The 57,671-nt window shown below is 40.2% G+C and carries 45 protein-coding genes and 2 pseudogenes (1 of these 47 running past the window's edge); 37 read left to right on the forward strand and 10 right to left on the reverse strand.

Annotation, left to right across the window (positions count from 1 at the left end; all coding sequences use genetic code 11):
- From AB4263_RS09855 to AB4263_RS09865, 3 genes are all read left to right on the forward strand, one after another.
- Nucleotides 1–648 (forward strand): TRAP transporter large permease subunit (locus tag AB4263_RS09855; RefSeq protein WP_372098162.1); only part of this gene is annotated, 648 nt, incomplete at its 5' end.
- A gap of 120 nt (nucleotides 649–768) precedes the next feature.
- Nucleotides 769–1,413, forward strand: coding sequence for a GntR family transcriptional regulator (locus AB4263_RS09860; RefSeq protein WP_050613019.1), 645 nt, complete (start codon nucleotides 769–771; stop codon nucleotides 1,411–1,413).
- A 1,103-nt stretch (nucleotides 1,414–2,516) separates the two neighbouring features.
- On the forward strand, nucleotides 2,517–2,705 hold the full coding sequence (locus tag AB4263_RS09865) for a hypothetical protein (protein ID WP_372098163.1): 189 nt from the start codon (nucleotides 2,517–2,519) through the stop codon (nucleotides 2,703–2,705).
- Nucleotides 2,706–2,958: 253 nt separating this feature from the next.
- Here the strand turns inward: AB4263_RS09865 and AB4263_RS09870 are convergent, their stop codons facing one another.
- The 3 genes from AB4263_RS09870 to AB4263_RS09880 form a co-directional block, all read right to left on the reverse strand.
- On the reverse strand, nucleotides 2,959–5,946 hold the full coding sequence (locus tag AB4263_RS09870) for a tyrosine-type recombinase/integrase (RefSeq protein WP_372043075.1): 2,988 nt from the start codon (nucleotides 5,944–5,946) through the stop codon (nucleotides 2,959–2,961).
- Complete coding sequence (locus AB4263_RS09875; protein ID WP_102370505.1) at nucleotides 5,928–8,162, reverse strand: integrase; 2,235 nt, start codon at nucleotides 8,160–8,162, stop codon at nucleotides 5,928–5,930. Before AB4263_RS09875 ends, AB4263_RS09870 begins: the two co-directional genes overlap by 19 nt.
- 119 nt (nucleotides 8,163–8,281) lie before the next feature.
- A complete protein-coding gene (locus tag AB4263_RS09880) occupies nucleotides 8,282–8,875 on the reverse strand; it encodes a hypothetical protein (RefSeq protein WP_372043076.1) in 594 nt (197 codons plus the stop codon).
- Nucleotides 8,876–9,267: 392 nt separating this feature from the next.
- Here AB4263_RS09880 and AB4263_RS09885 point away from each other — a divergent pair.
- The 5 genes and pseudogenes from AB4263_RS09885 to AB4263_RS09905 all read left to right on the forward strand — a co-directional run bounded on the left by AB4263_RS09885 (nucleotide 9,268) and on the right by AB4263_RS09905 (nucleotide 14,449).
- Nucleotides 9,268–10,425 (forward strand): annotated as a pseudogene (locus AB4263_RS09885) (IS3 family transposase).
- Nucleotides 10,426–11,013: 588 nt separating this feature from the next.
- On the forward strand, nucleotides 11,014–11,757 hold the full coding sequence (locus tag AB4263_RS09890) for a type 1 glutamine amidotransferase domain-containing protein (protein ID WP_372043077.1): 744 nt from the start codon (nucleotides 11,014–11,016) through the stop codon (nucleotides 11,755–11,757).
- Nucleotides 11,758–11,915: 158 nt separating this feature from the next.
- On the forward strand, nucleotides 11,916–12,857 hold the full coding sequence (locus AB4263_RS09895; protein WP_372043078.1) for an alcohol dehydrogenase catalytic domain-containing protein: 942 nt from the start codon (nucleotides 11,916–11,918) through the stop codon (nucleotides 12,855–12,857).
- A 442-nt stretch (nucleotides 12,858–13,299) separates the two neighbouring features.
- On the forward strand, nucleotides 13,300–13,638 hold the full coding sequence (locus AB4263_RS09900; RefSeq protein ID WP_372043084.1) for a PTS fructose transporter subunit IIB: 339 nt from the start codon (nucleotides 13,300–13,302) through the stop codon (nucleotides 13,636–13,638).
- A gap of 271 nt (nucleotides 13,639–13,909) precedes the next feature.
- The gene (locus AB4263_RS09905; protein ID WP_372043079.1) at nucleotides 13,910–14,449 is read left to right on the forward strand and encodes a redoxin domain-containing protein; all 540 of its coding nucleotides are present in this window, start codon (nucleotides 13,910–13,912) and stop codon (nucleotides 14,447–14,449) included.
- 259 nt (nucleotides 14,450–14,708) lie between these two features.
- On the opposite strand, the gene AB4263_RS09910 is transcribed toward AB4263_RS09905, so the two are convergent.
- Nucleotides 14,709–15,836, reverse strand: a complete 1,128-nt coding sequence (locus AB4263_RS09910; protein WP_372043085.1) for a glycoside hydrolase family 26 protein — start codon at nucleotides 15,834–15,836, stop codon at nucleotides 14,709–14,711.
- A 559-nt stretch (nucleotides 15,837–16,395) separates the two neighbouring features.
- Here AB4263_RS09910 and AB4263_RS09915 point away from each other — a divergent pair.
- From AB4263_RS09915 to AB4263_RS09930, 4 genes are all read left to right on the forward strand, one after another.
- A complete protein-coding gene (locus AB4263_RS09915) occupies nucleotides 16,396–17,595 on the forward strand; it encodes a ParA family protein (RefSeq protein WP_102370500.1) in 1,200 nt (399 codons plus the stop codon).
- Nucleotides 17,595–18,674: a ParB family protein gene (locus tag AB4263_RS09920; protein WP_372036931.1), complete on the forward strand. Its 1,080-nt coding sequence runs from the start codon at nucleotides 17,595–17,597 to the stop codon at nucleotides 18,672–18,674. The genes AB4263_RS09915 and AB4263_RS09920 overlap by 1 nt, the downstream gene beginning before the upstream one ends.
- Nucleotides 18,675–19,843: 1,169 nt before the next feature.
- A complete protein-coding gene (locus AB4263_RS09925) occupies nucleotides 19,844–20,218 on the forward strand; it encodes a regulator (protein WP_372043080.1) in 375 nt (124 codons plus the stop codon).
- A gap of 268 nt (nucleotides 20,219–20,486) precedes the next feature.
- A complete protein-coding gene (locus AB4263_RS09930) occupies nucleotides 20,487–22,010 on the forward strand; it encodes a P-loop NTPase fold protein (protein WP_372098164.1) in 1,524 nt (507 codons plus the stop codon).
- Nucleotides 22,011–22,453: 443 nt separating this feature from the next.
- Here the strand turns inward: AB4263_RS09930 and AB4263_RS09935 are convergent, their stop codons facing one another.
- The gene (locus tag AB4263_RS09935) at nucleotides 22,454–23,344 is read right to left on the reverse strand and encodes a LysR family transcriptional regulator (RefSeq protein ID WP_102370494.1); all 891 of its coding nucleotides are present in this window, start codon (nucleotides 23,342–23,344) and stop codon (nucleotides 22,454–22,456) included.
- Between the two features lie 101 nt (nucleotides 23,345–23,445).
- Between AB4263_RS09935 and aguB the strand changes: the two genes are divergently transcribed.
- The 5 genes from aguB to AB4263_RS09960 all read left to right on the forward strand — a co-directional run bounded on the left by aguB (nucleotide 23,446) and on the right by AB4263_RS09960 (nucleotide 29,511).
- Nucleotides 23,446–24,330: an N-carbamoylputrescine amidase gene (aguB, locus tag AB4263_RS09940; RefSeq protein ID WP_081324642.1), complete on the forward strand. Its 885-nt coding sequence runs from the start codon at nucleotides 23,446–23,448 to the stop codon at nucleotides 24,328–24,330.
- A 3-nt stretch (nucleotides 24,331–24,333) separates the two neighbouring features.
- Nucleotides 24,334–25,725 carry an APC family permease gene (locus AB4263_RS09945; RefSeq protein WP_372043082.1) on the forward strand — a complete coding sequence of 464 codons (1,392 nt, stop codon included), beginning with the start codon at nucleotides 24,334–24,336 and terminating at the stop codon, nucleotides 25,723–25,725.
- A complete protein-coding gene (aguA, locus tag AB4263_RS09950) occupies nucleotides 25,722–26,813 on the forward strand; it encodes an agmatine deiminase (protein WP_372043083.1) in 1,092 nt (363 codons plus the stop codon). Before AB4263_RS09945 ends, aguA begins: the two co-directional genes overlap by 4 nt.
- A 761-nt stretch (nucleotides 26,814–27,574) precedes the next feature.
- On the forward strand, nucleotides 27,575–28,600 hold the full coding sequence (locus AB4263_RS09955) for a hypothetical protein (RefSeq protein ID WP_046209586.1): 1,026 nt from the start codon (nucleotides 27,575–27,577) through the stop codon (nucleotides 28,598–28,600).
- Nucleotides 28,597–29,511: an AAA family ATPase gene (locus tag AB4263_RS09960; RefSeq protein ID WP_102370491.1), complete on the forward strand. Its 915-nt coding sequence runs from the start codon at nucleotides 28,597–28,599 to the stop codon at nucleotides 29,509–29,511. Before AB4263_RS09955 ends, AB4263_RS09960 begins: the two co-directional genes overlap by 4 nt.
- Before the next feature lie 53 nt (nucleotides 29,512–29,564).
- Here the strand turns inward: AB4263_RS09960 and AB4263_RS09965 are convergent, their stop codons facing one another.
- On the reverse strand, nucleotides 29,565–29,858 hold the full coding sequence (locus AB4263_RS09965) for a type II toxin-antitoxin system RelE/ParE family toxin (RefSeq protein WP_372036937.1): 294 nt from the start codon (nucleotides 29,856–29,858) through the stop codon (nucleotides 29,565–29,567).
- The gene (locus AB4263_RS09970; protein WP_050612999.1) at nucleotides 29,855–30,118 is read right to left on the reverse strand and encodes a type II toxin-antitoxin system Phd/YefM family antitoxin; all 264 of its coding nucleotides are present in this window, start codon (nucleotides 30,116–30,118) and stop codon (nucleotides 29,855–29,857) included. Before AB4263_RS09970 ends, AB4263_RS09965 begins: the two co-directional genes overlap by 4 nt.
- 421 nt (nucleotides 30,119–30,539) lie before the next feature.
- Between AB4263_RS09970 and AB4263_RS09975 the strand changes: the two genes are divergently transcribed.
- From AB4263_RS09975 to AB4263_RS10035, 13 genes are all read left to right on the forward strand, one after another.
- Entirely contained in the window at nucleotides 30,540–31,412 is an 873-nt protein-coding gene (locus tag AB4263_RS09975; RefSeq protein WP_050612998.1) for a carbohydrate ABC transporter permease, read from the forward strand.
- Nucleotide 31,413: 1 nt separating this feature from the next.
- On the forward strand, nucleotides 31,414–32,352 hold the full coding sequence (locus tag AB4263_RS09980; protein WP_102370489.1) for a carbohydrate ABC transporter permease: 939 nt from the start codon (nucleotides 31,414–31,416) through the stop codon (nucleotides 32,350–32,352).
- A gap of 7 nt (nucleotides 32,353–32,359) precedes the next feature.
- Nucleotides 32,360–32,968, forward strand: coding sequence for a DUF624 domain-containing protein (locus AB4263_RS09985; RefSeq protein WP_102370488.1), 609 nt, complete (start codon nucleotides 32,360–32,362; stop codon nucleotides 32,966–32,968).
- Between the two features lie 23 nt (nucleotides 32,969–32,991).
- A complete protein-coding gene (locus AB4263_RS09990; RefSeq protein ID WP_372036939.1) occupies nucleotides 32,992–34,242 on the forward strand; it encodes an AGE family epimerase/isomerase in 1,251 nt (416 codons plus the stop codon).
- Between the two features lie 14 nt (nucleotides 34,243–34,256).
- Nucleotides 34,257–35,339 carry an ABC transporter ATP-binding protein gene (locus AB4263_RS09995; RefSeq protein WP_102370486.1) on the forward strand — a complete coding sequence of 361 codons (1,083 nt, stop codon included), beginning with the start codon at nucleotides 34,257–34,259 and terminating at the stop codon, nucleotides 35,337–35,339.
- Between the two features lie 141 nt (nucleotides 35,340–35,480).
- Nucleotides 35,481–36,488 (forward strand): LacI family DNA-binding transcriptional regulator, encoded by a 1,008-nt coding sequence (locus AB4263_RS10000; RefSeq protein WP_102370485.1) that lies wholly within the window; start codon nucleotides 35,481–35,483, stop codon nucleotides 36,486–36,488.
- Between the two features lie 183 nt (nucleotides 36,489–36,671).
- A complete protein-coding gene (locus AB4263_RS10005) occupies nucleotides 36,672–38,036 on the forward strand; it encodes a phosphomannomutase (RefSeq protein WP_372043109.1) in 1,365 nt (454 codons plus the stop codon).
- 99 nt (nucleotides 38,037–38,135) lie between these two features.
- Nucleotides 38,136–39,128: a glycoside hydrolase family 130 protein gene (locus AB4263_RS10010; RefSeq protein WP_102370483.1), complete on the forward strand. Its 993-nt coding sequence runs from the start codon at nucleotides 38,136–38,138 to the stop codon at nucleotides 39,126–39,128.
- 88 nt (nucleotides 39,129–39,216) lie between these two features.
- The gene (locus AB4263_RS10015; protein ID WP_050612990.1) at nucleotides 39,217–40,389 is read left to right on the forward strand and encodes a glycosidase; all 1,173 of its coding nucleotides are present in this window, start codon (nucleotides 39,217–39,219) and stop codon (nucleotides 40,387–40,389) included.
- Between the two features lie 353 nt (nucleotides 40,390–40,742).
- A complete protein-coding gene (locus AB4263_RS10020; RefSeq protein WP_050612989.1) occupies nucleotides 40,743–42,044 on the forward strand; it encodes a carbohydrate porin in 1,302 nt (433 codons plus the stop codon).
- Between the two features lie 123 nt (nucleotides 42,045–42,167).
- Nucleotides 42,168–44,192, forward strand: coding sequence for a methyl-accepting chemotaxis protein (locus AB4263_RS10025; RefSeq protein WP_372036941.1), 2,025 nt, complete (start codon nucleotides 42,168–42,170; stop codon nucleotides 44,190–44,192).
- The gene (locus AB4263_RS10030; RefSeq protein ID WP_372042956.1) at nucleotides 44,179–45,360 is read left to right on the forward strand and encodes a hypothetical protein; all 1,182 of its coding nucleotides are present in this window, start codon (nucleotides 44,179–44,181) and stop codon (nucleotides 45,358–45,360) included. The genes AB4263_RS10025 and AB4263_RS10030 overlap by 14 nt, the downstream gene beginning before the upstream one ends.
- 211 nt (nucleotides 45,361–45,571) lie before the next feature.
- Nucleotides 45,572–45,745 (forward strand): type II secretion system protein, encoded by a 174-nt coding sequence (locus tag AB4263_RS10035; protein WP_372042957.1) that lies wholly within the window; start codon nucleotides 45,572–45,574, stop codon nucleotides 45,743–45,745.
- A 1,559-nt stretch (nucleotides 45,746–47,304) separates the two neighbouring features.
- Here the strand turns inward: AB4263_RS10035 and AB4263_RS10040 are convergent.
- From AB4263_RS10040 to AB4263_RS10050, 3 genes and pseudogenes are all read right to left on the reverse strand, one after another.
- The gene (locus tag AB4263_RS10040) at nucleotides 47,305–47,556 is read right to left on the reverse strand and encodes a hypothetical protein (RefSeq protein WP_372042958.1); all 252 of its coding nucleotides are present in this window, start codon (nucleotides 47,554–47,556) and stop codon (nucleotides 47,305–47,307) included.
- A 209-nt stretch (nucleotides 47,557–47,765) separates the two neighbouring features.
- Nucleotides 47,766–48,365: pseudogene (locus AB4263_RS10045) on the reverse strand (tyrosine-type recombinase/integrase).
- Between the two features lie 152 nt (nucleotides 48,366–48,517).
- Nucleotides 48,518–49,816, reverse strand: coding sequence for an MFS transporter (locus tag AB4263_RS10050; RefSeq protein ID WP_372042959.1), 1,299 nt, complete (start codon nucleotides 49,814–49,816; stop codon nucleotides 48,518–48,520).
- 781 nt (nucleotides 49,817–50,597) lie between these two features.
- Between AB4263_RS10050 and hxsD the strand changes: the two genes are divergently transcribed.
- From hxsD to AB4263_RS10085, 7 genes are all read left to right on the forward strand, one after another.
- Complete coding sequence (gene hxsD / locus AB4263_RS10055; protein WP_016800223.1) at nucleotides 50,598–50,873, forward strand: His-Xaa-Ser system protein HxsD; 276 nt, start codon at nucleotides 50,598–50,600, stop codon at nucleotides 50,871–50,873.
- On the forward strand, nucleotides 50,870–52,267 hold the full coding sequence (hxsB, locus tag AB4263_RS10060; protein ID WP_372042960.1) for a His-Xaa-Ser system radical SAM maturase HxsB: 1,398 nt from the start codon (nucleotides 50,870–50,872) through the stop codon (nucleotides 52,265–52,267). Before hxsD ends, hxsB begins: the two co-directional genes overlap by 4 nt.
- The gene (gene hxsC, locus AB4263_RS10065) at nucleotides 52,260–53,378 is read left to right on the forward strand and encodes a His-Xaa-Ser system radical SAM maturase HxsC (protein ID WP_171387693.1); all 1,119 of its coding nucleotides are present in this window, start codon (nucleotides 52,260–52,262) and stop codon (nucleotides 53,376–53,378) included. The genes hxsB and hxsC overlap by 8 nt, the downstream gene beginning before the upstream one ends.
- Nucleotides 53,375–53,908, forward strand: a complete 534-nt coding sequence (hxsA, locus tag AB4263_RS10070; protein WP_372042961.1) for a His-Xaa-Ser repeat protein HxsA — start codon at nucleotides 53,375–53,377, stop codon at nucleotides 53,906–53,908. Before hxsC ends, hxsA begins: the two co-directional genes overlap by 4 nt.
- On the forward strand, nucleotides 53,905–54,261 hold the full coding sequence (locus AB4263_RS10075; protein WP_016799684.1) for a TIGR03982 family His-Xaa-Ser system protein: 357 nt from the start codon (nucleotides 53,905–53,907) through the stop codon (nucleotides 54,259–54,261). Before hxsA ends, AB4263_RS10075 begins: the two co-directional genes overlap by 4 nt.
- Nucleotides 54,262–55,497 (forward strand): His-Xaa-Ser system-associated MauG-like protein, encoded by a 1,236-nt coding sequence (locus AB4263_RS10080; RefSeq protein ID WP_171387692.1) that lies wholly within the window; start codon nucleotides 54,262–54,264, stop codon nucleotides 55,495–55,497.
- Nucleotides 55,498–56,376: 879 nt separating this feature from the next.
- Nucleotides 56,377–57,671: the 5' portion of a molybdopterin-dependent oxidoreductase gene (locus AB4263_RS10085; RefSeq protein WP_102370553.1), read on the forward strand. 1,015 nt of this gene lie beyond the right edge of the window; the window shows 1,295 of its 2,310 coding nt (coding positions 1–1,295); it begins with the start codon at nucleotides 56,377–56,379; the stop codon falls past the right edge of the window.

The following is a 57,671-nucleotide window of genomic DNA, read 5'->3' on the forward strand; positions in this document are numbered from 1 at the left end:
AACTTTATTGTCTTCCGACAGTGGGCATTGATTGTTCCAGTTATTATCTTGGGTGGTATTTACGGTGGTATCTTCACACCAACTGAAGCAGCTGGTGTAGCTGTAGTCTATGCTTTGATTATAAGTCTATATATTTATCGTGATTTGAAACTTAGTGATTTGAGCAGCGTTTTCCTGAAATCAGGGCTAACTTCGGCAACTGTACTCGTGATGGTGGTGATGGCTGCTTCGTTCGGTCGACTACTGACCCTTGAACGTGTACCTGTTGAAGTAGCCAACATGATTACCTCGGTGTCCGAAAACCCATTAATCATACTATTGCTAATAAATATTATGCTTCTTATTGTTGGTATGTTCATGGAAACTATTGCTTCCATTATCATTCTGACACCTATCTTACTTCCTATAGTCCAGGGGATGGGAATTGACCCGGTCCATTTTGGTGTCATTATGACGGTTAACTTAGCGATTGGTTTTTGTACACCACCTTTGGGTGCCAACTTGTTTGTCGCCACAGGCGTAGCGGATGTATCTCTTGAAGAGCTTGTAAAATCAATAACACCGTTCTTATGTGCCATGTTAGTAATGTTAATGCTGGTGACCTTCATTCCACAATTGTCATTATTTCTACCTTCTATCTTGTTATAATGTAGTGATAGAGAGAGAGGTGGCCGGACTTTACACTTCCCGCCCTCCTCTCTTGACATTTCAGATTCAAATAGTAAATTATATAATAATACAAATATAATCTTCCTGAGTATCTAACAAATGAAGCAAGACCTACTTAAAGATGTCATATACCGTCGTATCCGCGAGATGATAATTGTTGGTACATTGCCTATGGGGATGAAAATCTCAGAAACAGTTTTAGCCAACAAATTAAATGCAACAAAAGCACCCATACGCGATGCTCTAAAAAGGTTACAGAGTGAAGGTCTTGTGCAGATAAAGCCCAAAAGTGGCACCTTTGTTTTTCATGTTACTGCAGAGGAATTTACTGACCTTCTGGAGTTCAGGTACTTTATTGAGTCCGAAGGGCTAAAACTAGCGTGGAAAAATAATCCTAAGCAGCTAATTCAAGAACTCTGCTTTATTTTGGACAAAATGCAAGTATGCCTAAGTAATGCTAGTACTCTTGAGTATCTGACGTTAGACAACCAGTTCCACCAAACTTTTATCTCACTGTGTGACAATCGCTATTTTGTTGAATCTTACGCTTTAATTTCAGCAAGAATGGCGACAGCTAGAAATCATTTAGGTGGCAACGAAAAGCATCTATATCGTTCCTATGAGCAGCATCACTCTATCGTCCGTGCACTCCAAGATGACAACATCAACGATGCGACTTATCAGCTGATTTGCCACATTTTACCTAAGCACGGTGCTTACTGGGGTAACATACATCTATCATGAGGCATCAGTAAATTATCTTCGGTGTATTAACCAGCTTTTTGGAGAGCATCATGCCAAGAATTAAACTATACGCTTATCAATGTAACAAACAAAAAGCACTATTTTATTAGTTTAAATCTTAATTACTGATTATAAAGCAAACAACTAGTTTCATTTGTCTGAAAATAACTATGTAATTATGATGTTCTGCAAAATAGCTGAGGTAAAGCGGCCAGACATTTCACGCTTAATCTTGCAATAAAAGATTTGGGCTTTTGTCATTGTCTAAACCTCTTAAGTATCTCAGGACCATACTGTCACTTTTCCAATCCCCCTGTATTAATCGGGTTAAGCTTAATCCGGCGGCATAACCATATTGTAGTGCACCAACACGATTAGAGTGACCATTCCAAACATCTCTATGATGACACTCCTTGTGACAACGTCACCTGGCTGTTCTAAAAACTGATGAGCATGTTGGTAAATTTTATTAATGGTCATGCCTGACATCGGTGTTTCTCTGTGCGCGGCGGGTCTCAAGCCTATGGGTGTGGACCAACTGAAGATAAATTCATTACCTTAAAGATGTTCGCAATATTCTTTTAAGTAAGTACGAAGAATGAATGCAAATCGGTCCGTTAATCGTTTTAGCTCAGGGTTAATACTGGTTCTCTATAATACACGTTCAATATTGATACCCCAATCATCCAAAATAGTGATTTGTTTTTTGCGTATGGCACCAATTTCTGACTCTCGGAGTAAGATAGCGTAAATGATAGTGAGAACAGTTAAATCTCTAAACCTCAGAGGATTTTGGATGTTGCCCACGCGTCCATGTGCTTATTTAAATGGATTTGGCTTGTAAAACAATTAGTTGCTCCCCAGTCATTTTTATTTCATCGCTTGAGAAGCAAGGTGGAGATGGTTTTCACTGATAGGTTCTTGGTGGGGTCGTTAATTTCCATTATTTTATGAAACAAACTAAATTGAGATCGATACTGTCGAGAGAGTTGATTTTCTTAGTAACATGATGCTTTTTATCCATGTGAATACTCCCCCTAACACATAATGTGATATCACCAAACGTACACATGATTGAGACACTTCAACCTGAAAATGGGTGCATGCGCACTGTAGTACCTCATGGCGTACATCGGCAAAAGGTGAAATCCGCAAAACAACTACAACTGATTGAAGAGAACCTGCTAGATACCGTGATTGGTTTACCTGAAAATCTATGCCACTGTATGGGTGCAACAAATACTGAAAGTCGAAATATGGCTACCACAAACGTTCGCTGTCAGAGACAGTAATACATCGATAAAAAAATGTTGGGTAACACTTTGAGCTTAAGAAGTTACAACGCCCGAACAGGAAAAACATACGTAATGGTTAAGCGTGAACAAGACAACCGAGCTTGATAGACCTGAAACAATTTTAAGAAAATAACGCTATCACTCTTAGAAAGCTGGGTAATTGTTCAGAAGACTCAGGAGACAAAGCCTCACAAACCATGAGGCATTTATCTTCATTGTGCTGCGAGGCATATCGTCTTGTGGTTTCCGGTTAAAGCATCATTATCCCCATCATGTGGAATAAATACATCAATGTTGACGACGAACGTTTGACTTTGATCTTCTTACCTTGTTGTGTGTGAGGGTGAATTAACTCTAGCCTGATTGCCCCTCGACTTTTTTTACTGCGCCCTGAAGGTTTCCGCTCCGAGTAGCTTGATATTCCTTTTGTAGCTAAACGCCACTCTTCACGCTGAATACTTTTCTCAACAAACTGAGTGGCGGCTCTCCAGTGCGCTTTTGGTATAAACGAGTGACATGCCTCAACAAACAGCTCTAACCGGTCGGGTGAGTTAAAGTAGACCCCAGATCGTGAAGAGCTGGTATGTTGAAGCGCATATTTTATAGCATCCAGAATTGCATGGCGTTTGGAGTCGTCTTTCAAGGCCTCGTTTAACTTAGAAGCATATTGATTTAAGCGCACTTGCTCTGCTTCTGTTTTGAGTTGAGCCGGTAACAGCTTGTCGATACGAGCACTTGTAAAGTGTCGTCGGTACTCTGTGCCTTTCGATTCAGTAGCATAGCTTTTAATTTCCACAGCATTCTTAATCCACTTATCAACAGTCCTCTGTTTCAGTCTGTATTTAGCGCATATATCGCCCACTTGGAACCCTTTGTTATAAGTAGTCAATGCTTGATAGCAAATTGGGATCGAGATGACTTCATTGTCGGGCATCATTAGTGAGAGTGCCGGAACTTTCCCTTTCTCTATTTGGGTTTCTAGATATTTAACGCGAAGTTTGCGAATTAGGTAGGCGCTAGATTCTTTCAAGATCTGATTATTATTTGTATCGCTTGCTGTATTTTTGGGTAGTAAACCTAAATAATGCGCTTCTTTTTTGGTTATTGGTGAATAGTCAGCCAGGCTCAATTTGTGTGCCACGATCCAGTCTGAGAAGTGAAAATAGTGCATAAAGGTCATAGCTGGAGATTCATGTCCTGCAAATGCAGCAATAGCATCGTAGCCAGTCATCAGCGAACGGCCAAATACCGTAGCCTTAATTTTCTGCCTCTGTTGTTCATCATATGGAATGAGTTGATTTGGTATAGGGTGATTGTCAGGTAGCTCCAAAAGGAGTTGAAGTTTGCTGAGACACGCGTGTCTGAGGTGATGGAACACTAAATGATTATTTAACGATAACGCTTTTAGAAGGCAACCGATGAGATGTGATACATCGAATGTACTAAATGGTAAATTGGCATGACCTAAAGAGAAAAAGGGCTTTGTTTTCGACGTTTGTTGTTCAAATTTCAGATGGAAGTATTTGTTAATTATGTCTTCTTCGTGATCTAACAGCAAAGGGTGCAATGGCACCTTCCTTAAACTGCTGGCAGTTTTATTTTCACCTAAATAACTTGAACGAATGGATAACCAACCGATATTGGAATGCTCAATATCTTTCATCCGAAGCTTTCTTATTTCAGAAATACGTAAGCCGCAGCGATAGGCAATGATACAAATTGATTGTAAGCATAACTTATCCGCGTCATCGAAATCATTGCTGGCTTCTATTGTATTAAGTAAAGCAAGGAATAGGGCTTCATCAATAAAACCCGCTCGAGTATGAGTCTGTGTGGGGTCGCAATGGAGATACTGCTCAGAGATCTGTGCAAAGTTATAGTGCTCTACTGCAAAACCATGCAGGTCCTTGAGCCTCGCTGTAAAATACTTCTGCGACTTAATCGTTGGTTGAGTCTCTATTGCGTATTGATAAATGGATTCAAGCTCATCAGATTCAAGTTTATCTAGCTGATTTTGGTTGCAGAGGTATATCCACTTCCGAGTCAAATTAGCGTGATATCTTTTAATCGTTGGAATGCCACAAGTCGTACTCAATTTATGGCAGTACCAGTCAACAATAAGCCGCTCATTCACTTGCTTAGGGGATAATTTTATCCGTTCAACCAGAGCATTTAAGTCCACCAATAGTTTTTTTTTACTAAGCTCTTTCGCTCCATTTTTAGGGTACAGACTGACTTTTAGTTCCTGATAAGTATCTATACTTGTGTCGAAGTTTCGTTCAATTTTATGTGATGTCGACTTATTGGAAGCGTGTTTCGTGGATTGTGGTGCAAAATCTTTAGCGATGGCAACCTCAGGATGGAGGATACGAGCAAGATCGCAAGTCGGTAAACTATAAGATTTGGTTGAACCAACTTGATACTCAACCAACGCCTGATTAATAGAAACGCCTTGATGCTGCTCACATACATATACCCCAGAGCAGCAAAGCTGGTTGAAGGTCAATGATAGATTGTTGCCAGTGAGCATTTTCATCAAATAGGATTCATCATTAGGAGCACACCAGTTTTCATCTTTCCAACGATGCCATGTTCTGAGTAAACCGAGCGTAACAGGATGTAAGTAGCACTGAAACTGGGTGAGTGGCTGCTCGTCAACTTTTATGTTGGTATTGAATGACCCCCCTTTTGTTAGCAATGAAACAAAGGGGGTTTCATCCCATTGTTTGAGAGCAAGTGATTTACCACTAATATATTCAATGAACGCCTTCACCACGCAAGGTGTACAATGGCCGCTATGAAAGATAAACGAAAGTACAACATTGTTAAACGACTGCGCCTGGTCATCGACAGGTTTTGATAAAAGCTGTTGGTACCAAAGTTGATAGAAGTTATGGACGCGCCATGCGTGCTGCATCCATTCTAGCGTTCTAAGCTGCTTTGGCGGTTTATTAGTGACAATATATGAGGGTGGAGTGACTTTCCAACTATATTGCTCTTGATATGATAACACCAGCTTAACTGCCCAGTTAAACGCACGTCGATAGTCTTTATGAGCTCCAAATGTCTCAGTAATGTCACTCAGATAAAGCATCCATTTGTCATGAAAGTTATCTTGAGTTGGTATGTGAGACGGGTTCGGAAACTGCTTTTCAAACAACTGCCTAGCTTTGTTTTTAACACGCTCTATCTGCTTCAATCGATTTTTCGAGCGAGCTTCTAAGCCAATTTGGTCCATTGTATAGTCTCGACTCCTATTTGTAATAAATGCTCTTCAATAGTATCTGTTACTTTTTCTAATTGTGTCCTCGATAAGGTGCTATAGGAGTGGTAACAGCGCTTTCCATTTGTAGCATGACCCATCCATGCATTGATTAAGGTTGAATCGACCCCAGTTTGACTCAGTGTTGATCGTATATGATGTCGTGCCCAGTTAGGTTGTAGAGGCCAAATATCATCTATCATCGTGGTATAATTCGACGGCGTACAAGGCAACAACTCTCCCTCTTTTTGATAAAAAAACAGATACTCATCACCATCGACAATCTGCTTGTAGCAACGGCTAAGACTTACATTGCTATTCCCATGCTCTACAATCATTTGTTCACAATATTCGAGGTAATAGCGCACAACTTGAATTGCCGCTGGGCTCAAGATCACTACTCGACTGTTGTCACCAATGCCGGACTCTTTATCTGAAATCCAGTAATCTCCCGTAGCGAGATGCATGTGACTGAGTTTGCCAAACCAGCCTGTCACTGGTCGATAGCCTGAGGATAAAGCAAGGACTAACTGAGTATAGAGTGTGACGTCATTGTGGCACTGCTCAGTGCTTAGATTGTTCCGTTGATCCTTTATTTTGGTAATGAGCTTCTCAAATAGCCATTGAAGGAGCCGATGTTCAATATGTAAAGGCGAACCTAACTTAATATTTTCAGGCTCAGAGGCAAAAATAATTAACGCATCATCACAGTGAAATTTAGAAAGAAACGTAAGATATCGTCGATACGTCTCATAGAGTTTATGACTATATAAGCCTAGATAATAAGTCGAAGGAACAGTTCGAGCGACTGCGCCGGTCAGTAAAGCGATAATTGTTGGGTCAATATTCTCGTGAGTCAGTTTCTGGTTTAAATAGGCTGAAACTCTAGTTAGCGTAATGTGAGTACCATAATTTTTATTTAGGCTCTTGAGTAAGTCGTTAAGATCGTCATCGGTTACATCAGTAAAGGTTAAACTCTGTAGTCTCTGTGTGACGATCTTGGGCAGAGGAGACCAGTACTTCTTATCCGTAACATTTAGCAAGGTACGGAGCTCTGGACGTTGATTTTGGGAAGGTAGGGTATGTGTGCGCTGAAAACCAATTAAACCTGAGAGCTTTAGTCTCTTTGTCTTCAGTTTTTTTACTTGTGCTGAAGTATTGCCCGTAATTAGCATAATGAGCAGCAACTGTGCAGATTTGGTACTTGTATTTTCTTCTTCTATTTGGGTAAGGCAAAAATTTACTACCGCTCCAATTTCATAATTAGTGCTAACAGAGGTATCGCAAGCCATAGCCATCTCTTTCTTTGCTATTTTATTTTTGACGGCTTGTGCGAGCATTGCCTCGGCAGCGTAAGATTTTGGGTTCGATGATTTGGAGGTGACGATGTTGAGAGTGCGCGTTGCATCGCCAGATTCATCTTCTCTTTGCCATTGATGATGAAACTTTATTGATGGTTGGATCTGCTGAATTTCCAACAATGAACTCGCTTCATCGTCATCCAAAGTTTTCACGTCACTGGTTTGTAGTTGACCGCTCTTTTTGAACTCTGTGGATGTGGTTTTCCGAGTGAAACCTTCACTGTGATCCAAGCTGGCTTCATAGGGACGGCGATAGTGGTTTAGCTGATTAACCACGGTTGATGGTGGAGAGTTGGTATTTTCTTCATCGACAAGTAACTGAAATTCAGCAACAAGCGATGGAAAGTCGAGGTCATGAATATCCGGTAAATAAGCCGCCATATTTTCTCTTTTACCTTGAGAAAACAGACGTACATCATCACAAATTGCTTTGATCTTAGATTGATGCGAACCAATGAAAGCTAGACGAGTAACGCACAACAGTGTTAATGCTTTATATTGCTCAAACCTAGTGGGGTCATAGGAGGTCAAAAGAAGGTTCGAGGCAAGAAATATTGGAAGATGGTGTACTCCAACGGCCTGGTTTCGATTAATGCTTTTGAAGACGTCGTGGAGGGTCCTATTCAACTTTTGATTTGCCAGCGTATTGGTACGCTGAACCAAGAGTTCAACCTCTTCAAACTCTTGTTTATATTTTGGAGCAACGAGGTTGCATAACCGTTGGACTTCTTTAGCTATTGCAATATTGTCAGCATTGCCAAAAGGGAGTAATTGTTTAAAAAATCGCTCGATATTCTTCTCTTTATACCGTTCGAAAAAGTCATCAATCATTTACACCGCCGTTTTGGTTATGAATCGGTAACAGAGTGATCGCTTTAAAAGTACTAAAGCGGGCATCAAAGTCATGCACCTGCTGGTTAGATATCATAGGGGAGACCAATCAGCAATGTTCAGTTTTTAATGCCAGAGAGATCACTTTTAGCCTTCTGTTGTAGTAGTGAGAAAATTGTAGGAACTTCTTCTTGAACTAATAGCTTATCACCTTCGGCTTTTGAGTACTGTTGGGCAAGTGTGCTGCGTGACAGATGCATAATTTCTGCAAAACAAGATTGAGATAGCTTGTTTTTACCAAAAAAAGAATTGAGGACTGATTTTGGAGCAGACTCATTCAGTGCTCTGCGAGTAAGTTCTAACTGGTGTGGATCTAGTGACGTTAGTAGTGAGCGAATGACGGCGGACCATGCTTTTTGAGCAATGTCTTTATCTGCCAAGTTACTATGAATAATTACTTCACATACAGATAGATTGAGTTCTGCAAGAGAAAAACTAATGAACTCGAACCCAGAAACGATTTGAAGATGATTAGGCTCAAATACCCCCTGCAGTGGTAACCCCACGTTTAAATCAATTAGAGCCTGACGTTCCATTTTCGCCTTATTGACCAAAAGCGTACTCTGATTAAAAAATTCAAATGCTGGAAGTGCATACGGATGGATAGAAAATTCTAAGTACTTTTTCTGCTTAGATCCCAGTATTTTTGCCATTTTGTTCACCTCATTCGAACTATTAATGTACAAATACTGTACATTAATAGAAACCTAAAATGAAAAAAACATGATATTAAATGGTAGTAAATGTGAGAATATCTACAAAATAACACCAATTAAATAATTGATATTGAATAATTTTATGTAAAAACCAATATAAAAAAGTGTGAGGGTATAATCCTTATAATCTGATGATTTGTACTAAGCGATTGGATATCCAGCTTCTTATTGCGTTGCTCGCTGAAATCTTGATGTGCTGTAATGGCCTCATTGCAATACAAGCCAAGTGGCATTTCGGCTTCCAAGCCAACAGCATTTGTAGTGATACGGTGAATTTGGTCACTTAATTAGAGGTGATATCATCACCTCATAAGGTAACAGGTGACATTATGACAAAACGTACAAGACGACTGTTTAGCGCAGAGTTTAAGTTAGAAGCGGCGCAGTTAGTCCTAGACCAAAACTATTCCGTGACTGAAGCAGCCCAAGCCATGAGTGTAGGTAAATCCACGATGGATAAATGAGTTCGCCAATTAAAAGAAGAGCGCCAGGGAAAGCACCGAAAGCTTCACCTATGACCCCTGAGCAAATAGAAATTCGGGAATTAAAAAAAAAGCTGGCTCGTCTTGAAGAGCATAATGAAATACTAAAAAAAGCAACGGCTCTGTTGATGTCGGACTCACTGAACAATTCTTGATAATCAAGAAACTCAAGCAGATCTACAACATAAAAACATTATGCGAAGTCTTCAATGTTTATGCCAATAGTTATAACTATTGGCATAAACGCCTAACAGTAATCAATGCTGAAGCTGTAAAACTTCGCAACTTGATGAGCTAGGCTTACGCCGCAAGCAATGGCTAAGCGGGAGCGAGAACCATTGCAGATATAGTCACAAATCAAGGCGAAAAGCTGAGCCGATACCGAGTAACAAAGCTGATGAGAACACTTGGTTTAGTGAGTTGCCAAGAACCAAAGCATCGTTACAGAAAGGCTTCACAAGAACACATTGAAATTCCAAATCACTTAAGTCGCCAGTTTTCGGTTACCGTCCCAAATGAATTTTTGGCTGGTGATGTTACGTATATTTGGACAGGTAATCGGTAGATGTATTTAGCGGTTGTTATCGATCTTTTTGTCCATAAAGTGATTGGTTGGTCGATGTCGTTATCACCTGACTCTCGACTAACAGGCAAAGTGCTTTCGATGACTTATGAGTCTCGTGGAAAGCCTAAAGGTGTCATGTTCCACAGCGATCAAGGTAGTCACTATACCTGTCGTAAATACCATCAATTATTGTGGCGCTTTCAAATAAAGCAGAGTTTATCTCGTCGAGGAAACTGTTGGGATAATGCGCTGATGGAGCGATTCTTTTGAAGTCTGAAAACGGATGGGTGCCAACGGTGGGTTATCGTAGCTTTGCTGAGGCTCAACAAGAAATCACTCGCTACATCATTGGGTATTACTGCCAACTCAGACCACATCAGTATAACGGCGGTCTAACTCCCATTAAACACCGCCGAGTTCTATCCATACCTTGTCTATGAAGAGATGTACGAAATCATCGGCGATATAAAATTGACTAATCCCAATATCAATGGGAAATGATGAGGGGCCCCTTCAACGCCGAGCCTTATTGTAAACCGCCCAGTTAGATCTCTTCTTTTACGCTTTACCCATGTTATCACCGGTCTATACATCACAAAGGACCTGTTCAAAGAGTTTGGAAAAACTTCAATTCATTTAAACAACAATGCCTGAACCGTTGGTTATTTTTCTTCCACCTCTTTGTTTTATAGGGAGTTATAGACATAAACCAAGAAAGAAAGTGAATATGATGGATCAGAACATCGGCTTTGGATGTAGTTCCACTAAATTACTCAGTAAAACCAATCTGGATTACAAAAATATCGTTGGTTAAAGGTAAGTTAGGCCGAAAATTTGCCACGTATATTTTGTAATCCCCCCTATCAACTCGATACTCGTATGAAAAGTTATTGCACCTAATATCTAAAACATCATTGATAGACTACGCCTATATTACATATATTTATCAAATTCATAATTAATGATAATTTCTAGTCAAGAAAACTAAAGGTAATAATGATTTTTAAATTATTAAGGACATGTAAAAAATGATTAAAAATATACTTATCTCATTACTGTTGTTCAGCTCAACAGCTATTGCTCAACCAAAGGTATTAATGATTGGAACAAGTCATAATTCTTTAGGAGAAACCGAGCACCAAACTGGCGTTTGGCTTTCTGAGCTTAGTCATGCTTACGATGAATTTATTAAGAGTAATATAAAAGTCAGTTTTGCTAGTATCGATGGCAATGGTTACCCTCTCGATCCTGGCAGTCTAGACCAAATGGATGCTAGCGCGAAGAACTTTTTGTTGTCTTCTCAAACACGAGCTCTATTGGGTAACGAGAATGTGATGTCTTTGAGTCAAGCAGCACAAAACGACTATGACGCCGTGTACCTGATTGGCGGACATGGAGTGATGTGGGATTTCAAGGGAAATCCTGAGCTGGATGCAATCATTTATAATATTTATGATAATAATGGTGTGTTAGGGGCAGTATGTCACGGCTCAGCTGGCCTACTAACGGCTACTGATGAGGTTGGTAATTTGCTCATTGAAGGAAAAAATATAACCGGTTTTTCAGATGAAGAAGAAGAAAATATTAAGCTAACTAAGATAGTGCCATTTTCATTAGAACAAAGTCTAGTACAAGCTAATGTCAAATATCAGAAAACAGATAATAATTTCGAATCTTTTTCCATTATTGATGGACGTATCGTTACCGGTCAAAATCCAGCCTCTGCAACTGCAGTTGCAATAAACATGATTGCTCTCTTAACGGCTAAATAGAACACAATATGTCGGATTCATTCGAATCCGGCAATTTGCCGAAAAACAGTTTTCATCAGCTTAAAAAGAGCATTAACCTGACCTATTGGACGCAACAATGCATATCAACAACCAGAATTTAACACCTTACCTTTTTTCATCCAGCGAGCAAAAATAAGATGAAACAATATAAAGCTTGGAAATATCAAGCAGATACACAAAGTCTTGTTTTAGACAAGACAGAAACGCAAGATTTAAATGCAGATGAAATCTTAGTACAAAATAAAGCGATTGGAATAAACCCTGTCGACTGGAAGTTTATCAAAACTAACCCTTTGAACTGGCCTAGCGGACATGTTCCGGGTGTAGATGGTGCTGGTGTCATTGTACATGTAGGTTCTAAGGTAGATACGAACTTAATTGGCCGTAAAGTAGCGTACCATTGTTCATTACAACGACATGGTAGTTTTAGCGAATATACGGCCCTGAATATTGAACGAGTGATGATGGTGCCTGATAACCTCTCATTTGAACTTTTGGCAACACTGCCCTGCCCTATGCTTACTGCATGGCAAGCATTTGAAAAAATCCCCCTAACACGCCAACGGGAAGTACTCGTTGTTGGTCTTGGCGCGGTAAACAAATTTTTATCTCAGATTCTAATAAATGCTGGTTATACCGTAGATGTCATTTCTGGAAGCCTAAGTGAAGAACAAGCATTAAGTCTTGGTATAAGCCAACTTTATCGACAGTCCACGCAAATCGATAAAAAATACTTCGCTATTTTCGATGCCGTGAGTAGAGAAAGTGCAGCTAATTTAGTGCCAAAACTAAGAGCTAATGGACATATTGTATGTATTCAAGATCGCATACCAACACCAATTGATCCAGCATTTACTCGTACTATTTCATACCATGAAATAGCGCTTGGTGCATTACATGACTTTGGAGACCAAGACGATTGGCGCGTGTTGATGGAAAGCGGCGAAGAATTACTTGCGGCAATAGAAAAAGGTTGCATCGAAACTAGTACACCAACTACTTTTAAATTTCATCAAGCACTTGACGCATTAGCTTACAGTGAATCCAAAAAATCAAAAACTGTAGTTACAATGAGTTAAACCATACTCCAAATAACTCTCCAGCACCTTGGGGTACAGAGCTTTAACACTAGGCACTATTTAGCTTAGGTGTGCCTCTAAACTATTTTTAAAGACTATTAGCTCTTCGATATGATGAACGCATTATTATAGAACGAAGCGAGCATAAAAAATTCATCATACAGCTCACCGCGTGAGCACAAAAACCGTTGCTAGTTGGGTAACCCCAAGTTCAACGGTAGATTTAACTACAGCGGTACTTTTAGCACCTACAATAACAATACAACCGTCAAACACTACCGGCTTTGTAATTCTAAGCAGATAATGACCATATATTGCTCTGTCTCGCCTTAGTTAAGACGTATAGTAATTGGTGTTTGTTAATCTATAACAACTTCTTCCTCTAAATGTGCGTAATTCCCACATTAAGAAAATAAAGTAGTGAGGTTAAAACAAGAGAATGATGAAAATTGTAGCGGTAACCGCATGTCCTACAGGTATTGCACACACATATATGGCAGCTGATGCTTTAAATAAAACAGCTCATAAATTCAATATTTCAATCAAGGTTGAAACGCAAGGTGCTATGGGTATTGAAAACTTACTCTCTGCGCAAGACATTATCCTGGCGGACAAAATAATGATTGTCTCAGATATTGACATAGAACAGCCGAACCGATTCGATCCAGCAAAAACGGTATTGATTCCTATGGAGGATGTTTTACTAAATGTCGAGAGAGTATTTATTAAGCACGGTCGTGTTGTAAAACACACCCGTGATGCACAACGTAGTCGTAGCTAATTTTCTGAATGAACAAATACCTTTCTTTGTTGGCGGCTATCGGTTGCAAACTCAAACGTAATTCCCCTATTCAATTAACAAACAAATTCAAAATCACTAACCGTATTATCGACTTCTGAGAAGCCAAACTTCCTCAAGCCGAAATTTTTTACGCCACTTCTTTTTGCTGAAAACCACTTGATGAGGTAACTAAATCTATACTAGTTGCAACTTGCCTCACCGTATTTTACCTTTTATTTACTTAGTTGCGAATTCAATCCAAGGACCCGAAATGACATACTCACAGAAACTCAAAGCAGGTGACACCTTCCCTACATTAGAAGCAACAAAATTGGATGGGACCAAAGTCAAACTAGGCCAACCTAGAGGGGAAGCAACGTGGCAAGCGGTATTTGTCTATCGTGGTCAGCATTGTCCGCTCTGCACCAAATACCTTAACGAGATTGAAAGTTACAAGCAGGCTTTTAGAGATGCTGGCGTCGATATTTTAGCTGTCTCTGGTGATTCAAAACAACAATTGGAACAACATCTAGATAAACTCGACATCAGCTTCCCGATTGCCCATAGTTTAAGCGAACAACAAATGCAAACGCTTGGCCTTTATATTTCTCTACCACGCTCTAAAGAAGAAACCGACCATAACTTTTCAGAGCCCGGGCTATTTGTCGTCAACGAATATGGGGATTTGCATGTAGTCGATATATCAAACAACCCATTTTTAAGACCTGAGTTAGGTGCATTGACTCGTGGTTTAAAATGGATTCGTAATCCAGATAACCATTATCCTATCCGAGGAACACTTGATTACTAGAAGCACAATGTAAAAAGGCAACTTAATTATAAGTTGCCTGATTCATACGTGGAGCAGCTGATCCCCGTGATAAGCAAAATTAGTCAGTGGTACCGGTGCATTTAAGTATTATGAACCGGACGATAAAGGCACTTGCAGCGCCTGTTTACACGGCGGTGCACAACTAAAACGCACCGCAGTAGCGTACAGACAACAGGTTCGCTAGGTATGTAAACCACCAATAACTAGATCTTAGCAGAGCCGATACTTTAACAATTGGTCATTTATACAAATGTGGCAATGAATCTGACATTATAATATCAGCGTTCACAGACATTTTTATAAAATCATCATCATTGCCTTGTCCAGGGTAAGAGGCAAAGAAATGCCCTTGTTTACCATTGCCAGAAAAGTTATTACGCCATACTAAGGCATATGATAATCGACGAGTCTTTTCACTATGTAGTAAACCGGCAACAAAGCGTTCACTCCAAAAGTTTGGTTCTTTTACTCCCTCTTGCCCACCTTCTGTAAGTGCTGATACTTTTCTTTTCTTAGAAGCAAGATCCGTCAACTTTTCTAAACTCTCAATAAATTGCGCTTGTTGGAGCACCGATGACAATTTATTTGAGCCGTGTCCCAGATCCCAATAATTATCCATACCAAGTAGATCAACGTACTGATCACCCGCATATCCATATAGATAAGAAGTTTTAAAATCAGCTAAGTCTAAACGGCTACGATCTGGTGAGAAGGCGAAAATGAGGTTATTCTGTTTCTTATCTATTAAGTACTCAACAGTAAACTTCCAAAGTGCTTTATATTCCTGTTCAGTTGTATGCCCTTTCCCCCACCAAAACCAGTCACCATTGTGTTCGTGCCATGGTCTAAAAACAATAGGGATCCAAATCTGTTTATTATCTTTGTCTACCTTTAAGGTTTCATTGAACGCTATAAAACTATCTAAATATCCCTTTAGCTTCTGATGATCTTTTCCACCAGGGATTACCGAACTAACATATGAATTTTTAGACCAAGAATTATGCCCATCGACTGGACTATACATATGCCATGAGATGGTATTTACTCCTCCCATCTGAAAAGTTGATTGAATATAATGACGGTAATCATTAAAACTTACGCCATCTAGATTTTTATCATTTCCTAAACCAATACCACCAATATCAGCACCAAACACGGCAGGATAGCTTCCCGTTAACCCTTTTATATCTGAGTATAGCGGAGCTTGTTTTGTCCCCCACCAATCATTTCCATAGGCGAGTGAGTCTTCATGGCCAAATAGTACTTTACCCTCCAACCCTTGCAGGTTCTGGTATAGTTGTTTTGTTTGAATTGTTGCGTTAGGATTTATTAATTCAGCATGTGCGCTACAAAAAAAATTCGCAATAGAAAAGCTAAAATAACATTAACTAGTTTTACACTCATAACTTAACTCCATTAAAAATCGTAACGTTACGATTGATCGGCAGTATGATTTTTTCAAGTTCAGTTAGAAAAAGCTAGAAGTAGATCATCAAATAGTTTTGATGCGTACAAGCCAACTAGATATAAATCACTAATTAATGTTAATGAAATAATATTAATTTATCGTTTTCATTTACCTTCATGTGTCTAAAATCAGTTATTTTCGTGTTCGCTAACTTATTCAAGACCTTAAGTTCCCATGATGCTAAAAACACTACAATGTAGTGCTTTATACAACCTCTGATCGCACGAACAAAAGCTTCTAAACGATTTCTTAAGTCAACAATGCATATGAACCTAACTAAACTCCATCAATCTTAATAGACTCTTACGCACACTGTGTAAGTTTAAATGAAGACTCCCTAGCAATAAGTTAGAAAAACACCAGTCTCAAATTCTCTAAACACAAAATCCATCATTTTTAACTACCAACATCAAAAGTTGAGGTATATACTATTTATTATTCCTATATGGAGACAGAAATGGATAACCAACATACTACTACTACTTTTCAAGCGCTTAAAGTAGGTGCTGATGCCTATATTCAGCGCCGAAACCAGCGTTTACTCGCCAATCACCGTAAAGAACTACGAAACTTTACCCGGGCTGAAGCATCAACTTATCTAGGAATTGATGCGAAAACACTAGACCGCTACGTCACTGCTGCAGAAATAGACCCACGTCGCCATGAAGACTCACAATGGTCCATCGATATTGCAGAAATGTATAAGGTCCGTGATTTACTGCCTGAAAGCCTGCGTAAAGACCCTAAATTCCTGCGTAATGAAAATCAAAAGACGCAAGTTATGGTAATCCAGAACCAAAAAGGTGGTGTTGGAAAAACTGTTTCTGCCGCAACTATCGCATCAGGTTTAGCGACCGAATTTCACCAAGAGTACCGTGTAGGCTTAATTGATATGGACGGTCAAGCGACATTATCAATGTACTACGCTCCTGAAGCCGAACAAGAAGGCTACTTGTCTGTCGGTGATCTAATGATGAAAACATTTGATCTCGATGAAGGTGAAACTGTTAAACAAGTTATTTCTGAAGCCTTTCTTGAGACTACTATCCCTAATTTACGAATTTTACCTGCTGCACAAAGTGACCGAGCAATGGAAGGATGGTTCCATGAACAAGTGTTTAGTCAAACTTTAGCTTCTCCTTATTCATTACTTGACGACATCATTGATAGCGTAAAAGGCGAGTTCGATATAATCATCATCGACACCCCCCCCTCTTTAGGCTATGCGACTTTCAACGCATATTTTGCGGCAACAAATGTCGTGTTCCCGTTATCGATTACCGAAAACGACATTGATGCTACATGCTCTTACTTTAGCTATATCCCACAAGTGTGGGCATTGTTAGAAAACGCTAACCATGAGGGCTATGACTTCATGAAAATATTACTAACTAATCATCGTGACAGCTCAACGACTACCGAGTTGATGAACAGCTTATACGATCACTTCTCTCCTTATTTATACTCAAAAGAATTTAAGCACAGTGAAGCTGTTCGTCAGTCTTCTTCCCTACTCTCGACGGTATTTGACATGTCAAAAAGTGAATACCCGAAAAGCAAAGCAACCTTCCAAAGTGCGCAACAAAATAGCTATGAAGTCACGAGCCAGATCTTGCGCGATATTTTAAACGTTTGGCGTGAACAGGAGAACAAATAATGGCAAAGAAACGTGGTGGTAGTCCTCTAGGCAATGCACCTGGTTCAGCGCAAGCACAGCAATCCGCAGCCAAAGCAAACTTAGAGACTTTAACAGCGCAACTCAACACAGAATTAGAAAAAAGCGGCCAAAATACTGCCGAGTACCTGCAACAGAAATTCGGTTTAAAATCAGTAGGTCAAAAGATGGTATGGCAACTTGCTTCTGGTACTACTGCGACTTTTAATGAAGTGACACTGTCATACGAGCAGGTAAAACAAAACACTCTAGTTACTTTTGATGTAAATGGACGTGATCAGTCTTTATTGAACAAAGAATCATTGGAAGATTTGAATTCGTTGGAATTTCAGCAGTTCTATCCCGCCGTTGGCCGTGAAGTAGATGGTCATATTGATGTACTTGATGGATCTCGCCGTCGTGCTTGGTTTCTACTTCAAGAAGGTCGAGTAAAAACATTTCGAATTCTCGTCACCCAAGATGAACTGTCGACTGCAGATGCCAAAGCTCTAGCTAAGCAGTTGCAAACCGCCAAAGAGCACAATCAACGTGAAATTGGATTGCAGTGTCAAACCTTAATGAATAACGGTGACCTCACTCAAGAAGATGTAGCAAAAATTTTAAACATTAGCCGTCAAGCTGTGGGTCGAGCTCTGAAAGCCGCCAGTATTGATAGCAACCTCATTACCCTGTTTCCTATCGTTAACGATTTGTCCCATACAGATTATTCTCTCTTAGCTAAAGTAATGAAAACCTTTAGCTACGACAAGAAAGCTTTGAGCAGTTTCATCAAAAAAATAGCGAATATCTCTGTCAATGCTCAGCCTGAGCAAAGCCAAGAAGATATTAAAGAAAATTTGATTTCTAACATCAAAAATCAGTTAAAAATCGTAGAAACAAAGCAAGAATCAGACAAAGCGCTGGTAACTCCTTTAGCTGAATTTGATAGTAAAGGCATGTTTGCTCGCAAAAAAGTGAAAGGTCGTAATTTTTCGTATGAGTTTGGGCGATTGTCAAAAGAAGTTCAGTCCCAATTGGATTCCGCTATTCAAGATGTATTGAAAAACAATAGCAAGAACTAGCGCCCCACTCTTCAGAAACTAGTGACGAAACTTATTAACTTATACTGTAGGTGTCAGACAGATTACAGAGGTCTAGCTTTCCGCTAGACCTCTTATCGAATAAGAGTATCGAAATATAGATACTTCAAAAACCTTCTCCCCATCAATACGAATTGAAAATGCTCCCATAGAACAGAGTGTTCAGAAAGTTGATAGCGTTATAAACTTTGAGTTCAACAGATACGAAGCAGATTACGTCTTCTACAAAAATAACGTGCCCCGTGCCCCCTACTCCCCCCCTCTGATTCGTTATGTTTTTGGTGTAAAAATCGAGAGCTAACTAGCGGATGAAGTTCTAGTTAATATCGCATACCGCTGGTTCATTAGAATGTATCTAGCTTAGAAAATTTCCCATACCTCAATACTCAGTCAAGACCGCATTCGCCACATCAAAAGTGTTGATATTTTCGAATACATTTTAACTATCATCGATATCCAAGTAATAGAGAAACCCTTATCTAAATATGCTGATATAAATATTGGTGTAGAGCGAGATGAAAGAGGAAAACAGCCACTAAAGTGAAGAACCTCAAAGTCAATATGACAGCTCCAGAGAGCGACTTCATGACACAAGGATTCATCGTTCTCTACAATAATGCCGTTATGGTCAGTATGCTCTCACCACACACATATGTAACAGAAGGTGTTTTCAACGTCTCCCTCCTTTATACCGAACGCGTGATACATATAATCAACTATCAATTTTAGTCCACAAACATTTATTTAGAGAAACCCGAAAACAAAATTAAATGCCAAAAATTAGTTCTCATTTATTTGACATAACTCCCCTACAATTAGTCAATGCTCAGGCTGAGCATTGACAAAAAATAAAAATCGCGAGTTATCTTTATTTCAATGTTCAGCTGAAATAAACACTGTCGCGGGTATAACGATAGTACCTCTGTTGTTAACTCACAGGCCGTGAATAGCAAAAGTAGCAACTTAAAATTAAGACGATGATGATAACTCAGCCAAACATTTACGGTACCATCTAAAAAGTCATAAAGCTCATAAGTCCTTATGTGACTGGTGACATTTATTATCTAGATAGTGCGCACTTTGTCTGATTATGTTTAATGGTGCATATATCATCAATTCAGTGCAACCTCTTGTATTTAGAGGTTTTATCATTGAAGTATCGCGAAATGAGTAAGAATTACATTTTTCGAGAGTTAGAGTGCCAAATGACAAGGGAAGAGGTCGCCGAACTGTGTTTTAAATCTGTGAGAACTGTCACAGGTTGGGATGAGGGAAATCCTATCCCGCCCGAGTGTAAAAGACTTATGAGAATGGCAAAAGGTCGGGAACTAAGCATTAGTGAAGATTGGGTACAGTTCAAAATGTTATACGACAGAATGGAGTTGCCGACAGGCCAAGTGGTGAGGCCACAACAAATCTTAGCTGGGATTGCGCTTTTGGGGATTCAGTCTGAATTAGAAATAAAGACATCAACATACTTACTTGGACTTGCTAGAGCGATAGCTAATATCAAGAAATTGGATTAGAAAAGTATGGTTTTCTGGGGTGGGATGTAAGAAATACGCCGACTATTCGATACGTGTAAAGGATTTGTTGATAGGGTTACTTCGACTGCAAACGATCCTTAATCGAGTTAGTCGTCCTCCTTAATCTTAGGGGGTTAAGCCGGGCTCATTTGAGTTCGGCTTTTTTTGTAAAAAGTATAATGGCAGATAACTCGTTGCGATATATTCCTATTAAAAATTATCAAGTTGCGTGTAAGATTACTAAAATACTTAGTAGAATTGAGAGTTTATGAAAATTGTGACTCATGCAAGTCGTTATGCTGAATGGAAAGACAAATACAACTGGTCAACGTGCATAACAAACAGAGAGGAATATGGGAAATTTTTATTGTCTGTATTGACTTCTGAAAAGGATGGATTTGTTCTTAACTTAAACGGTTCATGGGGTACTGGTAAGACAGAGTTCTTGAGGCGGTTATACGTTGAACTTGCAGAACAATCCCATCCAGTTGTATATATCGATGCTTGGGAAAGTGACTTTTTGAAAGATCCTCTGACGGTTGTCTGTACAGAACTATTAAACCAACTAGGATTCATGTTTAGAAACTGTAAAGCAGACAAAAGATTTACAATTTATAACAGCTGTGTCGAGCATTTGAATCGGCTGATGCTTAGTTTTGATAAATTGATTGCTGTTACACAAGCAACTGGGGAAAGTTATAGTTTATTAACAGGAGAGCACACAGATTTCACCCACCTGAAATTGCTAGAGCAAGTCATTGGAACAACTAGTCCAAAATTATCAAACTTGAAAGGAGTAGATAGTGTCAATGAATCAATATTAGCAAAGTTGGTCTCACAGCAAAATGATTTATTAGACTCCATGACTAGTATTCGACAACAAATAAAAACGATCAGTGTGATTATGTCTGAGTTATATGATCTAGAAGCTCCAATAGTAGTACTACTGGATGAGCTAGATAGATGTAGGCCAGATTACGCGATAAAAATGTTGGAAATCATTAAGCACTTTTTTAATGTTGAAGGTTGTGCATTTTTAATAGCTACAGACACAGAATCACTAGAGTCTTCGATAAAAGCGATTTATGGTTCCGGGTTTAAATCGGAACGTTACTTAAGACGTTTTTTCAATCAACGTATATCTTTGAAAAAACCTTCAATTTTCGATTATATTAAAGCTAAAAAATTTGACTTCTCAGTGTATGAACTAGCCGGAATTAATATCTTTCCATTTGGTAGCAATAATGAAAATAACAACCTATTGATATCAAAGCTCTTAGATAAAAGCGACCTTGAACTAAGGGATGTAGAGCAAATAATTAGAAAGTTTAATAGTAGTTTGGATTACATAGTTAAATACAAACCAAAGAATTTGGATTGTATTAATATTGCTGTCTTATTATTCGGAATCGTAGAGCATCATACTGACTCTATAAATTTTGAGAGAAGAACTAATACCTACTCTACTTTCGCCCCCGAGTGGGGGAGCCTAGCATTATTATCACAGATAACTATCGCTTCTTTTATGAAATTTCAATTCAGTACTGTTAGTGAATGTAACTCCAAAACCGAATATAAGCCTCATGGAGGTAGTAAGACTTTAGGGTATGAAGAAGTTATGTTGACGTTTTTTGCGACTCAACCTAACACGTATAAGCAAAATGAATGGCTCACATTAAAAATCTATGATTCGGCACTTAACCAAGTCAACTCCTATAACGAAGATAAAAATTCTTATTGGTTATGGGATGACTATAAAAATATTATTGGGTTAGCAGCCAATATCGAATAAAGCTGAACAGTGAACGTTGACTGTTTGGTCGAATTTACCCCCGTGATACATGACGGGTTAATAGAAAAACCGAACTTGAAGTTGTCAATGCTCAGGCTGAGCATTGACAACTTTTTACTACCGAAGACCATATTGCTCAGTTCCACAGCAATACAAGATAGCGATACTGAAGTACAGGAGATCCAAACAATTAGTGTCTAATGAGCCCACTTCATTGGTTAAATATATAAAGTAGGGTGGGGCAGGGGATTGTTTCTTTTAGTAATAAATAGACCGATTTGAAAGACGATTCATATACTTACACTTTATATAGCTTTACCTAAAATTGTCCTTTCCTGATCGTCTAAGGCTAAAAGCTCATAAGAACTTTAACTACACATCCAAGCGTTCGTTAAGTAACAGCATAGGTAAACGAATGCTGAAGAGAGTAAGTTGTTCCCTCTTTAAGTACACATATGTATCTGTTTAATAAGCCATTGAATGCTGTCTTGGTTATCATACAATTGATGGGTAAACATACTTAACGACAAGTTAGGAGCATCTTTCGGTAACTCGACAATACGTAAAGGAAGCATTTCTTTTAATTCTTGCGCCACTCTCAAAGGTACACACATTAAATTATTGGTTTGCGCTGTCACCATGCCACCGACCGCATAACTTTGTACAATCATTGATATATGACGCGAGTGGTGATTTTGGTGTAGCCATCGGTCAATGGGATCGGCCCCTGAATTAATCAGTGGGAGGTGTATTTGTGGCGCTTGAACAAATTCGTTTAAAGTGAGCTTGCTTTTAACACTTGAAGCCTTTGCAACAATACCAACGTAAGAGTCCGTCAACCAATGGTATCGATTGTAATATCGAGGTATGGCCTGTAAGTCGTCAACCCCCAGAATCAAATCTAATCTCCCCTGCTCAATACGTTCCATTTGCATGTTCTCAGACAAAATATCAATCGCAACGCGCACGTTCGGCGCACTTCTTTCAAAGGTCTTACCGAGTTTTGGTAGCGCATAAAACTCAAAATAGTCAATAGCTCCAATGTAGAACGTTTTCGCATCAAGCATCGGTTCAAAAGGCTTCATGCGATCAAACGCCATATCAATCGAGCTAAGGCCTTTTTGTATATCAGGCAACAAGCTTTCTAGTAAAGGTGTAGGTTCCATCCCTATGCGTGTTTTTATAAATAAAGGGTTATCGAAACGACTTCGCAGCTTCGCTAACACATGACTCGCCGCCGATTGACTCATAAACAGTTTTTGAGCGGCTTTTGACAAATTCCTTTCACGTTCTAGCACGACTAAAAGACGCAACTGATTGATATCTACATCCATAAGTTATCGAAATCCTTCATATCCAAATAAAAATTATGCACTTCCATAATAACCTAAATGGTATTAAAAATATTCGTAACAGTAAGAAATACATAAGGATTATGATGAGAAACGTCACTGTAGCAGCCACTCAGATGGCTTGTAGTTGGGATACCCAAGCAAATATTGAACATGCTGAAAGGTTAGTTCGTGAGGCCGCAGCCAAAGGTGCTCAGATCATCTTGCTGCAAGAGTTATTCGAAACACCTTACTTCTGCATAGAGATTCATGAGTCATACCATGCGCTCGCCACACAACTTGAAGAGAATGAAGCTTTTCAACGTCTTTCTAAACTTGCTAAAGAGCTTGAAGTGGTGCTGCCTTTCAGTTGGTTCGAAAAATCAGGCAACGTTAAGTTTAACTCTTTAGCCATGATTGATGCCGATGGATCATTACTCGGAACTTACCGTAAAACGCATATTCCTGATAGTGATGGGTATTTAGAAAAATACTACTTCAGTCCTGGCGATACAGGTTTCAAAGTTTGGAATACCCGCTATGCGAAAATTGGCGTCGGTATTTGTTGGGATCAGTGGTTTCCTGAAACTGCGCGCAGCATGGCTCTGCATGGTGCAGAACTTCTTTTCTTTCCCACGGCAATTGGCAGCGAGCCGAGTCAACCTGATATGGACTCTCAACCTCATTGGCAATGTGTGATGCAAGGTCATGCAGCCGCAAACCAAATTCCTGTGATTGCATCAAATAGAATAGGGACTGAGCAAGCGCAATATCGTGACCTTGAGCTCACGTTCTTTGGCTCGTCATTTATCACTGACTACACCGGGAAAATTGTCGCGAAAGCTGACCGCGAGACTTCAGGCGTGATTATTCATGAATTTGACCTCGATAATATCCAGTACCAACGCGAAGCTTGGGGGCTATTTAGAGACCGTCGACCAGAGCACTACAAACCATTACTCACACTCGATGGACAAGTGAAGGGATAAATCATGGAAGATAAAAAAATGGGGATCACTCCTCTCGCATTATTTAGCCTTTGTGCTGTATTAGTCGTGGATACTTTAACTGCATCTGCGTCTATTGGTGTTAGTTCTATTGGTTGGTGGCTATTAATTCTCGTTGTTTTTGTACTGCCATACGGTCTGATCACATCAGAGTTGAGCTCTGCTTACCCAGGTGAGGGCGGTATCTACGATTGGGTCAAAAAAGCATTTGGTTCAAACTGGGCAATCCGAACGACATGGTTCTATTGGATCAACGTAGGGCTATGGATGCCTGCTGTTTATATTCTCTTTGCCGGAATGTTTGCCGAACTGTTCGCTCCTGACCTTCCTTTATCCGCTCAAATCTTGATTTGTATTGCTCTTACTTGGGGTACTGTCTGGATATGTAATATATCTACCGACATTGGTGTGATGATCACCAACTTCTGCGCGATTTTGAAAGTCATCATCATCTCTGTACTTGGGGTAGGTGGTTTTATTTATGCTGCTAATAATGGCGTAGCGAATGAATTCAGCTTTCAAGCGATACTGCCATCTTTCGATACAGGCGTCACTTTTCTACCTGCTTTAGTTTTCAACCTGATGGGGTTTGAGCTAGTCGCCACAATGACTAAGCAGATGAAAGACGTAAAGCAAATGCCAAAAGTCGTGTTCCTTGCCATCGCTATTACTTCTTTTCTCTACATCGCGGGCACTATAGGCATCTTAATGGCTCTTCCTGTCGATGAGATTGGATTAGTAGCAGGTATTGTCGATACACTTAAAGTTCTGTTTGGTGAAGGTCCTCTGGGACAATTCATTATTTACGCATTGGGTGTTGTCACGCTTATCACTTTTATCGGTAATATGGTTAGCTGGACGATGGGTTCTAGCCGAGCTGCCGCAGAAGCGGGTAAAGAAGGAGAACTACCTCAAATAGCCGCAAAAACGTCTGATAAACACGGTACACCCGTCGGAGCCAATCTAATAACAGGTCTCGTTTCTACCTCCGTTATCATTATCTACGCCTTCTTTGCTAACACAAATGATGAACTATTTTGGTCAATGTTTGCTTTCTCTAGTTGTGTTTTCTTGATGCCATACCTGTTTATGTTTCCAGCTTACCTTAAGCTTCGAACTACCGATGCAGATCGAACACGTCCATTTAGAGTGCCGGGTAACTTGGTGGTACAAAAAGTCATTACAACAGTCTGTTTTTTGATTGTTTTTCAGGCTGTTGTACTATTTATCTTCCCTGACATTATTTTTAGCAATATTGAATGGACCTATTCTCTACCAATTCTTACTGGTGTTCTCATTACTATTGTTGTCGGAGAAATCCTGCTCATGCATGCCAACAAACGCAATAATATCAAGACCGCAGAGGAAATCGCATGAATACGATGATTTCAGCACTACCAAAAGACCATAAGTTTCGTATGCCAGGGGAACACGAGCCACAAAGTGAAGTATGGATGGCTTGGCCAATTCGTAGTGATAATTGGCGCTACAGTGGCAAACTTGCGCAGAAGGCTTTCATTGATGTCGCAACGACTATTGCGCAAAATACTCCAGTCGTCATGTTGGTGAATCATGAGCAATTTGATAATGCTCGCACTCAACTTCCCGCGCATATTCGCGTTATTGAAATGTCGTATAACGACTGTTGGATGCGTGATATTGGCGCAACCTATATCATCAATGATGAAGGCCAGCGACGTGGCATAAGTTGGCAATTTAACGCTTGGGGAGGATTAGTTGATGGCTTGTATTTCCCATGGGATCTCGATAACGCGGTCGCAGGGAAAATGCTGAACATAACCCAAGATAACGGCTATCAGGCACCGTTTGTGCTTGAAGGAGGTTCCATACATACCGATGGTGAAGGGACCTTATACACGACTGAAGAGTGCTTACTTCACCCTAGTCGAAACCCCGACTTATCCAAAGAACAACTAGAGCAATACCTGATTGATTATCTAGGTATTGAGAAAGTGGTATGGCTTCCTCTCGGTTTATACAACGATGAAACTAACGGACATGTTGATAATATCATGCACGTCGTAAAACCTGGAGAAGTTGTTCTAACTTGGTGTGAAGATCCAAGTGACCCGCAGTATCAGATCAGTCGTGAAGCCATTGATATTTTATGTAGTCAATGCGATGCAAAAGGGCGATCTATCAAGGTACACAAGCTGCCTATGCCAGGACCTTTATTTATGAACAAAGAAGAAGCAGCCGGTATAAATCCAAGTAACGGGATGGAACGTAAAGCTGGAGAACGATTGGCAGCATCCTATGCCAATTTTCTCATCAGTAATGGACAAATTATCTTCCCATTGCTTGATAAACAAAAAGACCATAAAGCAAAAACTATACTGGAACACGCTTTCCCTGATTATAACGTTATCGGAGTTGAAGCTCGTGAAATTCTACTTGGGGGAGGGAACATCCACTGTATCACCCAACAAATACCAACAATCTAGTTTAAACTAAACCATTCAATACAAAGACCATCATAATACATACAATCGATAGTTGATAACCAGAAGGGTTATCAACTATCGATTGTCCATCATACCTAGATAACAACTAACACAGATTTATGCCTTCAATCAGATTTATATACATCTAATAATATTGCATCTTAAAAAAACAGATAGATCAGTGATAAAGTATTGATATGTTTTATATCTACTTAAGGAGCAACACCAAAGCTCTCTAGAGATTTGGTGTTGCTCCTTAAGTCACCGGCTGAACCTCAGTGAAGTTGGTATTTTTTAAAACTAGATCCTTAAGGTTCTAGTTTCTTAGAGATGCATCTTAAATATCGACATTTACCGAATATGTATTGATATTGGCCGATGTCATATAGATATTTACCGATCTAATACTAATATCTAACGATCCACCATATCAACATTTACCGACATTAGCCTTGTATATATAAACATTCACCGATCTAAATGGTAAAAAGATCAAAATTGACCAAGTTCACAGATCAACCATTAATAACAATCGTTTATCTGATCTAAAATGAAGTTCATACTAACATTTGAAATGAAGAAAAGATCTATATCACAGAACTAAACATTTACTGAAGCTAGTGAACATTTACCGATGAATATGGCCTTTCCAACTAACTATTTATAGACATTTACCGATCTGATATAGATATTTACCGAAGTTAGTGAGTTAATGATAGCTCTCTGTTAGGATAACACTATCGACATATTAGGTAATGATCATGGCTTTGACATCCAATTCTAGTTTGACAGTTATTAATGAAGAAGATCGTAAGAATCGGTTCATCTCATCCATTTTGTTTTCGAGAGCCACCATCTTTCATCCAGCTTCACGTTTAACTTCAACGATGCAATCCAAACTCATTGAGATTGCACAAAGCGGTGGTACAGATCCTAACTATCCACTAGAAAGTGTGAACATTAATAGCTACGGAAAGAACTTCAGAGTCGATTTACATGTTGATTATCTACTTCAACCACATCGAGATATTCTAGAAACAATGCTCGCGTATGCTCAAACTATTCAATTAGACGATACATCTTATGATGCTGGTGCCCGTTTAACTTGGTCTCAGGTATATAAAACGATAAGTGATGGTGATATATCAGACACTCAACAAGATGGTTTTGATTCATTTATTGATCGAGATGCAACAGTTCTATCAATGAGTATGTACGAACTGGCAACCCGTATGGGTATGGCGACGACTCGTGCAAATTATGACCAAATAGAACGTCGTATTACTCAGTTAGCTACAGCACACTTGGTGATAAATGAGCTCGATGAAGATAAAAATGTTGTGGGAAAAAAACCGTTGGAGTTTGTTCAAGACTACCGTTTTTATTGTGATCGGAGTAAATTCAAAACAACTCGTAGAAACAGTAAGAATTTAACTAACCATGTATTTTTAGTTCCAGATATGCGTTTACTGCAAGCAATACGGGATCATGGGTACTACTATCGACTAGAGCAACATAAGATGACGAACTACAGTAAACCATCAGTTCGTTCATTCTTGAAATACATCACTACGCATAAAGCTGAATTTTTACACAACAAGAAATTTGAGTGGGCACTCGATAGCTATATTCAATCAATTGCTTCGAAAGTAAGTCATAGTTTCCGCAGTGATCTCAGAAAAGATTTGTTGGCCAATGCTGTCCAAATCGAAAAAGACTTCAGTCTTCAATTTCGAGATGTAGGCAACGGTATACAGATTTTCTACATTGGGGAGGGAGAATCATGATAACTCAATCTCTTGATAGTCTGATGTCTTCGACAGCGAGTCAAAACCTGAGTTTTAGTTTAAAAGGTTTGCTCAAAGGGCATGTAGGCATGTTGATTGCTGCGCCTAACGTAGGTAAGTCTCACCTAGCGTTGTGTATTGCAATGGAGCACGCTTCTTCAATGTCATTATTAGGGATGAGTGCAATAGAAAAACCAGCAAAAACCTTGGTAATAAGTTCAGAAGATAGCGCGGGTGTCATTCAATCTAGGATGAAAGAAAAGTTAGCTAACTGTACAACAAGCATTAAGTCAGAGTTAAAAAATAATTTACACTTTCTGACAGACATTGAACCGATAGTGATACCACCCGGTAGCTCGTTACAAGAACAGGCAGAACAAAAACAGTATTTAGAACAGCTCAAACAAACTTTCTCTGAGTTTAATTTAGTGATAGTTGATACGGTGACGGAATCAATAGGCCGTTGTGAAGAGGTGAAACATGATCGCTTAATTAAGAATGTTTTTCAGAGCCTTGCCAGTGAATCGGGTGCCAGTTTGTTGCTTGTTCATCATGTGAATAAAGATGAGATCCGTGGTAACCAAGAAATTACTATGGCATCAGGTGCTGGCTTAACGTCGATAATGCGCTTAACAAAGTGTTTGTTTACGCTAAAGAAAAGCAGAGAGTCTTTGTCTATTAAGTATCTTAAGAGTAACTATTTACCCGAAAATGAGAATCAAGAGTTCAGCGTTGAAGTGAGACAAGGCCTCACGATTAACCCACACGTATTCAGTTTGAAATCCAAAACGTCTAAGTCAGCTAGATCAACACCATGCATTAAGAAAACCCCTAAAAAAATCACGTTGCCCGGCACAATTCCAGAGCAGGAAGAAATTGAAGAACGTAAAAATCTCAGGGACGTTTTGTAAATGGCCTTTTATACTTTCAATCAGCACCGAGATTATTTTAAGAGTTAAGATAATTATGAAAAGTGCTTGGCCGGAGACATGTGCTTACCAAGCACAGCAGCAATAACAATGTGATCTCGCTTTTGGATGTAATAAATCACATGATGCTTTAAAGGAAACCGGAAATAGTTTTGGCCTAGCTCAAAAAAAGCTATGCCGAGTAGCTGGTTGTTAGCCAGTAATTCCATAGATTGCTTTAGCTCTGAGAAGTAAGTTGTCCATTGTGTTTGCCCCCATCGCTCTAAAGTATAGCGACGAATCTCAATGAGATCCGATTGCGCTGCAGAAGACAGCTTATATTGCTTCATTTATCAAATTTACCTTGGTCAAGTGCGTTCATGAAATCATTACCGCCGACTAGGTTATCTGATAGAGCATCAGCTTCAGCTTGTTCGAAGCGTGATTTTATCACCATCAATTTCAATGCCTCAAGTTGTTCGTATTCCTCACAAGACATCATCACCGCAACGGGTGAACCATTTTTATTTATTTGTATAGGTTCACGTTGAACCTTCATTAATAAGTCACCAAATTTGGTTTTAGCTGTATTAGCAGTAAGTGATTGCATAATAATCTCCTTTTTTGTTCATTATAAACGAATCGAACGATTTAACCAATTTGTGTCATATGACTAAGGAACAAACGAAAGGGGCGTTTCATCTTTGACTTTTACTGGGAAAGCAAGAGTTCCAATGTCGACAGTGCATTGTTTTCTTACTAGATATACTTACTGCTTTATTTGATATCGTAACGTTATTATTAAATTTGATTGAGCGTAGTTTTTATTTTAATTTAGATGATATTTTGATTCATATCACGTTATGCCTAGAGCTATATTTTTCGATGTTGATCGGCTTCACAATAACCTCTCCAAACATCGGATATTGATTGTCACACTAAAATCGTAACGTTAAGATTCCTGTCAGATAACGAGAATAGCTTGCGTGCTCTGAATTCAATTTCGTCACAATGGCACTTACGGAGTACTTATGTTTGACCTTACGTTAAGACAACAGCAAAGATTGATTATTTTTGCATTTCTAGCGATACCACTAACTTTATTGTTCACTTTTTCCTATTATCCTGCGAGCCAATTATTCTATATGAGTGTTACTGATTGGGATGGTTATGCACCTGTCAAAAACTTTATTGGCTTAGAAAACTACACTTATCTTTGGGAAGAGCCTGACCAGTTACACCCTCTACTTGTGACTTTGTATTATTTTGCTGGTGCAGTTATCCAGCTCACACTTTCTCTTTGGTTTGCCGTTTTAGTTAACTCAAAATTAGCTGGTCGTAACGTATTTAAAACACTTCTATTTATTCCATTTGTATTGAATGCTGTCGCTGCTTCAATGGTATTTCAAATTTTTTATCAAGTTGATGGTGCTCTAGACAGTTTCTTAATTGCTATTGGTTTAGAAGATTGGATCAAACCATGGTTAATGGATCGTGAGGTCGTGAATTGGTCTCTTGTTGCAGCATCTATTTGGCGCTATCTAGGATTCAACCTAATTCTTTTCTTTGGTGTACTCCAATCTATTCCACAAGACCAGTATGAAGCTGCACGTATTGAAGGTGCATCTGAATGGCAGCAGTTTAGGTTTATTACGCTACCTTCAATCAAGCTAGTGATTGGTCTACAGGTTCTGCTTGCTTTCGTCGGGTCGTTGTCAGTATTTGAAATCCCAATGATCATAACTAAAGGTGCGAATGGCACTAAGACATTCGTTATGGCTACGTTAGAAACAGCATTCAACTTCAATGACTTCGGTCTTGCATCTGCAATGGCAGTACTGCTGCTCATGATAGTGGTTCTATTCATGATTCTACAAAAAGTGCTGTTTAAAGAGGAAAACTAAAATGAGTAATCAAGAGGTGGCATTAAGCCATGAAGATCAGCGGGTACTTGAAAGAGTAGAACGTTCTGAAAAACAGATGAAAAAAGCTCGATTAAAGAAAAATTTATCTAATCCGTCATGGGTGTTTTGGTCAACATTTAAATACTTGACCTTATTCCTGGCATCTTTGGCGGTACTCGTTCCACCTTACTCGGTATTGATGACGTCATTTAAGAGTCTCGATGAGTATTATGCGACAAGTAAGGTTGGTCTTCCTGAAAGCTTTACTAACTTTAGTAACTACATCAAGGTTTTTTCTGATGGTGATTTAGGGTTAGCTTTCTTCAATACAGGTTCAATTCTACTAATTTCACTTTTCTTTACCATTATCTTTGGTACTCAGGTCGCCTACGTTCTTTCTCGGTTTGAGTTTCGTGGCAAAAAGCTAGTGCTCTTAGCTTATGTGGTTGCGATGGTGATCCCTGCGGTAACGACTCAGGTTGCAACCTTTGAGGTGATTAAATCATTAGGCCTGATTAACAACAAGGCATCTGTAGTATTGCTATACATTGGTGCAGATGTGGTCATGATTTATGTCTTCCTTCAGTTTATGAAAGGTATTCCTGTAGAGCTTGATGAAGCAGCGAAAATGGAAGGTGCGTCGTACTTCTTAATCTATAGAAAAATCATTTTACCTTTGTTGAAGCCTGCGGTCGCAACCATCGTTATTTTGCGTACTATTTTCATCTACAATGATTTCTACTTTCCATTGTTGTACTTACCAGAGTCGTCCCAAGTAACTGTATCAACAGCACTTTACAAGTTTACTTCAGTGTTTGGTACTGAATGGACTACGATTTCGGCAGGCATTGTGATCATTTTGATTCCATCGATTGTTATCTTCCTGTCACTCCAAAAGCAAATATACGCTGGTGTAACAAACGGCGCAGTTAAAGGTTAAAAGTATTATGACTAGTACCTCTCCACTCATCATAGCTTGCCAATGGATAAGCAGACTTGCTTGGTTAAATTTAATCTGGGTTATGTTGGTGATATGTGGTGCGGGATTGTTCGGAATTGTTCCGGCTTCTGTTGTGGTATGCACATTGTTGAGACGTCTCCTAAATGGCAACAATGTACAAACTTCTGAGGTATGGGAAGAATATAAATCGGTATTTTTTAGAGCAAATCAGCTATTAATAATTGTGTGCTTACCTTTGTTTTCTATAGGTTGGTATCTTCATTGGACGATTGTTAATGGCTCAAACATTGTGAGTGTCGTTTCTTTGGCTTTTGCTCCAGCGTTAGTGATTGCGAGCGTATGGTTATTTTGCTGCATCATTCAGATGAGTATTTACCACTCAGAGTCGATAAAAGATGACCTAAAAAATGGACTGTCATTACTCTTCACCGAAAAAAAACTAGTCATGATTTGTATGGTCTTACTGCTATGCCTGTTAGGAGTAGCGCTGACGATGCCTGTATTGGCATTAATTTTTGGATTAACACCAATATTTACGTGTGCCGTTGCTTGGTTATGGCACAACAAAGAAGAATTAAACACATTACAAATGTGATACACAGTTAGAGAGAACCAGATATGTCTGAACTCCATAAATTCAAAGCTGAACTAAAAGCTGAAGCAGAGTCCATTTTAGATTATTGGATGCGATTGCAAGATTATACCGTGGGTGGTTTTTACTGTTATGCCGACTTTTACGGAAAAGTTGATACAGAACACTCTAAAGCAGTTTTATTGCATTCACGTATTCTTTGGACGTTTTCTAATGCTTACCGTGTGTTAGGCAAGCCGGAATACCTAGCAGCTGCGAACCATTGTTATCAATTCATGACAGAATATGCGCTCGATAAAGAATGCGGCGGCGTGTATTGGATGTTGGATAAAAATGGTAACGTTACGGATCCTCAAAAGCACGTTTACAATCAAGGTTTTGCAATCTATGCGTTTAGTGAATTTTACTTAGCAAGTGGTGACGAAGGTGCGCTGGCGCACGCTAATTGCCTATTCGAGTTAATTGAGAGTCATGCCTTTGATGAAGAGTTTGGTGGTTATAATGAAGCCTTTGATCGTGAATGGAATCAGATTGAAAATCACCTGGTGTGCGACACTGCTGAGGGTGTTCTTGCTGAGAAATCGATGAATACACATCTGCATATTTTGGAAGCATACACCACGTTACATGAAGCATGTGGAAGTACTTCAGTTCAAGCACAATTGCATCATTTAGCTGAACTAATGAAAGATAAGGTGGTAGATAAGTCATTGCACTATGGGTTGTTTTTCACAAGAGATTGGAAGTGCGTTTCAAAGGATGTGTCTTACGGACATGATATTGAAGGTACTTGGTTAATGGATGCTGCAGCAGGTCAATTACAAGACCGCGACCTTGCTCATCAAATTTTCGAACAGACATCTCAAATGGCCAATATTACTTTGGTTGAAGGTCTAGATCGCGATGGTGCGGTATTTAATGAATTGCGCGATGGGTTTTTGCTTGATTCAGACAGAATTTGGTGGGTACAAGCAGAAGCTATGGTCGGCTTTTTTAATGCATATCAGAAGCATTCACATGTGCCATTAATGCAAGCTGCAAAAGACTGTTGGGATATTATTCAACAGCAGCTTACCGATAACGAAAATGGTGAATGGTACTGGAAAGTAAATCGCCTCGGAAAACCATATCATGATGAACCAAAAGTTGAGCCTTGGAAATGCCCTTATCACAACGGTCGAGCGTGCTTAGAAGTCTATAGGCGTATTGCTCCACTTGAACAAACTGATCAAATACTTGAACAATCGCAAAATAATGCGCTAGTAGTTACTCATTAATTAAGGATGCCATCATGCATGCAGTAGAAGTAAAAAAACTAAATAAATCTTTTGGTAAGACGGTTATCCTAAACGACATTGACCTAGAAATGGAAGCCGGTGGTTTCACTGTTTTATTGGGCCCCTCTGGTTGCGGTAAATCAACGTTGTTACGTCTTATCGCTGGTTTAGAAGATGTGACATCTGGTGAGGTTGTGATCGGCGGTAAAGATGTAACACTTGCTGATCCAAAAGATCGCGATATCGCAATGGTATTTCAATCTTATGCTCTCTTTCCACATATGACAGTGGAAGAGAATATAGGGTTTGGTATGAAGATCAATAAGAAACCAAAAGCCGAAATTGAAAAGCGTGTACATGACGTTGCGGACCTACTTCAGATCGGCCATCTACTCGATCGTACTCCTGCTCAGTTATCTGGCGGTCAACGTCAGCGTGTTGCTATTGGGCGAGCATTAATGCGAGAACCGAAGGTATTCTTGTTTGATGAACCATTATCGAATCTAGATGCAAAATTGCGTGGCGAAATGCGCTTAGAGTTAAAGAAACTACATGACAAATTAGATTCAACGATTGTATACGTGACGCATGATCAGATTGAGGCTATGACACTGGCCACTAAGATTATTTTACTTAACAAGGGTATACCCCAGCAAATTGGTACGCCATACGAGATTTACAACCAACCTTCAAACGTATTTGTTGCCAAGTTTGTAGGTTCACCGCAAATCAACCTACTAAAAGGTTATTTGATGGAACAAGAAGGTAAGTGGGGGGTATTAATTGACAACCTTTGGTTACCAGTAGCAGATTACCAATTTACAGATCAACCTACAGAAGGAAGAAAAGTGTTGTTTGGTATTCGCCCAGAGCATGTTTCTCAATCCCCACTAAACAGTCACTATGAGATCGAACTTGGCGTTAACGCATTTGAGATGACAGGTTCAGAGACGTTAGCGGAGTTTGATCTTTGCGCTCAACCATTAAGAGCAAAACTTGATGCGAATTCAGATATTAAAAATGGTGACAAATTGGGACTTCATTTGAATTTACAGAACATCTCAATCTTTTGTGCTGCAACGGAAGAACGAGTTTAAGAGTAGCTTTTATAATGTAAAACAGGCCTTAGTGCCTGTTTTTTGTTTACAGAGATCGTAATTATGGGATTTTAGCTTGAGCAATATGTCATAAGATGCGACACTTTTTGCAACGTTACGGAAATTACAAATAGTAGGCTCATGGCTAAAGCAACACTTAAAACTATCGCAGAATATACGGGTTTATCTGTCACTACAGTCTCACGAGCTTTGAAAGATGGTGATGATGTAAAACAGCCGACGAAAGATAAGGTTAAGGCTGCTGCAGATAAGTTGGGTTACCGGCCAAACTTATCTGGTGTAGGGCTAAGAACCGGTATCAACTACAATATTTGCGCAATTTTACCCGTAACTAAGCCTGGAGATATTGTTGGTGATGTTGGCACACTTGCACTAATTAGTGGGCTGACTGCTGGTTTAGAGGGGACACCTTTTCATCTTACAATGCTGCCGCTAGAACCCGGGCAAGATCCATTAGAACCAGTAAAATACGCAGTTGAAAATAGCCTAGCAGGTGGCATTATTTTCAATTTGACGGAAACCAAAGATGAAAGAGTGACATATCTGAACGATCAGAATGTACCTTTCGTAACATTTGGTCAAACAGAGATGTCTATAGATCATGCATTTGTCGATATTGACAATTATGATATAGGCTACCGCGCTGCCTCTTATTTATATGAGAAAGGGCGAAAAAACATTAACTTGGTGAGTTCATCTCAGATCTATACATACGCGTGGCATAAGTATTATGGTGTAAAACGCGCTTCGATGGAGTTTGGCGCTGACTTTGATAAAGAGCGAGACATTGTTTACGATACTGATGTTGAGAATTATCGAGAATATGCTAAGTCACTGATGGAGTCTGATAACGCGCCTGATGGTATCGTTTGTGGTTCTGAGATCAGTGCATGTGGGATGATTGCTGGCATACAAGACGCTGGTAAGCAGATTGGGAAGGATGTCGATATCATAGCTGTAGAAACCTGTGATTTGCCAAGTTTCTTTTTACCTCCAATTACTGGCTTGCGACAGGACATGCATAGCATAGGTAAAAAGTTATCTGAATATATCGTTAAGTCAGTAGAAGGTACGGATGTGTCTAAGCTGCAATATATTGAGAAAACTAAATTGTATGATCGTTGCTAATTGATACGCTTTCCGTAACCTTACCATTTTAAAAAAGCCAAACATTTTTTGTTTGGCTTTTTTTATCTCAATTCCAAATTAAAACCTAATACCCATCACACTTATTAGACTTTGCCTAAACAATCTCTTGAAAAGCCACTTCAAAAAAAAGAAAATGAAAACGTTACGATTTTAGGGGGAAATATGAAAATTAACGTGGATGCTTTTAAAGCCTATGACATCCGAGGACGACTTCCTGATGAGCTTAATGAAGACATTGCTTATCGAATTGGTCGTGCCTTTGCAGAACATATTAAACCTGAGCGTGTTGCTGTTGGTTATGATATTCGTTTAAGTAGTGAAGAATTAGCACGAAGTGTTCGTTGCGGTTTAATTGACGGTGGTGCAGAAGTTTTAGATCTTGGTCTTATTGGAACTGAAGAAGTTTATTTTGCTACCAGTCACTTAGAGTTAGATGGTGGAATCATGGTAACGGCAAGCCATAATCCTAAAGAATACAACGGAATGAAGCTTGTTCGAGAGCAAGCTAAACCCATAAGTGGCGATTCTGGCTTAAATGAGATTAAAGAATTAGTTGCAAAACAAGATTACGTTCCGTCTGATGATGTTGTTTTTTATGAGCAAAAATCGCAACGTTACGATATTTATAAAGAGTATACAGAGCACCTATTAGGTTATCTAAACCGTGAACATTTACGTCCATTACGTATTGTTGTAAATGCAGGTAATGGTGCTGCTGGGCATATGGTTGACGGTTTAGAGCCGTTCTTACCATTTGAATTCATTAAAGTTCACCATAATCCAGATGGTGAATTTCCTAACGGAATCCCTAACCCTTTACTTCCTGAAAACCGCCAATCTACTGCGGATGCAGTGAAAGCACATGATGCTGACTTTGGTGTGGCTTGGGATGGTGATGTAGACAGATGTTTCTTTTTCGATGAAGAAGGAAATTTTATTGAGGGTTACTACATTGTTGGATTGCTTGCTCAAGCATTCCTAAATAAAGATCCAGGCGCAAAAATTATCCATGACCCTCGTTTGACATGGAACACGGTTGATATTGTGAATCAAGCGGGTGGGGAAGCTATCCAATCTAAAACAGGTCACGCTTTTATCAAGGAACGCATGCGACAAGAAGATGCCGTATATGGTGGCGAAATGAGTGCGCATCACTACTTCCGTGATTTTGCTTATTGTGATTCGGGAATGCTTCCTTGGTTACTTATTGCTGAACTTATTTCCTCAAGTGGTTTGAGCCTATCTCAGTTTGTGCTTCGTGCTCAGCAAAATTTCCCTATATCAGGCGAGGTCAACCGACATGTAGATGACGCACAAGTCGCCGTTAAGCGTGTGTGGGATGCATTTGTCGATACTGCATTGGTAACCGATCTGACAGATGGAATAAGCATGGAGTTTGATATGTGGCGCTTTAATCTGCGTTCATCAAATACCGAACCAGTCGTTCGACTTAACGTTGAGTCGAAAGGAAATACAGCGCTTGTAGAACAGAAGACTTCTCAAATTTTAGCACTTTTAGAAGCCTAACAAATAATTTTGAACATCATTTCTAATGATGATCAAACCTGAATAATATTTTGGTTATTAAAGTATAACCAAAGAAAAGATAAAATATCGGAGTACAAAATGTCTGTAAAAATTATTGGTGAATCTATCCCTAATATGCCTTGGCAAAACCGTCCTGAAGGTGAAGAAGGCGTAATGTGGCGTCATAGCGAAAACCCAATTATTGGTTGGAATCCTTTCCCTGCGGCTGCGCGCGTGTATAACTCTGCAGTAGTGCCTTTCGAAGGTGCTTTCATTGGTGTATTCCGTTGCGATTATAAAAATGGTCGTCCACATCTTCACGTAGGTCGTTCAGGTGATGCTCTTAACTGGGAATTTGATCACGCTCCAATCGTTTGGAAAGATAAGGACGGCAATGATGCACAACCAACTTACGCTTACGATCCACGCGTTGTAAAAATTGAAGATACATACTATGTAACGTGGTGTACCGATGACCATGGTGCCACATTAGGCACTGGCATGACCAAAGACTTCAAAACATTTACACGTCTAGAAAACGCGTGTGTACCATTCAACCGTAATGGTGTTCTATTCCCACGAAAAATCAACGATCAGTTCGTAATGCTGAACCGTCCTTCAGATTCAGGTCACACGCCATTTGGCGATATTTTCTTAAGTCATTCTAACGATATGGAGTACTGGGGTAAGCATCGTCATGTAATGGGTAAAGGCGGTAACGGTTGGTGGCAAGGTACCAAGATTGGTGCTGGTCCTATCCCAATTGAAACATCTGAAGGGTGGTTAATGATTTACCATGGAGTTTCAGGTACTTGTAATGGTTATGTATACAGCTTTGGTGCGACTCTGCTTGACATTGATGAGCCATGGAAAGTGCTATACCGCACCCGAGACTACATCTTAACGCCGGAGAAAGACTATGAAACAACAGGTTTTGTTCCTAATGTTGCATTCCCATGTGCGGCACTAGCTGATGCTGATACTGGTCGTATTGCAGTGTACTACGGGGCTGCTGATACTTACTCAGCAGTTGCTTATACAACAATCGATGAGATTATGGCAGAGCTAAAAACTAAGTCTGAAGTGTTTTAATTCGAACAAAACACGTTTCTTTTACGAGTCATCTCTTAAATTTAATGAGCAGGCGAGTTTAGCGCTTGCTCTTTATTAGGTAGTTAATATGTCTAATTTTGAATCTCGCCTTGCCGCTCTGAACGAAGAGTTCAGAGGTAATACTGAATATAAAAATGCACCAGTCCTGCCTGGTAATGGTATTTTTCTGCGTTATGAAAAGCCTGTACTAACTGCAGACCACGCCCCACTATTTTGGCGCTACGATCTGAATCCAGAAGCAAATCCGTTCCTAATGGAGCGTCTAGGCATTAATGCTGTCCTTAATCCTGGGGCAATTGAGCTTGATGGTAAGTTCTACTTGGTTGCACGTGTTGAAGGTGATGATCGCAAATCATTTTTTGCTGTTGCAGAATCTGATAATGGCGTTGATGGTTTCCAATTTTGGGATGAACCTTGTGTCATTCCTGAAACAGAGAATCCGGATACAAACGTCTACGATATGCGTTTGGTTAAGCATGAAGATGGTTATATTTACGGATTATTTTGTACCGAGCGTAAAGACCCAGATGCACCAAATGGCGACGAGTCTGCGGCAGTTGCACAATGTGGTATCGTTCGCACTACTGATCTAAAAACATGGGAGCGCCTTGCAGATCTTAAAACGAATTCAGCTCAGCAGCGTAACGTTGTACTTCACCCTGAGTTTATTAATGGTAAGTACGCGCTTTATACTCGCCCTCAAGATAGCTTTATTGAAGCTGGCTCTGGTGGTGGTATTGGTATGGGTTTTGCGGACAGCATGGATCATGCAGTTGTCGACTTAGAGCACGTTATTGATCCTAAAACTTATCACACCATTAAAGAGTCTAAAAATGGCCAAGGTCCGGCCCCAATCAAAACAGATAAAGGTTGGTTACACATAGCTCACGGTGTACGAAATACGGCTGCTGGTTTGCGCTATGTACTTTACTCGTTCATGACTGGTCTGAATGATCCTCTGAAAGTGACGCATCGACCAAGTGGTTACTTCCTAGCTCCTGAGGGTGAAGAACGTGTTGGTGATGTGTCAAATGTCGTTTTCTCGAATGGCTTGATTGCTCGCGAAAATGGTGATGTCTTTATCTATTACGCTTCGTCTGATACTCGTTGTCACGTGCTAACAACGACGGTCGATCAGCTTGTCGATTATGTTATAAATACACCTGAAGATCCTCTTACTTCCGCAGCTTGTGTAGCACAGCGAATTGATTTGATTAAATCAAACAGAGCCTTCCTTTAGTATTTTTAGTGTTAATCCCTTCAAGCACCCTAATTAGGGTGCTTTTTTATTTGGCGAATATCGAAACGTTATTTTTATTTCAAAGAATAAGTTTTTTGTGAACCTTGTCTGTTTAGCGTTCATTTCTTGTTAGTTTTGCGTCATTACTCCCAATAAATCACTGAAATAACGTAATCAAGATCTCAAATTAAGATCAAATAGAGACTGATAATATAAAATGGTGATCTAAATCGTAACGTTATCATTTTTAATTTTGATATATTGGCTCCGAGACAAAAAATCCTTAATCCATAAGGGATTTATGGGTTGAGAAGGCAATACATACCTTACTGTAACGATAAGAAGAAAATATTATGAAATTAAATACTCTTACTAAAAGCATCGCGTTAGGACTTGCAGTGTGTTCCGTTCCTGCTTTAGCTCTTGAAACCACTGCTGAAATGCATGGTTATATTAAAGCAGGTCTATTGGCAAACGCTGATGGTACTCGCGCCAACTCTGTAGGATTGTTAACAGACTATGGTAAATGGCGCTTAGGTAATGAGCAGAATACTAAAATCGAACTTTTGCCAACTTTGAAAATGACTACCGATGATGGTACTTGGGCAAAAGCGCGAGTTAACCTTACGCATGAGACGAACTGTACTTCTGATTGGAATTGTGTGGATGGCGATGGGCATGATATCCAGTTCCGTGAAGGCTTTGTGGAAATGGGCGGCTTTGATTTTGCGCCAGAATCCGTTTTCTGGGCAGGTAAGCGTTACAGTTCTTCAAACACATCATCTCATCAGTTTGACTGGGAATACATACAATACAATGGTACTGGTGGTGGTATCGATAAGATTGATCTTGGTTTCGCTAAGATGGACATTGGCGTATATGCATTTCTGCCAAGCGATCGAAATGGTGAAGAGCCAGTAGATGGTACTGTTCAAGGTTACTCAGATGATTTCTCTCTTAATGTTTGGTTTAAGCAAATCGCAGGGTCGCAACTTGATGTTCAGTTGGTTGCTCATACGATGGAAGAGCACTCTTGGCATAAAGGCGCTGCTACTAATGGTGTAGGTGTTACAGCGTTATATAACTTTGATGGCTTTTACAATTTAGCAAATGGTTTCTCTCGTATGACACTTCAGTATGGTGAAGGGTTAGCTGCAGGGGATTCTTTAGGGAAAAACGGTTGGGGTTTTGCTAACTCGGAAGATACCAAATCATCACGCGTAGTTTTTGATGGTGTGGTGAACCTGAGTGAATCTTGGGAACTGTCAACATTCGCATTCTATCAAACGGATAGTGACTATGCTCCATGGAGTGACTGGTCAAACGCTGCAACAAAAGGCTACGATCGTGACGTATTTGCAATAGGTGTGCGTCCACATAATCAAATTACCAAAAATTTTGCGATGCAGTACGAAATCGGTTACGAGAACGTCAGTGAAGATAAAGTAGATGGTGCTGACGGCGGTTTATATAAAGTAACAGTAGCTCCAACATTAATGCTAGAAAGTGGTTTCTGGGCTCGTCCTCAAATTCGTGCGTTTGTTACTTATGCTCAATGGGATGATGAAGCTTCTAGTAAAGTAGATTCTGGTTATACGCGAGATGGTCAAACTGACACTCTAAACTTTGGTGTTCAAGCGGAAGTTTGGTTCTAACTACAACTCGCCATCAACTTGAAAAGTGAGAGTTGTATAGCTCTCACTTTTTTTGTCACTTTCTTTACTTTAGCGACATTTATTTCGCTATCTCAAGCTAACGCCAAGGTGTTCGAGGTGTTCATGAAAGTTGTTACCCAAATAGTATTAGCGTTTGTTGCTGTCCTTATAGGTTTTGGGCTTGCGAACGTGATTGTCCACCAAAAAGCTACATTTTCTAAACAAGAAATAACTAAGGCTATTGAGGAGTCACAGCATATCGCTGATATTGCTTCTGACCTAAGACAAAGATTTACTCAGTTCGATACGTTAGTCGCTCAACTAGGGAGTAGTGAGCTAATAGAGCAATTTAACGATCTTTCTGTAAAAGCTGACAGAGAATATAAAGAGTTTCGTAACGTAGTAAGTGGGTCGAGTAACCAATTACAACTACTCGATGTAAAAGGTTTGGATCAGGAAGTTCTGCATGAATTAGGTGATTTACTATTGGAAATGGAGTCAATCTATCGCCAGTTGATTATAAAACAAGATCACATCTATGCCCAAAGGAATGAGCTTGAGAGCCTGACATCAGCTTCAGACTTTCTTCTGAAGAAGGCTGTTAGGTATGTACAAAACGACGACTACTTAATTCAAGATATTGAAAGTGTTATTGAAAAACGCTCAACACTAATCGCACTGAGTAATCGAATTTTATTTGAGAATGGTTATAAAAAAGCAGAGGGTATAGCTAAACAAATTGAGATGCTGGGAGAAGAGGTCAATGATGACTTATCGTACTTAGCTAGTGAAATTCCCTTGTTAGCGACTGAGAGGGATTTTGCCCCATTTAATGAAAAAATTGTAAAAATACTGTATTCCAAACAGAGCTTATCTTCTACACAGCTTGAAATTATAAGATTAGTTGAGAGTTTGGATATCAAGAAACAGTCTTACGAACTCTTATCCAAACGAGTTTTAGGCGTTCTCAACGCACTCAATAACTCTGTTAAAGAAACCAGCGAACTAACACGTGACCGCATCGTTTCAACATTAGATACTATTGTTATTACACAAAATATAGCCGTATTTATGTGCTGTTTAGGTGTATGTTTCGTCGCTTATTTTTTAGTTAAACGTATCACTAGTCCTATTCAATATGTTCTTGGCATTTTAGAAGAAATGGTTCATGGCAACTACAGCCAATCAGTAAAAACTACAGGGTGGTCATCTGAGTTTCAAATCTTAACAGAAAGACTTGAGGATGTTATTCGAGCGAATGAATCGTTAATAAACAACGTCAAGACCGCGAGTTTAGACATTAAATCTCAAAGCCAAGAGAACTCACAAGCTGTCCATATCGTGGCAACGAGTGGTATCGAGCAAAAGTCAATGATGGCTCAAATTTCGACAGCAGTAGAGGAGTTGGACAATATTACGCGTAAGACAACTTTGTCTGTAGAGCAGTCTTCGGCCCATACCGAAGAGGTGAGAAGAATTGTCGGTGAAACTTTCAACGTCGTTGGTAATAATGTTGAAGGAAATAACACGCTTAGAACGTTGATCACCGATAGTACCGAAAACATCACACGTGTTGCTGAAAGATCAGAAGAAATAAACAAAATTATCAGTGTTATAGATGAAATTGCGAATCAAACCAATTTGCTCGCTTTAAATGCTGCCATCGAATCTGCTAGGGCTGGTGAATACGGTCGAGGCTTTGCTGTTGTATCTGATGAAGTACGAAACTTAGCCCATCGAACCACTGACTCTACTCAACAGATTCAAACAATGATAGAAAATTTGCAATGTGCGACAAAAGAGGCGGTAGATAGCATGTCAATGTGTGAGAAACAAATGACAACAAACCTAGTTTTCATCGATGAAACTAAGATTGCAATGAATCAAATTGAACTTAATATGAGTGGTTTGGCGGATGAAAGTTGCGTTGTTTTCACTTCGGCTCAAGAGCAATCTGTGTCTTGCAGCCAAATATCTACGGCAGTTAGTACGATATTGAGTGAGATAGAAGAAAGCGTTAGTAATCTCGAGAAAGTAAGCCAAAACAGCCAACACTTAGTTTCGCTGACTGCGAAGCAACAAGAGGAAGTTGCTTGGTTTCGAACGAACTGTGAACCATCAAGAATAGATAACAATGCTAGAAATTAAAGGAGTGGTGAAGCATGCAAGCTGGGGAGGTCTTCATCATATACCTCTAATGACTTCCCAAAATCATTCCAATATTAAGTGCTCAGAGTACCTGTTCACTGGTACTCCCTCTGATACTGTTAGATTGATTGACAGTTCTAATTTTTGTGATTGGCTTAAAGCGGCCCCCGAGATTCGTCTAGGTGTTCCTGGGGTAGAGGCATTTGGGTGTAATCTACCATTCTCAATAAAGCTTGTTGATGTAAATATACCTCGGCCTGTATGTTTATATCCCGGGCCTCTCGATATAGAGGTTGACCGCAATAGCCAAACACGAACATTACGTAGCGGGAAAGAAAAAAATAACTTGGATGCTGCAGGTCAAAAAAACGTTATTATAGCCGTCTCAGAAGTGGTGTTGCTATCCGGTTTTTTATCTAAAAAAGCGATTCTCGAAAAGTTAAGCTGCTCTGATATGTTTTCAGAAATTCGAGATGTTTTTAAAAAATTTGGATTAAAGGGTGGGCTGTCATTTATCTTAAAAATTGACGAGTCTTTTGCCACCTATCTGATTAAAAGGGTTTACGAGGCTTACAGGTCTCGGTTTGAAAATAGCGAAATTTCAACTCAAGACAATCTGTATTGGTTTTTAGAAAGCGTTAAATATCGTTTGGCTATTGGAGAGAAATTAAGATCTGATATTTTTTTAATGCTGTTTATGAAAGTACAGAGAGTAAAGCCGAGAGATGTTGTTTATATTGAATCTGGTTGTGCTTTTACTGTTCTTAATGGGTTCTATTTTGAGTTTTCTTCACCATTAAGCAACACTATAACCCCTACCTCTCAAAGTTCACATTGGCCGGTGGAGTTTTTGAAGCAGGTCGACGTAAGTAAAGGTATATCATTTCCCCTTGTTCCTGAAATGACGGACGAAAGGACAGCTGATTATCGAGTAAAAGGTTGTTTTTTAAAAGTCACCAGTTTTAAACTCATAGCTGAGGAATTGCTAACTATTCCGAATCAGGAGTTTCCGAGCCTTTGGATCGTCGCTAAAGGAGAGGTTATGTTTAATACCCAACAGCACTATTCATACACAGGTTCAGCACTATATCAGCGGCCCCAAGAATTCAATACTCTAGTTTCAACTCATGAAAGCTTCGTGTATCGTTTTAGTGTACAAGTAGATTGATAGATCAACAACTACAGATCGCAATCACTGAAATACGCACAATGTAGTAGTTGCCTGGTCCGCACTGTTGTATCGTTGGTAGCGAGTAAACCCACTTTAAGCTTAACCAGTTCCATTTTCTCTAGCTCGGAATAATGGGTACCACCAATACTAGCTGCGGATAGCATTTTTGATTTGGTGGTTGCTTATAAAGCATTCAGGGTGATGTATTTTGAAAAAACTAATCGGATTCACTCTTATTGAGTTAGTTATAGTCAACGTTGTGATCGGCATTCTTGCTGTAACGGTTGCTCCTCGGTTTCTAAATATTCAGAATGATTCCCGCTTTTCTGCGATGAAAGGGTTAGAGTCGAATTTAGAAACTGCGAATAATATTACTTATTGAGCAGCAACTGGAAAATGAAGAAGAAGCTGAGCTTGCTTCTGGCGTAGAAGTTCATTGGGGATATCCAAAAGATACTCAAAGAAATTTAAAGCGAGTTATTAATATTGATGAAAGTTCCGACTGGATGCTGTCTGGCTCAAACCCTGTTATTTTTACTTTTTTCAATCAAACCAATGATATGAACGTTGAAGAGATAAAATCGAATACGACTATATGTAAACTCACTTACAAGGAAGCAAATAAAGGGGAAAGACCTACGATTACTATCTCAGGTATAAGCTGTAAGGAATAACACAGACCATGAATAAATATGCGAATTTTCTATGATTTTAAGAAAAACACAGTCCCAGTACCGTTAAGGCACTTCCTCTAAATTAAACTACGTATCATTGTTTAACTTACTCCGACATGTCGCTACAGGTTAGGGAGACGTTTTTATATCTAAGCCTGGGCGTACTGAGTGCTGTTATGGTAAATTGACCGATTTTTACTTACAGGTTTACTGGATAATAAGCACTATTTTACGATACCTAAAAAATCAACCTTGTAACGTACAAAGTACCACCTCACGCAAACTTTTAAATAAATAAAAAATACTGCATTTCATAAAAGACAAGTCGGGCTATAGTTAATGAGCTAGCTAGGCATTAATTAGCTTAAATCTACGCAAAAGGACCTTGCCGAGAAATGAGTGGTCCAAGTTGTATCTCATTTTTTAATTCCCACTTAAAACCTTAAAATTTTGGTGTCAGAGATAGGCCTCAGAAGCTTTCAAATGCTTTTGGCGAATATTTTGGACACTTGAGTATGTTTCTATCAGTCCCCTTCATTTCATAGACTTACGAGGGACATTCATATCTTCAGAGAATCCATTCACTTTCCCGTTGATCATCTTTTTTACTTAGTAGCCCACTCTGTAGTGGGGTTATATAAGTAAATTAGTAGCGAGAGCTTGGAAACGTTTCCCCAGGAAGTAGTGAGTACCAATAGGCCCACATAGAAAATCTTAAAAAACTTCACTTCTGTATTGAGGGGGAGTTTTAATGAAGGTGTATCAATGCTTATCGATATTGAATGTTTCAGGAGCAATAACTGAAGCCACTCTAACAATGCTTGCATTTTTATGAGACGCGACAAGGCCGGCAATTTCTCGACCAATTCTTTTAAACTTTTTAGTCTAAAAAGAAAGAACATTCACTTTTCTGGTCGAGATTATACTCAAATCCTAACTTCGACCAAAAGGATAAATTAATAGAGTGCTGTGTTCGACCAGGATAATTAAACCTTTTAGTCGAGTGACTATTTGAATTGACCTCTTTGGTCAGAGGCGTGATAGCTATGAACTGCGTTAGCTTGTTTCTTTGAGGAAGTAAGCTTGCTGCATTCGGTTCTTAGCTTTACGCTAATAGCGAGAGCCTCGGTTATCCCTGCTTTATTCTTTGAGTAGCTATTTACTGTCTGGACAGAAGTAATGGTATCAATTTGAATCTAACGTAATTGGAAAGCAGCCCACCGAGGACATACGATAAGCCTAAGGTACTCTCCCTCTCATATTTGGTTTAAAATGGAAAGTGATCTTCTTCATACCCTTCAGCCCAAGTTACTAGCTTTTCAAGCTCATCACCTTCGGGTGTGTCTGGTTCAGCCACATCAAACAAGGACTCAATTCTTTTCAAAACGGCTTTATAGTCGATTTCTGAGGGTTCTAGTCCCACTTCATTTAATGAAACTGTAGCAAGCCCATCAGCGTGGGCAGTATTAGGTGTAATACCCTCAAGCAGTTCTTTTTCTGATAGCTTTTTCTTCCTCATAAGTCGTTTCTCGATTCAAAAATGACATTAGATAGTTTATAGCATGATGGACTACTAACCGTAATGTAGAACATTATTCAAATAAATATCATGTTAGTTTTGTGCGTTCTAAACACGTCTTGGAGCAAAATTAGCTCGTTTCGCAGGTTGCGAATCGCACCCTGCGAACCGAATTTATAGTACAAAAAGCCTGTTGCAGATCCTGTTTGTCAACAGTCTGCTTTCTCAGACGCTCTAAGAGCGTCTTCTAGCTCGAATTCAAGGTATCGAATTGTGTTATCTAGTTTCGAGTGCCCAAGCAAGATCTGTACGGCTCTGATATTTTTCGTTCGGGCATACATTAGAGTAGCTTTGGTACGGCGCATGAAATGAGAGCCATAATAGTCAGCATTCAATCTCAGTTTTGCAGCCCAATCTCGAATAATTGAGCGATAGAATGAGTAGCTGATAGGTTGCCCAGGCCGTAGGCTACTCGGGAATAGATAGAAGGCTGCTTGCCTCTAGTGATGCTGCAAAAATCCATCGGTTAATGCTTTGTTGTGTTCTCGGAGTAATCTCATAGTGGACATCGGTACCAGTTTTTTGCTGGATGCACTAAAACCCTTTCATAGATAGCTCCCTGCGATGAAACATCGTAAACGTGTAGCTTTAGCAAATCACTCGCTCTTAACTTACTATTTATAGCTAGGTTCAGTAATGCGATTTGCATAAGATTTTTCAATCTCCAGCCTAGTTCTGATCCGCCAGATCTCTTCAAGTTTAAATGGTCTTTTGATGCCTCTGCATTTTACAGAAGATAACTTTCTCATGATGACCTCATCTCAGTGCTTTTGGTCAATATGAAGTTTGGCAGTCACCTTTAGTAAAGTTCAGGACTATCTCAAACGTTGGTTTCCAGAAGTGTGTTAGCGGGGCGTGTATGGTACACGAAATGCCCTATTCTTTGTTAGCCAAAGCTTGATTAAACCTCTTTGAGTTTCAATGCAATGATTAAGGCTGCGCAGCTACTTACTGAAAATAAGATGATTACCGCCGTTAGATTCCACTGTGCAATGATCGCGCTGATTGCTCCGTATACCAGTAAAAGAAGACCAATGACCGTATTACTCACTGACACATAGTCGGTTCTTTGGTTGCCGTCTGCCATATCGATAAGATAAGTCTTCCGCCCTAAACGGACTCCTTGGTGTGTAATTGCGAGCAAAAAATAAATAAGAAGGTAAACAATTAAGACAGTCATCGAAGACAAAGCCGATTCGATTGTCACCTGGAATATAGCCGTGCACAGAAAAATACAAATGGAGAGTGCCGCCGTTAACAAGATCACATAGCGACTGCTGCGATCCGCCAACAATCCCCAAAACCAACCACTAATCAAGTTGGCCATTCCAGCTAAGATCACAAACAGCAGAACGCCACCAAGGTCAGTGTGGGGGGGTGCCAGTAAAACAATAAATGGAGCCGCTAGACTAGAACTCATTAGCAGTGCTCGTACCATCACAAAGCGTTGAAATTGGTTATCGCTACGTAAAAGGTTAAGGTTCTTTAATGCGACTTTAAATCCGTTGCCTGCCCCTTCTGTTGCGCCTTCATACTCAACAATCAACCCAAAACTGACGGCGGCAAACACCCAGAATAGGCTGGCAATCACCAACATTGTGGCCACAAAATTAATTGAATCATACTGAAAAGCTAGCATGCTGCCAGTGACCAGTAGGGTAATGATGCCCGATAGGCTAGCGCTTAGACCGCCCAATCGACCTCGTCGAGCTTTAGGAATCGTTTTTCCTTGTACATCTTTGTTGGCAATAGAGCAGAGTCCGCGGCTAAGCGAGAAAGTAATCAGTAATACTATAACCGTCCAGCCAAGCCTAGCGCCGTTGAGCTGGAGCGCAGAGATAGCCATTAAAGCAACAGCAGCTCCCTGTAACAATGATCCGATGACATAAAATTGTTTTCGGAGCTGGAATTGACGAACGATTCCGCCCAATAATAGTTGCGGAATCAGAGATCCAGACTCGCGAATGGGAACTAACAGTGCGGTGAAAAAAGCGGGTGCTCCGGCGGAGGCCAGGAGCCAAGGTAGCACGGCTTTACTGCTGGTGAATGAATCTGCCAGCTTGGTGCTTAGCTGAGCAATTAATATTTTAAAAAAATTACCGGGAACCTCACTGCAAGCTGAGTCAGGTATCCCAGCGCATGCCCGAGCATCTTCTTCGTTTGAGACCCGTTGATAGAGGGTTGTACTATTAAGTTTCATTTATGATCTCCCTAGGCTACTTATTACGGGTAGTAAGGGGCATAAGTTCATTTACAAGCTCAAGTACAACGTTAAAATTGATCACGCCTTAAATACTGTGCAAGGCAATGTCAGTTTCTTGAAAGGCAATATCTATATAGATGTGTTCTGCTCCAGTGATTCTGTACACTCGCATGGGCGAGTTTGCCATATTTTAGTCAATTTATCTTTTTCTAAATTAGCAAGATCGCAACTCGGAAATGCCCCAAAATGATTTTGAGCTGAGACCATCAGCAAAGTCTTATCGACAGACTGACCTATTTTTCCTAATGACTAACATTAACATGTTCTAAGCAAAGTATATGGGGTATGCGGAATGCCAAGGAAGGGATCAGAAAGACATATATTCTCATTCGATGGTGGCGAGAAGCTCACAACACTGGCCGCTCTTAATGTCGGCAAATGTTTTGTTAGGAGTGCTGTCGACCTCTATCATGGAAGCTATCTTTAACGTTCAAGGTTCGGGGACAACTTTCAATCAGGCATCTAAACCGTGGCGAAGTAAGGCGATGAGTAGAGAGCTGTTGTTTTTCGAACAAAAAGCATTGCAACGATTTCTTTTGAATCAATGCACTTATGCCTCAAAATTAAATGGCAACAACCCTCTCCAAATGCGACTCTCATCATAACCACTAGAATGCATATGGTGCTATATTTTCACTTTACATAATTATTTTGCACTCCTTTAGCGACAAACTCAACGTGCCTTTTGTGGGAGCAAATCCAATAAAAAGGTGTGTGCATGTTAATTCATCAATTAGAAAAAAGTACTTTCTCAGAGTCAGTTGTCCGGCATGCTTTGTATTGGATGTCTCCTTTAACTACCTGGAAGCTGGCAGATGAAGACACTCGGTGGGCCGTCCATTTTTCTTCCCAAGATGAGGATATCATTCTGGAATTCGAACGCCTGTTGAATGACTATCTGCTTCGAGAAAAATTATCAGAGAAAACCAGTAGTTATTTGGAAGGGATTTCCGCAGCTGTTCTTAGCTCCGTTGAGAAGAAGCTATTGAAATGAACGTACTGCCTTTTAACTTCGAGTTTCTTGACTCTGATATTGCGTTATTAACGAATCAGGCCGGGTTTCATGCGTACTTGAGCAGAATGGAACTCAATTCGCTGATAGATAAAAACTCCACCGATGATGCTGTCATCGATGAGTTGCTTGAAAGAAAGCTCTTTATTTGTGATGACGAATACCAATCTGCTTCGGTTAGCTCTCTCGCTTCGGGTATGTCAAAACGCTTAATGTCGGCGCTCCACTTCAATCCCATATTTATGATTGTGCCAACGCTAAGATGTGATCACACATGCCATTATTGCCAGGTGAGCCGAGCCTCTGTCAAAGCAAGTAACTACGACCTAGATCCAGACTTGATTCCCCTTTTGCTCGAACGAATCCGTTCCCTCGGAAATGCGCCATACAAGCTGGAAATCCAAGGTGGAGAGCCTCTTTTAAGGTTTGATCTCGTTCAAAAGATCTATCAGGAGGCGGTTTCTAACCTGGGAGTCGACCAGTTTGAGATCGTAATTGCAACGAGCCTTTCTCTACTGAGCGATGACGTTTTGACATGGAGTGAAGACAAACCTATTAATTTCTCAACTTCACTCGATGGGGGGGCGCTCACACATAATTCCAATCGAGTGTTGAAGGGTGGAAATTCCTTTGAACTGGTGAAACAAGGCGTTGAAAAAATTAGACGTAGGTTAGGTCCGGATAGGGTTGCTACCGTTACCACGGTAACCGAGGCGTTGTTGAAAAAACCTGAAGATATCGTCGATGCGCATAGTGATCTAGGATTTTCTGACATGTTTGTTCGCCCGATAAGCCCTTACGGTTTTGCCAATAAAGGGAATGCTAAGACGTACGATATTAAGGCGTTCATTGCTTTTTATGAACAACTCTTGAAGGTCTTAAATCGAAAGCGACTCGCAGGGGAGAGGATCATCGAACATTCTGCATTGATTCACCTTAGAAGAATATTTAATGCGGATTACAGTGGATACGCAGACCTAAAATCCCCGAGCGGCCTAATCCTAAACTGTATCATGTTCAATTATGATGGCCGTATATATGGAAGCGATGAGGCTCGGATGCTTCAAAAAACCAACCCCGATATCGATTTTTCACTTGGAACCATTCAAGAGCCAGCCATCGAGTCAAACAGTCTGTACAAATCAATATTGTCTCAGTCTTTTATTTCTGTTCATCCGGGGTGTGCCTCCTGTGCGTACCAACCGTTTTGTGGCTCAGACCCTTGTCAAAACATTAGTGTTTTTGGAGAGCCAATCGGCGATAAGAGCCTTTCTCGATTTTGTCAGTATCACAAAGCAATGTTCACATTAATTCTTAAGCACCTATACCTAGAAGATGGCATTGGTGAGATGCTTAAGGAATGGTTATATGAGTAACGTCATTCGACCCGATACATTCTCGTTGGAAGAAGACGGATTTTCGACCCCAGGTTTTTATCAAATCCGCAAAGATAAAGGAACGAGCGACAGTCGTTACTTAGAACAGATCTTCCTTGCAAAAGAGCAACAAGCACCCCTGAACTCTGCTCGTGACGACTTTGTTGGTGTTATCACTCATGCGACCTTACATGATTCTGTAGATGATGGCGATGTGGTCAACATAAACCAGTTTAGGCAGTTGCGCGTTATTTTGTCGCGAAGAGCCAATCACAACACACTGCTTGTAACCGAGCGCTGCAATAACCTTTGCTTATTTTGTTCGCAACCTCCACGAGAGGAAAAGGATGACTGGTTGTTGTCATACGGAGCGCTCGCTCTAGCCGCATTTGGATTTGATGGTGATGTTGGTATTAGTGGTGGGGAGCCACTATTGTACGGTGATGCTTTTATCAAATTTTTGGCATTTGTTTCAGACCATGCTCCCAATACTCGCCTACATGTCCTGACCAATGGGCGTGCATTTTCAGATTTAGAATTTACTGGAAAGTTGGCTTCGATGGCTAGTCGCCTCGATATTACCTTCGGTATTCCTCTCTATTCGGTGAGAGGCCGAATTCATGATCATCTAGTTGGAAGAGATGGTGCGTTTTCACAAACGGTCGTTGGGATGATCAACGCTGGAAACTCAGGCATTAAGATGGAAGTGCGCTTCATTCCGACTCAACACAACGCTAGTGAGCTACCACAAGTTGCCGAATACATTGCTCGTGTTTTTTCTGGTGTTGTGCAGTTGTCGATAATGAACCTGGAAGCGACTGGTTGGGCTAAAAGAAACTGGTTAGCGCTAGAGTGCGCTCCAGAAAATTATGAAGACGCCCTGATAAAGGGCCTGTTGACTGCTGAAATTGCCGGGTTAAATCCGACGCTGTTTAATTTTCCACTTTGTCATTTACCTTCTTCAATCAGATCGTACGCTGTCAAATCTATATCAGACTGGAAGAACTACTATCCTAGTGAGTGTTCGGATTGTCAGTTAAAAGACAGTTGTGGAGGTTATTTCTCATCGTCTCGTGGAAAGTATCATGCATCACCAAGGAGAATAATATGAAAAGGAATTTCAATCTAGCTGCCTTACTACCAGGTTTCTTCGCTTTAAACTCAGGTGCCGACGCAGGTACTGCAGCGCCGGAGGAGCACGATGTTAAAGATGAATTGTTACTCGACAAGGTTGTGCTAGCGCCACTAAATGAGGCTATTCCCCTATACATCGCAGCGCATCGGAGCCACAGTAGCCACAGAAGTCATAGTTCTCATCGGTCGTCCGCGGGGTCGACCTATAGTGCTCCAGTTAAAAAGCAAAAATCCCAACCTCTTACTCAACCTTCTACCCCGAGTTATACAGCGCCTGCAACCAAACCATCAGTATCTACTGTAGAGGAATTAGAAAAACGTAAGGAGCTTATCATCCGAGTTCAGTTCGCACTCTATACAAGTGGTTACTACAAAGGAATCATCGATGGGATTATGGGCAAGCAAACTCGTAAAGCATTAAATGCCTATCGAGTGGACAACAATATACCTGTCTCTCAAAACCTTGATACGGTGACATTGAATTCACTAGGGATTCTTGCGCGATGAAGCGTGTTTTTTACTTCGTTATTTCACTGTGCTGTATCGCCTGGATAGGAATCTATGTGGTTTCACCCGTGTTTGCATACTTCTATTATAAAAATCAGTTTATGGAGCAAACCGCTGAGTGTTCTCTGGCGATGGATGAGACTTGGTATATTGAGCAATTGGAATCAAAGACATTGAACCAAACAGCAAAAGTACATTTATTGGCGTGCCACGAATATGATAAAACTCGGAAGATCATGCTTGCAATGCGAGTACCAGAGTCTGTACTTGGTTACCTTGGGCTGGAGGCAATAGAGCTGCACCAACGTTCAATTGAACCATTGATAGAGCAACATAGGTTTAGGGAGAGGTAAATGAGAGCCTGGCTTCTTGTTGTGTTTGCGTCATTCCAGGTTAGCGCCATGTCTCTGGATGAGACATTAAGGGTAGCTATTCAAGCGTTTGAGCTTGAAGGGAATGTTTGTTCAAAGCTGTTGGTGAAAGAACCTTCGTATTTGGCAGATGTGGGCAAAGTTGTTTTTGAACGCCCAGTATTGAGTGGGGATAAGGACACTACGTGTGCTAATTGTCATCTTGATAACAAGGCACTCACTGATGGGCTACCTTTAGCGATTGGTGTTGGAGGGATAGGTGAAGGTGAGGAGAGGTTAGCTAGTGGTGGCGCAGTTGTGCCGCGTAACGCTTTTACTCTTTTTGCTCGGGGTGATAGCCGATTCAATACGTTCTTTTGGGATGGTAAGGTTCAAGCTATTGACGGACAGATTTTTTCACCCGTTGGCGAGGGGAGCTCGTTGGGCTTTGATTCTGCGCTCGCTGTCGCGGCAGTTTTACCGCTATTGGCTCGTGACGAGTTTCTAGGGACCAGTAAACGATTCAATACCAATCGCCATGTCGACTTAGTTGAGTCACAATACTATGCTGACAAGGTACCCGCCCAAAATACTTTCATTCAAGAAAGGTTACTCGAAAAAAATGATCCTGATGTTCGAATGCTGCTGGCCGCAATGGAGTCTGCCAGCATACCTCAGGTAGACCTGACATTACCTATGGTCGGTAATGCATTGGCAAGCTTCATAAGGCAGAAGATCAGTGAGGATTGTACGCCTTCAGCTTGGGAACAATACATAAATGGTGATACGTCTTCATTGTCAAAAGAGCAAAAACGCGGTGCCATACTTTTTTATGGTAAAGCGCGTTGTGCTTCTTGTCATTCTGGGGACTTAATGAGTGATATGTCATTTCATTCAATTGGTGTTCCTCAGGGAAATCAAGGTCCCCACATGTTTGGACAAGATTTTGGTCGAGCATTGGTGACTCTGGACAACAGGGATAGATATGCGTTTAGAACGCCTTCATTGGTAGCGGTATCTAAAACGGCCCCATATGGACATAATGGTATTTTTCCTACATTGGAAGGGGTGGTTAAGCATCATATCAGTCCCATATTCTACTATCGGGACCCGACAGTCTCCGATCAAATGATTCTCGATAATAATGAATCGTTGGACAGACGCAGTGAAATGCTACGCTGGATTAGAGTGGATGAAAGTGAGCTTAGTCAGTTGCTGACATTTCTGGATGCGCTGTAGAGCTAGGTTGTTATAGGGGTTACTTGCTTGGTGTAAATGATAGGAACTGCTAACGCTTAACTCCACAATATAAAGGTGATTGCTTGTATTCTTGTTAGTGGGTGTTCCTAATGGTATTCATCTCGGTAATAACATTACTAGTGTGTTTTGACTGATTCCAACAATACGATATTGTTTAGTACACTATTTCCTTTATCTTTAGGCTCATCCGAGTGGGATAGTGAGCCAAATTTCTATATACATCTCGTAGTTTTACCAAGTATCTACATTACGTTAGTCATGTAGTATGGAGCTTTTTCAAGATGGTCACTTACTAAGGACCTACTAGGGGAAGGTCTTTCGTTTTGCTTAGCGAAGTTTTCTAAATTTGAAGTAATCTATTGATTACTAATTTAGCTAGATCACTGACTCACTTTTGTCCAAAAGTGTCCCAGCTCCTCAATCAGCAAGGTTCTGGACAAAAGTTTATCAACGACTTTGCTATCAAAAACAGTCATCAGACCGCCTAAAATGCTTTAAGCGGACATCTTGGACGTAATATATACTATACGCTTTGAAAGTTTGTGACGCTTTCAAAGCGATTTACAGGGCAAAAATCATCGAATTCGTTTGAGCTAAGAACAACACTATGACGGTCGTCATTTACCGGACTTTGTGAGTTTTGGGTGTAAGATTAGTTATATGTGGTCAAAATGCACCTGACCGAGAACGTGGGCTTATTGATAATAACGTATTCTTAAATATCCTGAATGAGATCTGGAACAATCGGGTTCCACAGGGGTAAACTTCAGCCAAAGGCTACTGTTTGGCACCTATGACAAGCGTTGATCGCCAACACAGCGGTGATGCGATGTTCTTATCACTTAACTAAGTAACAATATGACGAAAAAGTACACAACCTCCAGTCACTGGGGAGCAGGGATTGCAGAGGTCAAGGACGGTAAATTAGTTCGCGTCAGTGCACACCCAATCGATACGGATCCTTCTCCTATCAATGACAACATGCACAGCTCTCTTTATGGGTCAGCCAGAATAAAGAAACCAGCTGTTCGTAAAAGCTATCTAGAGAACGGACCACAACATAAAAATAACACAAGGGGTCAAGAACCTTTTGTTGAGGTTTCTTGGGAAACAGCATTTGACCTTATCAGCAATGCTGTTAAGTCAACCTGTAACGAACACGGCAACAAAGCTATATTCGGCGGTTCTTATGGTTGGGGCAGTGCTGGTCGTTTTCATCATGCTCAAAGTCAGCTTAAGCGATTCTTAACCTGTGCTGGTGGATTTGTAAGCAGTGAAGGTAACTACAGCTACAATACTGCACTTATCCTGTTACCACATATTGTTGGTGACTTTAATAAATTGACATCTACTGCTACTCGTTGGTCAACGATTGCCAAAGAGGGCGAGTTGGTTGTTATGTTTGGTGGTGTACCACTTAAGAGCGCTCAAGTTTCTCCTGGTGGTTGCGCTCGTCACCGGTTGAAAGACGAACTACTGGCATGTCGCAAAGCGGGGGTAGAGTTTATTGACATCAATCCGTGTCGCTCAGACTCTCCGGCAGAAATTGAAGCTGAATGGTTGGCTGCAGTTCCTGGCTCTGACTCAGCGATAATGCTGGGACTTGCGCACACCTTGCTTGTTGAAGATCTTCATGACAATGAATTCCTCGACAAATATAGCGTTGGGTTTGATGAAGTTAAGGCGTACCTGCTTGGTGAGAAAGACGGCGTAACTAAAACAGCAGAGTGGGCCAGTGCTTTATCGGAAATCCCGGCTGAACGTATTAAACAACTTGCTCGCCAAATGGCTAAGTCTCGTACCTTTATCTGTACAGCCGCAGGGGTTCAAAGAACTGAGCATGGCGAACAAACGCTTTGGGGAACGATCACTTTAGCTTCTATGCTTGGCCAAATTGGCTTACCTGGTGGTGGCTACGCTATTGCGTATGGGTCTGACGGTGGGATTGGACTAATGCATCGCCCTATTCGTTGGCCTACATTCCCACAGCGCAAAAACAACGTCGATACATTCATTCCGGTGGCGTGTATTTCCGACATGTTGCTCAATCCGGGGGAGGAGTACCAATACAACGGTATGAATTTGACTTACCCGGATGTCCGTATGGTTTGGTGGGCCGGTGGTAATCCATTTCACCATCATCAAGATATTAA

It is taken from the genome of Vibrio sp. 10N.261.55.C5, assembly GCF_041470505.1.
Lineage (GTDB): Bacteria > Pseudomonadota > Gammaproteobacteria > Enterobacterales > Vibrionaceae > Vibrio > Vibrio crassostreae_C.

Bases quoted from the DNA above. Each gene is read 5' to 3' on its own strand.
- AB4263_RS09890 (WP_372043077.1), top strand. From the start codon at position 11,014: ATGATTAAAAATATACTTATCTCATTACTGTTGTTCAGCTCAACAGCT.
- AB4263_RS09880 (WP_372043076.1), bottom strand. From the start codon at position 8,875: ATGGCAAAAATACTGGGATCTAAGCAGAAAAAGTACTTAGAATTTTCT.
- aguA (WP_372043083.1), top strand. From the start codon at position 25,722: ATGAATACGATGATTTCAGCACTACCAAAAGACCATAAGTTTCGTATG.
- AB4263_RS09895 (WP_372043078.1), top strand. From the start codon at position 11,916: ATGAAACAATATAAAGCTTGGAAATATCAAGCAGATACACAAAGTCTT.
- AB4263_RS09995 (WP_102370486.1), top strand. From the start codon at position 34,257: ATGCATGCAGTAGAAGTAAAAAAACTAAATAAATCTTTTGGTAAGACG.
- AB4263_RS09960 (WP_102370491.1), top strand. From the start codon at position 28,597: ATGATAACTCAATCTCTTGATAGTCTGATGTCTTCGACAGCGAGTCAA.
- AB4263_RS09915 (WP_102370500.1), top strand. From the start codon at position 16,396: ATGGATAACCAACATACTACTACTACTTTTCAAGCGCTTAAAGTAGGT.
- AB4263_RS09860 (WP_050613019.1), top strand. From the start codon at position 769: ATGAAGCAAGACCTACTTAAAGATGTCATATACCGTCGTATCCGCGAG.
- AB4263_RS10050 (WP_372042959.1), bottom strand. From the start codon at position 49,816: ATGAAACTTAATAGTACAACCCTCTATCAACGGGTCTCAAACGAAGAA.
- AB4263_RS10020 (WP_050612989.1), top strand. From the start codon at position 40,743: ATGAAATTAAATACTCTTACTAAAAGCATCGCGTTAGGACTTGCAGTG.
- AB4263_RS09905 (WP_372043079.1), top strand. From the start codon at position 13,910: ATGACATACTCACAGAAACTCAAAGCAGGTGACACCTTCCCTACATTA.
- AB4263_RS09900 (WP_372043084.1), top strand. From the start codon at position 13,300: ATGAAAATTGTAGCGGTAACCGCATGTCCTACAGGTATTGCACACACA.
- AB4263_RS10015 (WP_050612990.1), top strand. From the start codon at position 39,217: ATGTCTAATTTTGAATCTCGCCTTGCCGCTCTGAACGAAGAGTTCAGA.
- aguB (WP_081324642.1), top strand. From the start codon at position 23,446: ATGATGAGAAACGTCACTGTAGCAGCCACTCAGATGGCTTGTAGTTGG.
- AB4263_RS09935 (WP_102370494.1), bottom strand. From the start codon at position 23,344: ATGGATGTAGATATCAATCAGTTGCGTCTTTTAGTCGTGCTAGAACGT.
- AB4263_RS09930 (WP_372098164.1), top strand. From the start codon at position 20,487: ATGAAAATTGTGACTCATGCAAGTCGTTATGCTGAATGGAAAGACAAA.
- AB4263_RS09990 (WP_372036939.1), top strand. From the start codon at position 32,992: ATGTCTGAACTCCATAAATTCAAAGCTGAACTAAAAGCTGAAGCAGAG.
- AB4263_RS09965 (WP_372036937.1), bottom strand. From the start codon at position 29,858: ATGAAGCAATATAAGCTGTCTTCTGCAGCGCAATCGGATCTCATTGAG.
- AB4263_RS10000 (WP_102370485.1), top strand. From the start codon at position 35,481: ATGGCTAAAGCAACACTTAAAACTATCGCAGAATATACGGGTTTATCT.
- AB4263_RS09970 (WP_050612999.1), bottom strand. From the start codon at position 30,118: ATGCAATCACTTACTGCTAATACAGCTAAAACCAAATTTGGTGACTTA.
- AB4263_RS10075 (WP_016799684.1), top strand. From the start codon at position 53,905: ATGAAGCGTGTTTTTTACTTCGTTATTTCACTGTGCTGTATCGCCTGG.
- AB4263_RS09945 (WP_372043082.1), top strand. From the start codon at position 24,334: ATGGAAGATAAAAAAATGGGGATCACTCCTCTCGCATTATTTAGCCTT.
- AB4263_RS10080 (WP_171387692.1), top strand. From the start codon at position 54,262: ATGAGAGCCTGGCTTCTTGTTGTGTTTGCGTCATTCCAGGTTAGCGCC.
- hxsC (WP_171387693.1), top strand. From the start codon at position 52,260: ATGAGTAACGTCATTCGACCCGATACATTCTCGTTGGAAGAAGACGGA.
- AB4263_RS09980 (WP_102370489.1), top strand. From the start codon at position 31,414: ATGAGTAATCAAGAGGTGGCATTAAGCCATGAAGATCAGCGGGTACTT.
- hxsA (WP_372042961.1), top strand. From the start codon at position 53,375: ATGAAAAGGAATTTCAATCTAGCTGCCTTACTACCAGGTTTCTTCGCT.
- AB4263_RS10025 (WP_372036941.1), top strand. From the start codon at position 42,168: ATGAAAGTTGTTACCCAAATAGTATTAGCGTTTGTTGCTGTCCTTATA.
- AB4263_RS09875 (WP_102370505.1), bottom strand. From the start codon at position 8,162: ATGATTGATGACTTTTTCGAACGGTATAAAGAGAAGAATATCGAGCGA.
- hxsD (WP_016800223.1), top strand. From the start codon at position 50,598: ATGTTAATTCATCAATTAGAAAAAAGTACTTTCTCAGAGTCAGTTGTC.
- AB4263_RS09920 (WP_372036931.1), top strand. From the start codon at position 17,595: ATGGCAAAGAAACGTGGTGGTAGTCCTCTAGGCAATGCACCTGGTTCA.
- AB4263_RS10010 (WP_102370483.1), top strand. From the start codon at position 38,136: ATGTCTGTAAAAATTATTGGTGAATCTATCCCTAATATGCCTTGGCAA.
- AB4263_RS09985 (WP_102370488.1), top strand. From the start codon at position 32,360: ATGACTAGTACCTCTCCACTCATCATAGCTTGCCAATGGATAAGCAGA.
- AB4263_RS09870 (WP_372043075.1), bottom strand. From the start codon at position 5,946: ATGGACCAAATTGGCTTAGAAGCTCGCTCGAAAAATCGATTGAAGCAG.
- AB4263_RS10005 (WP_372043109.1), top strand. From the start codon at position 36,672: ATGAAAATTAACGTGGATGCTTTTAAAGCCTATGACATCCGAGGACGA.
- AB4263_RS09955 (WP_046209586.1), top strand. From the start codon at position 27,575: ATGGCTTTGACATCCAATTCTAGTTTGACAGTTATTAATGAAGAAGAT.
- AB4263_RS10040 (WP_372042958.1), bottom strand. From the start codon at position 47,556: ATGAGGAAGAAAAAGCTATCAGAAAAAGAACTGCTTGAGGGTATTACA.
- hxsB (WP_372042960.1), top strand. From the start codon at position 50,870: ATGAACGTACTGCCTTTTAACTTCGAGTTTCTTGACTCTGATATTGCG.
- AB4263_RS10030 (WP_372042956.1), top strand. From the start codon at position 44,179: ATGCTAGAAATTAAAGGAGTGGTGAAGCATGCAAGCTGGGGAGGTCTT.
- AB4263_RS09865 (WP_372098163.1), top strand. From the start codon at position 2,517: ATGCGCACTGTAGTACCTCATGGCGTACATCGGCAAAAGGTGAAATCC.
- AB4263_RS09975 (WP_050612998.1), top strand. From the start codon at position 30,540: ATGTTTGACCTTACGTTAAGACAACAGCAAAGATTGATTATTTTTGCA.